General features: G+C 62.7%; 41 protein-coding genes, 1 tRNA gene and 1 pseudogene. 27 read left to right on the top strand and 16 right to left on the bottom strand.

Features of this window, described 5'->3' with window-relative positions:
- From ACOVRJ_RS23690 to mpl, 3 genes are all read left to right on the top strand, one after another.
- Positions 1-380: aminotransferase class III-fold pyridoxal phosphate-dependent enzyme (locus ACOVRJ_RS23690; protein WP_422046282.1), on the top strand; the 380-nt coding region annotated here is incomplete at its 5' end.
- A gap of 13 nt (positions 381-393) precedes the next feature.
- Positions 394-1,071 (top strand): HAD family hydrolase, encoded by a 678-nt coding sequence (locus ACOVRJ_RS23685; protein WP_422046281.1) that lies wholly within the window; start codon positions 394-396, stop codon positions 1,069-1,071.
- 31 nt (positions 1,072-1,102) lie between these two features.
- The gene (gene mpl / locus ACOVRJ_RS23680) at positions 1,103-2,467 is read left to right on the top strand and encodes a UDP-N-acetylmuramate:L-alanyl-gamma-D-glutamyl-meso-diaminopimelate ligase (RefSeq protein ID WP_422046280.1); all 1,365 of its coding nucleotides are present in this window, start codon (positions 1,103-1,105) and stop codon (positions 2,465-2,467) included.
- A 44-nt stretch (positions 2,468-2,511) separates the two neighbouring features.
- Here the strand turns inward: mpl and ACOVRJ_RS23675 are convergent, their stop codons facing one another.
- Both ACOVRJ_RS23675 and ACOVRJ_RS23670 read right to left on the bottom strand, forming a co-directional pair.
- Complete coding sequence (locus ACOVRJ_RS23675) at positions 2,512-3,516, bottom strand: transporter (RefSeq protein ID WP_422046279.1); 1,005 nt, start codon at positions 3,514-3,516, stop codon at positions 2,512-2,514.
- 787 nt (positions 3,517-4,303) lie between these two features.
- Positions 4,304-7,096: a zinc-dependent metalloprotease gene (locus ACOVRJ_RS23670; RefSeq protein ID WP_422046278.1), complete on the bottom strand. Its 2,793-nt coding sequence runs from the start codon at positions 7,094-7,096 to the stop codon at positions 4,304-4,306.
- A gap of 234 nt (positions 7,097-7,330) precedes the next feature.
- Between ACOVRJ_RS23670 and ACOVRJ_RS23665 the strand changes: the two genes are divergently transcribed.
- Both ACOVRJ_RS23665 and ACOVRJ_RS23660 read left to right on the top strand, forming a co-directional pair.
- Positions 7,331-7,960, top strand: a complete 630-nt coding sequence (locus ACOVRJ_RS23665) for a YqiA/YcfP family alpha/beta fold hydrolase (RefSeq protein WP_422046277.1) — start codon at positions 7,331-7,333, stop codon at positions 7,958-7,960.
- Between the two features lie 151 nt (positions 7,961-8,111).
- The gene (locus tag ACOVRJ_RS23660; protein ID WP_422046276.1) at positions 8,112-9,539 is read left to right on the top strand and encodes a bifunctional enoyl-CoA hydratase/phosphate acetyltransferase; all 1,428 of its coding nucleotides are present in this window, start codon (positions 8,112-8,114) and stop codon (positions 9,537-9,539) included.
- Between the two features lie 34 nt (positions 9,540-9,573).
- Here ACOVRJ_RS23660 and ACOVRJ_RS23655 read toward each other — a convergent pair whose 3' ends face one another.
- From ACOVRJ_RS23655 to ACOVRJ_RS23635, 5 genes are all read right to left on the bottom strand, one after another.
- A complete protein-coding gene (locus ACOVRJ_RS23655) occupies positions 9,574-10,536 on the bottom strand; it encodes a DUF2145 domain-containing protein (protein WP_422046275.1) in 963 nt (320 codons plus the stop codon).
- Positions 10,537-11,028: a hypothetical protein gene (locus ACOVRJ_RS23650; RefSeq protein WP_422046274.1), complete on the bottom strand. Its 492-nt coding sequence runs from the start codon at positions 11,026-11,028 to the stop codon at positions 10,537-10,539.
- A 67-nt stretch (positions 11,029-11,095) separates the two neighbouring features.
- Positions 11,096-12,814, bottom strand: a complete 1,719-nt coding sequence (locus tag ACOVRJ_RS23645) for a PEP/pyruvate-binding domain-containing protein (RefSeq protein ID WP_422046273.1) — start codon at positions 12,812-12,814, stop codon at positions 11,096-11,098.
- Entirely contained in the window at positions 12,811-14,766 is a 1,956-nt protein-coding gene (locus ACOVRJ_RS23640; RefSeq protein ID WP_422046272.1) for a phosphate transport regulator, read from the bottom strand. The genes ACOVRJ_RS23645 and ACOVRJ_RS23640 overlap by 4 nt, the downstream gene beginning before the upstream one ends.
- A gap of 232 nt (positions 14,767-14,998) precedes the next feature.
- Positions 14,999-17,179, bottom strand: a complete 2,181-nt coding sequence (locus ACOVRJ_RS23635; RefSeq protein WP_422046271.1) for a prolyl oligopeptidase family serine peptidase — start codon at positions 17,177-17,179, stop codon at positions 14,999-15,001.
- A 129-nt stretch (positions 17,180-17,308) separates the two neighbouring features.
- Here ACOVRJ_RS23635 and ACOVRJ_RS23630 point away from each other — a divergent pair, with 129 nt between their 5' ends.
- From ACOVRJ_RS23630 to ACOVRJ_RS23575, 12 genes are all read left to right on the top strand, one after another.
- On the top strand, positions 17,309-18,985 hold the full coding sequence (locus tag ACOVRJ_RS23630; RefSeq protein ID WP_422046270.1) for a serine hydrolase domain-containing protein: 1,677 nt from the start codon (positions 17,309-17,311) through the stop codon (positions 18,983-18,985).
- A 38-nt stretch (positions 18,986-19,023) separates the two neighbouring features.
- A complete protein-coding gene (locus ACOVRJ_RS23625) occupies positions 19,024-21,072 on the top strand; it encodes a ribonuclease catalytic domain-containing protein (RefSeq protein WP_422046269.1) in 2,049 nt (682 codons plus the stop codon).
- A gap of 2 nt (positions 21,073-21,074) precedes the next feature.
- Complete coding sequence (locus ACOVRJ_RS23620) at positions 21,075-21,935, top strand: TonB family protein (RefSeq protein WP_422046268.1); 861 nt, start codon at positions 21,075-21,077, stop codon at positions 21,933-21,935.
- A gap of 9 nt (positions 21,936-21,944) precedes the next feature.
- Positions 21,945-22,796, top strand: a complete 852-nt coding sequence (aroE, locus tag ACOVRJ_RS23615) for a shikimate dehydrogenase (RefSeq protein ID WP_422046267.1) — start codon at positions 21,945-21,947, stop codon at positions 22,794-22,796.
- Positions 22,793-23,554: a transglycosylase domain-containing protein gene (locus ACOVRJ_RS23610; protein WP_422046266.1), complete on the top strand. Its 762-nt coding sequence runs from the start codon at positions 22,793-22,795 to the stop codon at positions 23,552-23,554. Before aroE ends, ACOVRJ_RS23610 begins: the two co-directional genes overlap by 4 nt.
- 5 nt (positions 23,555-23,559) lie before the next feature.
- On the top strand, positions 23,560-24,162 hold the full coding sequence (locus ACOVRJ_RS23605; RefSeq protein WP_422046265.1) for a hypothetical protein: 603 nt from the start codon (positions 23,560-23,562) through the stop codon (positions 24,160-24,162).
- On the top strand, positions 24,159-24,698 hold the full coding sequence (locus tag ACOVRJ_RS23600) for a TlpA family protein disulfide reductase (RefSeq protein ID WP_422046264.1): 540 nt from the start codon (positions 24,159-24,161) through the stop codon (positions 24,696-24,698). The genes ACOVRJ_RS23605 and ACOVRJ_RS23600 overlap by 4 nt, the downstream gene beginning before the upstream one ends.
- 177 nt (positions 24,699-24,875) lie before the next feature.
- The gene (aroQ, locus tag ACOVRJ_RS23595) at positions 24,876-25,319 is read left to right on the top strand and encodes a type II 3-dehydroquinate dehydratase (RefSeq protein WP_422046263.1); all 444 of its coding nucleotides are present in this window, start codon (positions 24,876-24,878) and stop codon (positions 25,317-25,319) included.
- Positions 25,320-25,402: 83 nt separating this feature from the next.
- Positions 25,403-25,867, top strand: coding sequence for an acetyl-CoA carboxylase biotin carboxyl carrier protein (gene accB, locus ACOVRJ_RS23590; protein WP_422046262.1), 465 nt, complete (start codon positions 25,403-25,405; stop codon positions 25,865-25,867).
- 9 nt (positions 25,868-25,876) lie between these two features.
- Complete coding sequence (gene accC, locus ACOVRJ_RS23585; RefSeq protein ID WP_422046261.1) at positions 25,877-27,226, top strand: acetyl-CoA carboxylase biotin carboxylase subunit; 1,350 nt, start codon at positions 25,877-25,879, stop codon at positions 27,224-27,226.
- A gap of 29 nt (positions 27,227-27,255) precedes the next feature.
- On the top strand, positions 27,256-28,149 hold the full coding sequence (gene prmA / locus ACOVRJ_RS23580; protein WP_422046283.1) for a 50S ribosomal protein L11 methyltransferase: 894 nt from the start codon (positions 27,256-27,258) through the stop codon (positions 28,147-28,149).
- Between the two features lie 72 nt (positions 28,150-28,221).
- Positions 28,222-29,421, top strand: coding sequence for a DUF3426 domain-containing protein (locus ACOVRJ_RS23575; RefSeq protein WP_422046260.1), 1,200 nt, complete (start codon positions 28,222-28,224; stop codon positions 29,419-29,421).
- Between the two features lie 164 nt (positions 29,422-29,585).
- Here ACOVRJ_RS23575 and ACOVRJ_RS23570 read toward each other — a convergent pair whose 3' ends face one another.
- From ACOVRJ_RS23570 to ACOVRJ_RS23540, 7 genes are all read right to left on the bottom strand, one after another.
- Positions 29,586-30,215 (bottom strand): histone, encoded by a 630-nt coding sequence (locus ACOVRJ_RS23570; protein ID WP_422046259.1) that lies wholly within the window; start codon positions 30,213-30,215, stop codon positions 29,586-29,588.
- A 312-nt stretch (positions 30,216-30,527) separates the two neighbouring features.
- Positions 30,528-31,724: a ribonucleotide-diphosphate reductase subunit beta gene (locus tag ACOVRJ_RS23565; RefSeq protein WP_422046258.1), complete on the bottom strand. Its 1,197-nt coding sequence runs from the start codon at positions 31,722-31,724 to the stop codon at positions 30,528-30,530.
- A gap of 225 nt (positions 31,725-31,949) precedes the next feature.
- Positions 31,950-34,874 (bottom strand): ribonucleoside-diphosphate reductase subunit alpha, encoded by a 2,925-nt coding sequence (locus tag ACOVRJ_RS23560; RefSeq protein ID WP_422046257.1) that lies wholly within the window; start codon positions 34,872-34,874, stop codon positions 31,950-31,952.
- A gap of 572 nt (positions 34,875-35,446) precedes the next feature.
- On the bottom strand, positions 35,447-37,162 hold the full coding sequence (locus ACOVRJ_RS23555) for a sigma-54-dependent transcriptional regulator (protein ID WP_422046256.1): 1,716 nt from the start codon (positions 37,160-37,162) through the stop codon (positions 35,447-35,449).
- Between the two features lie 42 nt (positions 37,163-37,204).
- Positions 37,205-39,082: a sensor histidine kinase gene (locus ACOVRJ_RS23550; RefSeq protein ID WP_422046255.1), complete on the bottom strand. Its 1,878-nt coding sequence runs from the start codon at positions 39,080-39,082 to the stop codon at positions 37,205-37,207.
- A complete protein-coding gene (locus ACOVRJ_RS23545; protein ID WP_422046254.1) occupies positions 39,079-39,372 on the bottom strand; it encodes a PP0621 family protein in 294 nt (97 codons plus the stop codon). Before ACOVRJ_RS23545 ends, ACOVRJ_RS23550 begins: the two co-directional genes overlap by 4 nt.
- 30 nt (positions 39,373-39,402) lie before the next feature.
- A complete protein-coding gene (locus ACOVRJ_RS23540; protein ID WP_422046253.1) occupies positions 39,403-40,287 on the bottom strand; it encodes a cytochrome C assembly family protein in 885 nt (294 codons plus the stop codon).
- 48 nt (positions 40,288-40,335) lie between these two features.
- Between ACOVRJ_RS23540 and ffh the strand changes: the two genes are divergently transcribed.
- Positions 40,336-41,721 (top strand): signal recognition particle protein, encoded by a 1,386-nt coding sequence (gene ffh / locus ACOVRJ_RS23535; protein ID WP_422046252.1) that lies wholly within the window; start codon positions 40,336-40,338, stop codon positions 41,719-41,721.
- A gap of 69 nt (positions 41,722-41,790) precedes the next feature.
- Here ffh and ftsY read toward each other — a convergent pair whose 3' ends face one another.
- A complete protein-coding gene (gene ftsY / locus ACOVRJ_RS23530) occupies positions 41,791-43,008 on the bottom strand; it encodes a signal recognition particle-docking protein FtsY (RefSeq protein WP_422046251.1) in 1,218 nt (405 codons plus the stop codon).
- A 228-nt stretch (positions 43,009-43,236) separates the two neighbouring features.
- On the opposite strand from ftsY, the gene ACOVRJ_RS23525 reads away from it, so the two are divergent.
- The 5 genes from ACOVRJ_RS23525 to ACOVRJ_RS23505 all read left to right on the top strand — a co-directional run bounded on the left by ACOVRJ_RS23525 (position 43,237) and on the right by ACOVRJ_RS23505 (position 46,717).
- Positions 43,237-44,133, top strand: coding sequence for a delta(1)-pyrroline-2-carboxylate reductase family protein (locus ACOVRJ_RS23525; protein WP_422046250.1), 897 nt, complete (start codon positions 43,237-43,239; stop codon positions 44,131-44,133).
- Positions 44,134-44,191: 58 nt separating this feature from the next.
- Positions 44,192-44,268: transfer RNA gene (locus tag ACOVRJ_RS23520), tRNA-Met, on the top strand.
- A 268-nt stretch (positions 44,269-44,536) separates the two neighbouring features.
- The gene (locus ACOVRJ_RS23515; RefSeq protein WP_422046249.1) at positions 44,537-44,956 is read left to right on the top strand and encodes a GNAT family N-acetyltransferase; all 420 of its coding nucleotides are present in this window, start codon (positions 44,537-44,539) and stop codon (positions 44,954-44,956) included.
- Between the two features lie 102 nt (positions 44,957-45,058).
- Complete coding sequence (locus ACOVRJ_RS23510) at positions 45,059-45,487, top strand: RidA family protein (RefSeq protein WP_422046248.1); 429 nt, start codon at positions 45,059-45,061, stop codon at positions 45,485-45,487.
- 159 nt (positions 45,488-45,646) lie between these two features.
- A complete protein-coding gene (locus ACOVRJ_RS23505) occupies positions 45,647-46,717 on the top strand; it encodes a choice-of-anchor A family protein (protein ID WP_422046247.1) in 1,071 nt (356 codons plus the stop codon).
- A 111-nt stretch (positions 46,718-46,828) separates the two neighbouring features.
- Here the strand turns inward: ACOVRJ_RS23505 and ACOVRJ_RS23500 are convergent, their stop codons facing one another.
- Positions 46,829-47,731, bottom strand: a complete 903-nt coding sequence (locus ACOVRJ_RS23500) for a hypothetical protein (protein ID WP_422046246.1) — start codon at positions 47,729-47,731, stop codon at positions 46,829-46,831.
- A gap of 287 nt (positions 47,732-48,018) precedes the next feature.
- On the opposite strand from ACOVRJ_RS23500, the gene ACOVRJ_RS23495 reads away from it, so the two are divergent.
- From ACOVRJ_RS23495 to ACOVRJ_RS23480, 4 genes and pseudogenes are all read left to right on the top strand, one after another.
- Positions 48,019-49,251 carry a tetratricopeptide repeat protein gene (locus ACOVRJ_RS23495; RefSeq protein WP_422046245.1) on the top strand — a complete coding sequence of 411 codons (1,233 nt, stop codon included), beginning with the start codon at positions 48,019-48,021 and terminating at the stop codon, positions 49,249-49,251.
- A gap of 124 nt (positions 49,252-49,375) precedes the next feature.
- Positions 49,376-50,770 carry a L,D-transpeptidase family protein gene (locus ACOVRJ_RS23490; protein ID WP_422046244.1) on the top strand — a complete coding sequence of 465 codons (1,395 nt, stop codon included), beginning with the start codon at positions 49,376-49,378 and terminating at the stop codon, positions 50,768-50,770.
- Positions 50,771-50,828: 58 nt separating this feature from the next.
- A complete protein-coding gene (locus ACOVRJ_RS23485) occupies positions 50,829-51,269 on the top strand; it encodes a hypothetical protein (protein ID WP_422046243.1) in 441 nt (146 codons plus the stop codon).
- 83 nt (positions 51,270-51,352) lie between these two features.
- Positions 51,353-51,888: pseudogene (locus ACOVRJ_RS23480) on the top strand (tRNA (N6-isopentenyl adenosine(37)-C2)-methylthiotransferase MiaB); the annotation flags it as partial.

Genomic DNA, 51,888 nt, shown 5'->3' with positions numbered 1-51,888 from the left:
TGAGCGGCAACCCGGTGGCCACCGCCTGCGGCCTGGCCACGCTGCGCGAGATCCAAAAGCCCGGTTTCTTCGAAGACCTGTCGGCCAAGACTCGCCGCTTGGTCGATGGCTTGGCGGCCGTTGCTAAAGAAAACGGCGTGCCCTTCAGCGTCGATTGCCAGGGCGGCATGTTCGGCTTCTTCCTGATGGACCAGCTGCCGCAGGAATACCAGACCGTGATGACCACCGACAAGGAGCGCTTCAACCGCTTCTTCCACGCCATGCTGGACGCCGGCGTCTACCTGGCCCCGGCGCTGTACGAGGCCGGCTTTGTCTCCGCCGCGCACACGGACGCCGACATCCAGGCCACGCTGGACGCCGGGCGCCACGCGCTGCGCTGAGCCGAAGGCCAACATGCCGCACACCGGCCGCCGCTTCACCGCGGCCATCTTCGATATGGACGGCCTGCTGCTCGACTCCGAGCGGCCCATCCGTGACGCCTGGCTGCGCCAAAGCGCAGCGGCCGGCACGCCGCTCTCGCCCAGCGACTATCTGCTGACTGTGGGGCGCAACCGGGCCGATTGTCTGCAGATCCTGAGCGAGAAGTTCGGCTCGCGCGCTGCAGCCGAGGCCATGTATGAGTCGGTGGATGCCGAAGTCGAGGCGCAATTCCAAGGCCGCGGCTTTGAATTGAAGCCCGGCGCCGAAGCCCTGCTGAGCCGACTGAAGGAGCAAGGCGTGCCACTGGCCCTGGCCTCCTCCACCCGCCATGCCGAGGTGCTCAGGCGCTTGCGCCTGGCAGGCCTACTCGACTACTTCGGCAGCCGGGTTCACGGCGGCGACCAAGTGCTGCGCGGCAAGCCGCACCCTGATCTTTTCTTGCTGGCGGCCCAAAGCCTTGGCATGGCTCCTGCTAAGGCCTTGGTGTTTGAAGACAGCAGCTACGGCGCCCAAGGCGGCCTGAGTGCCGGTATGGGCGTGGTCTTGGTGCCCGATTTAAAGCAGCCCGATCCGGCCGTGGCCGACCGGTGCACCATCCTGACTTCTTTAAACGACGTTTTGGAACGCTGCCCGCACTGGTTCAGCGCCTGAGCCCTTACGCTTTTCCTTCTTCTTTCTCGCCATGCACATTCACATCCTCGGCATCTGCGGCACTTTCATGGGCGGCCTGGCCGCGCTGGCGCGTGAGGCAGGCCACAAGGTCACCGGCTGCGACGCCAATGTCTACCCGCCGATGAGCGATCAGTTGGAGGCCTTAGAGATCGAGCTGATCAGCGGCTTTGGCGCCGACCAGCTGAGCCTGAAACCCGATCTTTTTGTGATCGGCAATGTGGTCACCCGTGGCGAGAAGTTCCCGCTGATGGAAGCCATTCTGGACGCCGGCCTGCCCTACACCAGCGGCCCACAGTTCTTGGCCGAGCATGTGCTGCAAGGCCGCCATGTGCTTGCCGTGGCCGGGACTCACGGCAAGACCAGCACGACCTCGATGCTGGCTTGGATCTTGGAACACGCCGGCTTGAAGCCCGGCTTCCTGGTCGGCGGTGTGCCGCAGAACTTTGGCGTTTCAGCCCGCTTGGGTGAAGGCGCGAGCTTCGTCATCGAAGCCGACGAGTACGACACCGCCTTCTTCGACAAGCGCAGCAAATTTGTGCACTACCGGCCGCGCACTGCGGTGCTGAACAACCTCGAGTTTGACCACGCCGACATCTTTGCCGACCTGGCCGCCATCGAGACTCAGTTCCACCATTTGGTGCGCACCGTGCCGGCCAGTGGCCGCATCGTCGTCAATGCGCGTGAAGAGGCGCTGCAGCGCGTGCTCAGCCGCGGTTGCTGGAGCGATGTGCAGCGCTTCGGTGCCCGCAAGGAAGAAAGCGGCACGCTGCGCGCCCGCGGCGAACCGCAAGCCTTTGATGTGCTGCGCGGCAGCCTTAAAGTGGCGCGGGTCGAATGGTCGCTGTATGGCGAGCACAACCAGCTGAACGCCTTGGCCGCCATCGCCGCCGCCGAGCATGTGGGTGTCACGCCGGAGCAAAGCGCAGCCGCCCTGGCCGAGTTCAAAAATGTGCGTCGCCGCATGGAGTTGCGCGGCGAAGTGGCGGGCATCAAGGTCTACGACGACTTTGCCCACCACCCTACGGCCATCCGCACCACGGTGAACGGCCTGCGCCGCCGCATTGCACCGGCCGAGCGCATCTTGGCCATCTTCGAGCCGCGCTCCAACACCATGAAGCTGGGCGCGATGAAGGCGCAGCTGCCCTGGGCGCTGGAAGAAGCCGACCAGAGCTTTTGCAATCAGCTGGGTCTGGACTGGGATGCCAAGGAAGCCCTGGCGCCGCTGGGCGCGCAAGCCCATGTGCGCGCCGATGTGGATGCCTTGGTGGCGGCGGTGGTCAAGCTCGCCAAGCCGGGCGACCATTTGCTTTGCATGAGCAATGGCGGTTTCGGCGGCATCCATGACAAACTGCTGGCTGCATTGGCCAAGCGCTGAAATCTGGCGTTAGCGAGCAAGCTCGCGCGCTGATCTTTCCTCAGCTAGTCCCGCTTCCGAAAGGCCAGCCAGGCTGCCACGGCGGTGAAGCACAGCACGATCGCCGCAATGATGGCAAAGCCATGCGGATGGTCAGACAGCGGAATGCCGCCCACATTCATGCCAAACATACCGGCCATGATGTTGATGGGCAGGGCCAGCACGGTCACCACCGTCAAGGTGAAAACGCTGCGGTTGGTCTGCTCGCCCACTTGAGCGGCCATTTCTTCTTGCAAGAGCTTGATGCGCTCTTGCAGCGCCGACAAGTCGCGAATCACCAGCGAGAACTCCTCGGTGGCTTGGCGCAGCTCGTCCAGGTCATGCGCGGCCACCCAGGGCGGCGGCTGCCGCAGCAAGCGAAACAGTGCGCCCGGCTCCGGGGCTAACAGTCTTTGCAAGCGCACCAGCACCCGGCGCAGCTGGCCCAGCTCACCGCGCTTTTTCTGCAAACGCCCGCCCAGCAAACCGTCTTCGATCTGATCCACCTGCAGCGTCGCCTCGCGCACGATGCGCACCAGCACATCGCCCTGGTCGTTCATCAAATGGTTCAGCAGCTCAACGCTGGAGCCAAAGCAGGCGCCGTCTTTGACCGCCTGACGCAGCCGGTCGATGGAGCGCAAGGGATGCGCGCGGGCACTGACCAGCACACGCTCGCTCACATTGACCCATAAGGTGGCAATCTCTGAGGGGTCAAAGGTGAACTCGAAGGCCACATCGTTGACAACGGCGATCAGGTTGTCGGACGCATCCTCAATGCGGGTGGAGCGAGAGCCTACCCGCAAGGCCTCGAAGAACTCAGGCGGCAGACTCAGATTGGTCTGCATCCATTTCTCCGCCGTGGTGTCGGTGAGATTGAAATGCAGCCAAAGAAACTCCGAGCCGGTCGTGTCAGGACTCTGGGCCAGCCACGCCATCGCCTCGGTCAAGCCGATCGCACGGCCCTTCTGGCCCGGGGCCAGCACAAAGCCGCAAATCAAGGCGTTGTCCGCCGCACCAAACACATAGTTCATCGGAACCCTCTCCTCCACACATCCCGCACTGGCCCTCACGGACGCACGCACCGCTTCTTTCCGGAACCGGGGCGATTGTGATTCAGGAACAAGACAAGCTCTGCGACGGCTGATCAAAATTCATCAAGCTTGGAATCGAGCATCCGAGACACAGCAACGCATGCATGCAAGATCAAAGGCAATGACCAAAGGGGGTTCTTGTTAGGCACTGCGACCCGTACAGCCGCTGGGCTCATGGCTCGGGGGTCGGCACTGCGTGCCGACTTCCCTGCGCTGCTCGCATCTTGGGGCCGGCGCAGGACTCACTGCACTCGCTGCGCTCGTTTCGTTCAAACATGCTGCGCCAAGTCAGATATTGAAGCGCGCTGCGCGCGCACCCCAAGCTGCTGCGCTGCTCAGCCCCTCACAAATCGCCCGGCAGCTGCCCGGGCCGCAGTGCGCTTGCATAGCGCGCGAGGTGCCTTGCCTCGGCGGCGAAAACCGAACCCGCAGGTGGCCCGGCCCGCCGACGGGCGATTTGTGCGCGGCCGAGGGCGCAGCGGAGCGAGTCAGGCGCGCGCAGCGCGCTTCACTTTCGACTTGGCGGCACCTGTTTGAGCGCAGTGAGCAAAGCGAACGTAGCGAGTTTGCCGCCACTGACCCGCGCAGTGAGCAGCGAAGGGAGTCGGCTCGCCAGAGCCGACCCGGACACCATGAGCACGGCGGCGGGCCGGGCCACCGGAGCGCGGAAACAAAAAAGGCCGGCACCTTTCGGCACCGGCCCTCATTCAACACTCGAACTGAGGCTTTAGCTGCGCTGCATATTGGCCTTGAGTACCGCACTCAGCATGTCCAAGCTTTCGGCCAGGTGAGCACGAGTTTCGACGCTCAGGCCGCCCTTGGCCGAAGCGCTGCGCAGATCCGACTGCAACTGCACAGCATGGAAGCGCACCATCGCGTAGGCATCGGCCATCAGACCGGAGCCATTGCCGCGGGTCAGCACCGCTTGCAAACGCTTCAGGTGCTCGCGCTGCAGACTGCGACGCAAGCCATCGATCTCACTGCCGGACTTCAGCTCGCTCCACACCGCGCTGTTCACCGTGCCGTAGACCTCGGACAGAGAGACCAGGCCCTTGCGGTCCTTCTCGCTCACATAGGCTGGCATATCGATCAGACGGCGCGCCGTGTTGGCCGACATCAAGCGATCCAAGGCTGCAATTTGCACCGCAGACACAGCCGCAGGGATCGACAGCTGGGCGCCACGATCCCACTCGTTGTAATCCAGCGTTTGCGAAGCCAGGAACTCAGGGCGGAAACGGAAGGAGTTGGCCGACAACAATCCGGTCGAGATGAACTTCAGCGCTTCGCGCTGACGAGCAGGTTCGACGGCCTTGAAAGCCGGGCGGTTGGTGGTGCCCGGGATGTCGCGCACCGCGTGCATGCCGCCGACGTACTTGCCTGCCAGCTCAGCCGAACGAACCAGCTGACGGAAGCTCTCCACGATGGAGCGACGCTGGCGCAGCGGATCGGTGCCCGGCTCGGGCTTGCGGTCCTGCGCACGGGCCCACACCTCTTGGCTCAAAGCCAGGCGGCGCTTGAAGTAGTTCAAGGGGTCTTCACCCAAGTCGAAGCGGTTCGCATCAGGATCGAAGCCGTCATAAGGGCCACCCACGCCGGCATCGATATCGTCGGCATAGGCCAGTTGCGGCTCGGTGCTGCGTGCAGCGATCTTGGCCAACTCGGTCGCCTCCACTTCCGGTGCAAAAGGCTTGTAGGCGTACTCAATCGCCCAGTAGTCGTAAGCACCCAAAGTGGTGTTGTTGTAAGAGCCCTGAGGCTCGCCCTTCAAGGCCAGGTTGTAGGCGTTGTAGTCCATCACCGAGTTGGAGATGCCGTACTTCTCGGTGTAGGCCTTGTCGGCCAACTGCTTCTGGGTGACCGAGATGGAAGCCTTGAAGTTGTGCTTCAAGCCCAGGGTGTGACCCACTTCGTGCGCAATCACGTCCTTGATGACGGCTTGCACAAAGGCTTCGGCCTCGGGGCTGTCGGGCGCGATATCGCCACGGGCTTCCAGCACATCCAGGGCAAAGCCCATTTCAGAGGCGGCCTCATGGGCGTAATTGCAATAGGCCGCGCCGTCATGGCTGTGGCGGTTCAAGGGCGACAGATGCGCATGCGGCTGTGCATGGGCCTGGGCGGCACCGAAACCGATGTCATTGCTGATCATGCGACGCGAGCCGCGGGCGAACACATCGCTCATGCCGATGTCGGCGTCGAGGATTTCACCGGTGCGCGGGTCGCTATGGCTGGGGCCAATGGCAAAGCCAACATCGGAGCCGACAAACCAGCGAATCGAGGCATGGCCCGAATCCATATTGTCCCAATCGGCATCATCGGGCTGCTGCTTGGCCACGATGGCGTTCTTGAAGCCGATCTTCTCGAAAGCCTTGTTCCACTCCAGGATGCCGGCCGCCACCGAGGCGCGGTACTTCTCAGGAATGTTCTTGTCCATCCAGTAGGTGATGGGCTTGATCGGCTCGCTCATCTCCGCGGCCGGATCTTGCTTCTCCAGGCGCCAGCGCTTGATCAAATGCACGCGCACATTGGCCTTCTGGTCGTCGCTGTAGTCCGAGTAGGACTCCATGAAGTGACCCAGGCGGGGGTCCAGCTTGCGGGTGGCCATCGGCAGATCCGGCAAGGCTTGGAAGTTGTAGACGAAGCTGAAGAACATGCTGCGCGCATCTGGCAGCACTTGCGGCGGCGTGGGCACGGCCACAGGCGGCGGCACCAGCGGCGGTGCGGGGATGCGCGGCGTGGCGAAATGCACGCGGGCGGTCAGGGTGCTGAGCTTGTCGTCGGCACGAGCGGCCTCAAACGAAGAATTGGCACGGTCCGGCGCGTAAGGCAGGCGATAGACCGCCTCCAGTCGCGTGGACAAGCCGGGGATGTCGTTCAAGAACATGCCGGCATCGACCAGCACCGATTTGCGCTCCGGATGCTCGGCGCTGGCCACCGGGCCGGCTGCCAGCAAGCTGGGCGAGAAAGCCTGCTCAACCGCACGCTTGCCGCCGCCCTCACCGCGGAAGGCGGTGTTCAAGGCCACCAGCTGAATCTGGTTGCCGATGCGGCGCCATTCAACCATTTGGTCGGCCACCATCTGGCTGGCGTAGAGGCCGCGTTCACCGACCGAACTGGCGACGTTGACGGTGAACAAGAAGGGCTTGCCGATCATGGCCTTGGGCACTTCCAGCCAGACCTTTTCATCCTTGCGCCAGATCGGGAACAGGCCGGCCTGCACCTTGGCGTCCTTGCTGACCTCAGCAAAAGGCTTGGGCGCGGTCGGGTCGGCGGGAGGCTTGGCCGCTGCGGCCGGGGCGGCGGCAGGCGCAGCACCGGGCTTGGCCGTTGCGGGCGCAGTTGCCGGCGCAGCGGCCGGGGCGGCAGCGGCAGTTCCCACAGCAGCGGCAGTGCTGGCGGCAGCAGTCGGCGCAGCGCCCTCAGGGCTGGTGGTGGCGCAAGCGCTCAACAAAGACACGGCAACCGCCACGGCCGACAAACTCAGGCGGCTTGGGCCGACCGGCAAAACTTGAGAAATACGCATTCAGACCATCCTGGTGCTGTTGAACAAATCGGGCGAGGCGCTTGTGACGCCCAGGCTCGAATATACGAGGACACAGCGCTCACCCGAGCGGGCAAGTCCATGACAAAGGCGGCAACTGTGACCGGCCATGCCTGGAACGTCAATGCGCAGAAACGTACTTCGCACAACACAAACCGTCACTCGTCTCAAGAGCGCACAGCAGCGCGGGTTTACACCGAGGCTAGACTGCCACAGATGAGCCTTCCTCTTGCCCCCCAAACGACCCATTTGCTCTATCTGCATGGCTTTCGGTCCTCGCCGCGCTCGGCCAAGGCGCAACGCATGAGTGCTTGGGTCACCGAACATCGACCCGACCTGGTTTTCGCCTGCCCTCAGCTCCCGCCATCGCCGGCGGAGGCGATGCGCTTGCTCGAAGCCTTGACCGAGGACTGGCCACGCCAGACGAGCGCCTTGATGGGCAGCTCACTGGGCGGCTTCTATGCCACGGTGTTGGCGGAGTGGCCCCGCTTTCAAGCCAGCCCGGCCGTGCTGCTGAACCCGGCCGTGGACCCCGCCCGCGACCTCGAGGCCTATATCGGCGAACAGAGCTGCTGGCAGGATCCGCAAGACCGCTTTTTCTTTCGCCCCGAATTCATTGAACAGCTGCGCATGATCCGCTGTGCCCGCAGCCACGATCCCCAGCGGCTTTTGGCTGTCATCGCCAAGGGTGACGAGGTGCTGGACTGGCGCGAGATGCAGGCCCGCTACCAGGAGAGCCCAATTCGGCTGCTGGAGGGCAGCGACCATGGTTTGAGTGACTTTGAGGACTATCTGCCCGACCTGTGCCGATTCTTGCGTCTGGATGGCAAGAACCCATCGATTTGATCTCGCTCAAGGCGAGCCCAATTGCGCCCCAGAGTCCTTCGCCCCGTCACGCCGCTGACATGCGCAAGGACCAAGCTGCAAGACATCGCCCTCAGACTTGTGCTTGACCCACAGGCAGCAGTGCGCTCGGCCTGACCTGGAGTCTCTGACCATGAATGCACCCGACCTTCTGCGCAAGGGCATGATGCGCAACCGCACCTATGACGAGTTAGCACTCGGTCAGTCCGCCCGGTTGGTGCGGACCCTCAAGCGCAGCGACATCCAGGCCTTCGCCCTGGTTTCCGGCGACGTCAATCCGGCCCATCTGGATGCCGAGTATGCCGAGAGCACCCGTTTTCACGGCGTCATCGCCCACGGCATGTGGGGCGGCGCCTTGATCTCTTCGGTGCTGGGCAATGAGTTTCCCGGCCCAGGCACGATTTATATGGAGCAGACCCTGCGCTTCTCGCGCCCGGTCCATATTGGCGACACCTTGACGATTGTGTTGACGGTGCTGGAGAAGAACGATGAGTCCGGGGTGGTCAAACTCGGCTGCGAGGCCTGCAACCAGAAAGGGCAGACGGTCATCAGCGGCATGGCCACGGTGCTGGCACCCAAGACCAAGATCGAACGGCCGCGCCCCGAACTGCCGGAGATGCATTTGTTCGACGCCGAAGCCCGCATGGACGCTTGGTTGAATCAAATCCGTTTGGCCACACCCCTGCCCTGCGCCGTGATCCACCCTTGCAAAGAGGAAGCGCTGCGTGCCGCGGTGATGGCCGCAGAGCGCGGGCTGATCGAGCCGCTGTTGTTGGGGCCCGAGGGTCGGATTCGAGACTTGGCGCAACAGCTGGGCTTGGACCTGCAGGGCCTCAAGATCGTGCCGGCTGCGCACAGCCACGCCGCCGCTGAAATGGCCTGCGCCATGGCCGAACAAAGCAAGGTCGCTGTGCTGATGCAGGGCAGTCTTTCCAACGATGAACTGCTTCAAACCCTGCAAGCATCCAGCAGAAAATCGAGCGGGCAGCGTATGGCGCAGATTCAGCGCTTTGACATCCCCACCCATACCAAGCCGCTGTACATCGCGGATGTGGGCGTCCATATCGCTCCCGACCTGGAAGCCAAGGCCGACATCTTGCGCCACGCCATCGACTTGGCCCACGTCGCAGGACTGCCCCTGCCCAAGGTGGCTGTGCTGTCGGCGCTCGAATCCATCTCGGAACGGATTGCCTCCACGATGGACGCCGCCGCCCTTTGCAAGATGGCACAGCGTGGCCAGATCACCGGTGCCCTGCTTGACGGCCCCCTGGCCTTCGACAATGCCGTCAACCTGGAAGCCGCCCAGATGCACGGCCTGAACTCCGCGGTGGCGGGCGACGCCGATGTTTTGCTGGTGCACGATCTGGAATCCGGCAGCCTCCTGGGCCAGCTGCTGGAGTACATGGCGGGCGCCGTGAGCTGCAGCGTGCTGATGGGCGCCCCTTTGCCCATCGCCATGAGCGGCCGCAGCGACAGCGCCCACTCGCGCCTGGGCTCCATCGCCCTGGCCGCGCTGGCGGCCCAAGCTAGATCAGCAGCGCCAGCACATCGGGCGCCCTGAAGCTTGAATGCCCGCCGCCGAACCCGCGCGCGGGCTAATCATCCAAGCGAAGCAGCTCGTCGCCCGCTTGCGGCTGGCAATCGGCCGCAAGACCTGGCACCCAGCCTCGTCTCAGCAAGACATGCTGCTGCGTCTGGCAAAACTCCAGGCGCTGCGCGCCGGGCAAGGCCGTTTGCACAAAGGCCTCGATCGAAGCCGGCATGCTGACCCGGTAGCGCGCGGCCTGCAAATCTGTGCGGGGGTGGTCGTCGTTATGAACCCAGGGGATGGCCGCCGCAGCCACCCAGAGCACGGGCCGAAAGCCCAATTCGAACACCGCCGGCTGATACGCCCGGGCCTGCAGCCAGCCCTGAGCTTGCGCACGCAAGTCCTGCGTCGACAAGGGCGCCGAGCCGGCCGAGTCCTCCGATGGATGCGCGCTTCCCAAATTGCCGAAAACGCTGGCCATCAGCTCCAGCACCCACTGGTTGCAGTTCTGATAGCGGGTGCTGAAGGCATGTGCATTGGCGCTGTAGTCTTGGGCCAGCACGCTCAGCGCTTGACGCCGATCCAGCGCCGCCCGTTCGAGCTGGCTGGACTGCGGCTGCGGCAAGAGCAGCACCGACAGAAAAGCCACCTCTTTGGAATTGGCACCCAGCAAGAATCCCGACAAGCCCTGGTCGTACAGCCGGGGTTTGGCCTGGTCACAAGCGTAGTAGAGCTGGCGAACCGACCAGGGCGTGTTCTCACTGCCCTTCAAGGCAAAGCCGGCGTGCGAATAGCGCATGCCAAAGCGCCCGAGTTCGGTCCCCGCGCGCGCCACCAAGGCAACGCCATGGCCACTGCGCTCCAACTCATGTTTGACCAGGGCAGTGAACCGCAGCAGCTTGTCCTGCTGCCCCGCATCCAGCTGCGCCGGCTGCTCACAAAAACGCAGGTCGCCCGCGCACACGGCGCCCGAGCCCGCGCTCAGCAGCAGCGCAAGACAGGCCCGGATCAGGCTGGCTCGATCACTCACTCAGAGCACAAGGCTCTGGCTGTTCAGCTCGCGATACCACTCATCGGTCAAGACCAGATAGAAGGCGCGGTTCGTCTTCAGGTCCGCAAATTCCAGGCCATAGACATGTTCACGCGCCGTCACCATCTGACCCGCGCTTAGACCCGACTTCTCAAAGGTTCGTTGAGGCAAGACCAGGAACGCCAGCTCGGCGCTGTCAGCAGCCCCTGCCGCTTGCAGCCGCAAGCGCACCATGCCGGACTGATCGGGCACGGCCGCCACGTCGATGATGCGATAGTCCCCCGCTGATGCGGTCTTCTCATTGCCGGACGAAGCGCTGGACGACTGCGAGGACTTCGAGCCACTGCTGGCGGCACTGCTTGCGCCTTCGGACACGGAAGATGCGGTCGAGCTGGCAGCCACAGCCGGCTGAGCCGTGAGGGCCAACAGGCTCAGCAACACGCTGGCAGCCAGCGTTGAAGTATTCAAGGCCTTCGGGGACTTCATCATCATGGCTTTCTTCTGGAGTGAATTCATGCGGCGCCCATGGTAACAAGCGAGCAAGACAGCGGCCTCGGCATCAAACCGGCTGCAACTGCGGCGTTTGCGCATCACGGTCAGGATCCACCTTGGCGGCGGGCGGAGCGGTTCCCTGAGCGTTCGCCTGCGTTGCTGACTGCTGCAATTGCGCCAGTTCGTCCAAGAGGCCCGGTGGGCACCACCAATCGGTTTGCACCTGCCCCGGGTAGACGCAGGCCTCATTGCCATCCAGGCTGATCCAGTCCCCCTCGCTCAAGCACAGCTCGCCGATACGAATCTCGCGGCGGGCCTCGTCGATTCGCAAGCCCTCGCAGGCGACCAGACAAACCTTGCCCATCTGCCGCGCCACCACCGCCGCATGCGAGGTGCGTGCGCCGTTCTGGGTCAGCAGGCCCAAGGTCAGCGCGAGCGCGGCGCTGTCGCCGGTTTCGGCATCGCGCCGCAGCAAGATCGCTGGCGTGCCGGCGGCCTGGGCCGCGAGCGCCCCGGCTTCGTCCAAAACAATCTGGCCCATGGCCACACCGCTGCTGGCGGCCTGCGCGCGGGCGATGGGCGCCATCGCTTGGCCATCGAGTGCCACCACGCGGCTGACCCGTAAACGCTCGGCATCCAGGCCGCGACAGCGCAGCTGGGCGGTGGGCAGGTCAATCACGCCTTCGCGCAGTAGATCCAAGGCGATGCGCGCCTGGGCCTGGGGCGTGCGTTTGCCATCTCGGGTCTGCAGCATGAACAAACGTCCATCCTGGACGGTGAATTCAAAGTCCTGCATATCCCCCATCTGCCGCTCCAGTCGGGCGCAGGCTTGTTGCAACTCGTCCCAAAGCTGCGGCAAGACCTGTTGCAACTGTTCATGCCCTTGGGCGCTGCGACGGCCTGAGACCACGTCTTCGCCCTGCGCATTGAACAGAAAGTCCACCCAAAGACCGGCGGCGCCGCTGCGCGGATCGCGTGTGAAGCCGACACCCGCGCCCGAGCGCGCGCCGGCGTTGCCGAACACCATCGCTTGCACGGTGACGGCCGTTCCGATCGCCGCCGCAATCCCATGTGCGGCGCGATAACTGCAAGCCTTATCGGATTGCCAGGAGGCAAACACGGCAGCAATCGCCTGCTGCAACTGAAGCTGCGCCGACTGCGGAAACGCCTCCCCCGTGGCTTGCAGGTAGAGCTGCAAATAGCGCTGACTCAAGCCCCGCAGCTCGGCAAAGTCCAGCTGGCGTTCATCGCGCCCGGCACACAGCAGCTTCAGCTCATCTTCAAACAAGGCCGCCGGCAGGCCCGCCACCACTTCGCCAAAGCTGGCGACCAAGCGACGGTAGGCATCCCAGGCCAGCCGCGGGTTGCCGGTCTGCCGGATCAAGCCTTGCACCGTCTCATCGTTCAAGCCGATATTGAGCAGGGTCTCCATCATGCCGGGCATGGACACCGGCGCGCCGGAGCGCACCGACAGCAGCAAAGGCCGGGCCGCACATCCAAAGCGCAAGCCGGCGCTGGCCGACTCCAGGGCCTGCAAGGCCGGCGCCCATAGACTCGCTTGGGTGGCTTCGGCCTGAGTCGCACTGTTGGCACAAAAATGCGTCCCCAGAACGAAGGCCGGCGGCACCGGCAGGCCCATCTGCGCCATGCGCAATAGATTGAAGGCTTTGAAGCCAAGGCGCTGCGGGCTGGGCTCACGGGCCCCCGTCGGGCCGGCGCAGCCCATCAGGTAGAGCTCGGGGTGCAGCCCGGGCTGGTTCGGTGCGTTCAGTTTCAGCGAGTTCATGCGCCCACCTCGGTCTTGCTGAACACCAGCTCGCGCAGGGCATAGGCCGCGTTGAGCAGGCGGTCCGAGGCCAACTCCAGCTGATTGGCCAGATCGTTGACCAGCATCAGGGCGGCCGCGTTGGACAGCTCCGCCGCCATGCAACGCTTGGCCGAACGCAGCAACTCATCGCATTGGCGCTCGGCGCGCAAGACCTGCCAGGTGGCAGCCACGAACTCGTCATGCTCGGCGGCTTCGCTGGCGGCATTGAGCCCCCGCGCCACCGCCACCGCCTTGACCTGCTCTTGGGTCGCATGCAGCACCGCCTGGGCCAGCTGCGAGAGGCAGTCACGCAGCTCACGGTTCCAGCCCTGATGGTGGTGGTCAGCAATCAGGCTCAACAAGAATGCGGATTCCTCCAGCGCATCCGCCGCATCGTCAGTGGTTTGCAGCAAAGCAGCAAAAGGGGCCCAGCGCGGCTGGCGGCGCGCCCGCTCCCGCCCCTGCATGACCAAATGATCGGCCTGACGCTCCCAGTTTTTGGCACGCTGGGCCAGCTTGGCCGCCGCCTCCTTGTCATGCTCCCAGCCATGCGCCAAGGCTTGACTGACCCCCTCGGCCAGGGTCTGGCAATAGGCCGCATGCTCGGCCAAAAGATCGAACTCCGGCGCGCGTTTTTGCAACTGCCGCGCCAAGAGCAGGCGTGTTTCATCGGCCACCAAGGCGACCGGCTGGTTTTGCAGCAAAGCCTGCGAGGCCATGCGCAAGACCTCGAGCAAGAAGGCCTGGGCGCCCCCCTGACCCAAGACCTCATCCAGCCGATCACCGATGCGAAACGCATCGGCCCCCAGCGCCTGCATCGCCTCAAACAACATGCGCTCGCCACCGGCCTTCAGCCAGGCCATATGGCCGATCTCTTGCCGGGCGGCTTCGGCCAGCACCGCGATCGCCTCACGCTTGCCGACAAAATGGATCAAGCGCTTGCGAGCGCGGTTCCAGTCGATCAAGAAAACAATGCGTGAGGCCACGCCCTCCAGCATCGCCTGCAACTGGGCTTCGTCTTCGGCCTGGAAGCGCGCCGTGCCCAACTGATAAGCCTCACCCTGGTTGAGTCCGGCCGACACCCGGGCCTCCGGAGTTGACCATTGCGCGCCATGCGCGGCCAGCTGGGCCTGGAAGAACTCGAAACGGGGCTTGTGCAGATCGGAATAGGTCAGGCTGATGGCCAAGCCCTCGATCTGCAGCACCAGCACATGGGCGTCATTGGTGCCAATATCGTTTTGGATCAGCAGGCGCTCGCCGTCACGGGTGGCGGCCGTATCCAATCCGGGGTGGTCAAACTTCAAGGCGGCGGTGCGGTGCAGGCCGCGCATAAAGGCCGCCACACGCGGGCGATCGGTTTCTTGCAAGGCCCAGACATGCGCCCCCTCAATCAACTCGCTGGCCAGGCTCGCGGCCAGATGATTGAGCTGCTTGTGCAGATCCATCACCAAGAGGTGCAGGCTGTCGTCCTCCGCATCGCCATGCTTGGCGCGGTGACCATGGCTGAGGCTGCGCAACAAGGCGGGGCTGAGCACCTCGTCGTGAATGGCCTCCAAGGCCGAGCTCCAATGGGCCACCCGCTCTCGGGTGCGACGATCGGTTTCGGTTTGCAGCAGCGGCCGGGCCATCAGCGCCAGATCCTGGGCCAGTTGCGTGGCCAGACGCGGCAGATCGGGCAGCAGCACATCCTCGCCCTCGCGGCTGGCCTGGGCCGGCATGTCCCGCAACCAAGCGGCGTCCAAGCTGGCCGCCATCATTTCATGGTGCAAATCAGGCAAGGCCTGCTTGGGCGCCATGGCATGGCTGGCCGCGGCCTGCAAGACCGTCAGGCACAGTTTCAAACGGTCATTGGCCAGCAAGGCGGTCTTCACCCAGGCGGGCAAGAGCAAACTGTGTTGACCCAAGGAAGCAACAGCATCGGACTTTTGCATGACGACAGCCGGGGCGAAACGGCTTCAGGTGACAAGGTCCAGCCAGTATGTTCAGCACCCCGTGACAAGGCTGTTACAGCCGCTTGACAGCGGGCTGAACGCCCCGCTTGCCTGCCCTGCGCTTGATCTGCCTCAAAGCCAGCCAGCGGCCGGACGAAAAAAAACGGGCCACCTGCAAGCTGGCCCGTTCCGATTCAACCAGGCCCAAGTGCCTGGATCCATAGGCTTTGCCTCAGCGCTTCGGCGCGAACGCGGCGTCGCCGAATTGCCAGAGGAAGAAGCTCCACACATCGGCGGTTTCGTCCAGGCGCTGCGACACGCTGGAGCCCATGCCGTGGCCGGCTTCAAAGTCCACGCGCAGGATCACTGGGCGGCTCTTGAAGCTTCCGGGATTGGCGGCCTGCATGCGAGCGGCGAGTTTCGACGGGATCCAGGCTTCCACACGCGGGTCGTTGGCACCGGTGGTGACGATCACGGCCGGATAGTTCTGGCCGTCCTTGACACGGTGGTAAGGGCTGATCGCATACATGCTCTTGAAATGCGCCGGGTTGGTGACCGTGCCGAACTCGGCAATATTCGGCGCGCCATTCAGCGTCAACTCCATGCGCAACATATCGGACAGGCCCACCGCGCTTTGCGCCGCGGCGAACAGCTCCGGCCGCTGCGTCACTGCGCCGCCGATGGTGATGCCGCCGGCGCTGCCACCCGTGCCGGCCAGCGTGGCGGGCGAGGTGTATTTGTTGGCAATCAGCCATTCGGCGCAGGCGATGAAGTCCGACACCGTGTTTTGCTTGGTGGCGATATAGCCGCCGCGATGCCATTCCTCACCGAGCTCGCCGCCGCCGCGCACATGGCAGACCGCCTGCACGCCGCCGCGCTCCAGCCAGGCCAGACGGGTGGCAGAAAAACGCGGTTCCTGGGTGGTGCCGTAAGCGCCGTAAGCCGTCAACACGGTGGGGCGCTTGCCGTCCAGCGCTACGCCTTTGGGCGCGACGATAGACAAAGGCACCATCACGCCGTCATGGCTCTTGACCATGACCCGGCGCGCGTCGACGCCCGAGGCATCCACAGCCAAGGTCTTTTGAATGTCCAGCTTGCGGGCCGGCGCGTCGAGCTTGCCGCCGGCTTGCAGCAAGAGGCTTTGCGGCGCTTGGGTCCAGCCTTCCAGCAAGACCAGCAACTCGCCGCCCTTCAGCGGCGTGACATTGCGAAGCGTGCCTTCAAAAGGCAGGGCCACGGTGCTCACTTGAGCCGCCTTGCCATGCGCGTGCCCCACGCGCCAGAGCTTGCTCACGCCGGCGTCCAGCGACTTCACATACACCGCGTCTTGCGCCGGCATCAGCTCCTGCAAGACGCTGTCGCCCGCCGCCATGGCGGTCTTGAAGACCGGCTTGGTCGCCTTCAAATCCAGGGCGAGCAGATCCCGGCGGGAGGCCTTTTTCTGGCTCAGGGCATAGACGGTGCTGCCTGCCAGCGCAGCACGGGTGATCTTGCCATTGGACGAGATGATCTGGCGCCAGGCCGCTTGACCACCCCGCTTTTGCACCTGATCCAGGCTGGCCACCCAGTAGGAGCGCTCCGCCGCGTCACCATGCAAGACCTCGGCCAGCACCCAGGGCGAGCCCTTGCTGACATGCACATGGAAGAGGTCGGGCACTTCGAACTTGATCTTCTTGTTGGCTTCCCAACCGAACACCGCCACATCCTTGGCTGGGTCCTGACCCAGCTTGTGCAAGAACAGGGCGCTCTTGTTGTAGCGCTCCTCGACCGGATGGCGGTTGTAGATAAAGCCGCTGCCATCGGGCAGCCAGGCCATGCCGCCTTCGTTCAAGCCGGTGCGGTCAATGGTGTCGGGCAGGAACTTGCCGGTGCTGGTGTCCAGCACGCGCAGCACGCTGTTCTCAGAGCCGCCCTTGGACAGGCCAATTGCCATCAGCTTGCCGTCCGGCGAAATGCTGGTCCAGTCGACGGCATGCTTGCCGGGCTCACCCGGCAGATTGTTCGGGTCCAGCAACTCGCGCTCGGCACCTTCCAGGCCCTCGCGAATCCACAAGCTGGCCTGGTTTTGGCCGGGCTTGCGCTTGAAGTAAAACAAGCGGCCCGCCACCATCTCATAGCCGCCGGTGCTCTCGCCCGCATCGGCCAGCGCGCCCAAACGTGCGCGCAAGGCCGCCCGCCCGGGCAACTCGGCCAGCACGCCAGCGGCGTAGTCGGCTTGGGTACGCATCCAGGCCTGCATCTCGGGCGACTGTTGGTCTTCCATCCAGCGGTAGGGGTCCACCACCGCGGTGCCGTGATACACATCGGTCACGGGCTTGACCGGTGTGGCGGGATAAGGGCTTTGCGCTTGCGCAGCAAACGAAGCGCAAAGGGCGGCAACAAGGGCGGACTGGATGAGGATGCTGGGTTTCATTTTTGGCCTGTCGTTCAAAACGAGCTTCCGCGGTAACGGCGAATTCGAAGCGAAACAGTGTACGCACGATGAGGGCCTGGTCTGAAGGTGACCCCGGCGCTATCATCCGGCCGCCTCGCCGAGCCGACCATGAAGAACAAGCTACACACTCGCAAACACCAACTGCTTTTGCGCAGCCTTGCCCTTTCGCTGACCCTGAGCCCTTTGGCCCAAGTAGAGGCGGCGGGCAGCACGGCAAGCTTTCAGCTGAAACCCAAGCGCATCGACCAAGTCTTCTCCGAGTTCGACGCCAAGAGCCCGGGTTGCGCCCTTGGCGTGTTCAGTCACGGCAAGATGCTTTACGCCCGCGGCTACGGCCTGGCCGACCTGAACCATGGCGTGCGCATCCAGCCGAACACGGTGTTTGACATTGGCTCTACCTCCAAACAGTTCACCGCGCTGGCCTTGCTGATGCTGGCCCGCGACGGCAAGCTGAGCCTGGACGATGACGTGCGGCGTTACTTGCCCGAGTTGCCCGACCTGGGGGTGACGATCAGCTTGCAGCAACTGCTGTGGCACACCGCCGGGCTGCGCGACTACAACGAGCTGATGCTGCTGGCCGGCTACAAAGAAGAAGACGTCACCGAAGATGCGGACGCCCTGCGCCTCTTGAGCGCCCAGCGCGGACTCAACTTCGCACCCGGCAGCCACTACAGCTACAGCAATAGCGGCTACTTTCTTGCCGCCTTGGTGGCCCAGCGGGTCAGCGGGCAAAGTCTTGACGCGCTGCTGCAGCAACGCGTTTTCAAACCCCTGGGCATGGCGAGCACCCATGTCCGAACCGACCACACCCAGGTGGTGCCGCGCCGGGCCAGCGCCTATCGGCAGCAGCAAGACCGCTATGTGATCAATATGGCGAACTGGAATCAGCCCGGCGACGGCGCGGTGCAGTCCACCGTGCAAGACCTGGCCCTGTGGGATGCCGAGTTGGATCAGCCCCGCGTGCTGCCGCCCGATTTGCTGCGCACTTTGCAAACCCCCGGCCAATTGAGCAATGGCCAGGCGCTGGGCTATGCCAACGGGCTGGAGCGCGACCAGTACCGGGGTTTGACGCGGATTCAGCACGACGGTGCTTGGGCGGGATACCGGGCCGTCTATATGCGATTTCCAGAACAGCGCCTTGGCCTGGCGCTGACCTGCAACAGCGCCGAAGCCAACCCGGTGGATTTGGCAGAGCAGGTCATTGATCTGGTGCTAGCGCGCCATTTGCAGCCCTTGCCGCCTGCCCCGCCTAGCGTGGCTTTGTCGCCAGTCGCTGCCCAAGGCTTTGTGGGCCGTTACCTAGAAGACCAGGGCAGCGAAGTCTTGCACCTCACACTCGACGACAAAGGGCTGCTGCAATGGGACGCCGATGACGCGATGCTCCCGCTGCAGGCCCTGAGCGCTGATCGAGTGCAAACCAGCAGCGGCCGCACCCGAATCACCCGCATCGAAGAAGGACTGACGCTGCGCAGAGCGGGCATCGAACGCCCCCTTGTGTTTCGTCGACTCGCCAACTACCAGGCGGACGACGCCAGCTTGAAGGCTCTGGTGGGGCGCTACCAAAGCACCGAGCTGAATACCGAATGGACCCTAGTGCTGGACAGCGCCCAGGGATTGATCCTGCGCTCGCGCGGTTTGGCTGACCCAGTTCTGCAGGTCCTCAGCCCGGACCTCTTGCACGGCTTGAATTTCACGCTGCGCCTGGAACGCGACACGCAAGGCCGCTTGCAAGGCTTCGTCTATGACAGCGATCAGGCGCGCGGCATCCGCTTCCAGCGCATGTGACAAGCCACCGCCCGGCGATCAGCGACAATGCCGCCCATATGTTTGCACTGTTCGATGAAGCCGGAAAATTTCTCGCCGGCCGCGTGATGTCTGAAGCCGATAGCTCGATGCAGGTCGAGTTGGAATCGGGCAAGCGCGTCAAGGTCAAGGCAGCCAATGTGCTGCTCAAGTTTGATAAACCCAGCCCGGCCGAATTGATCGCCGAGGGCCAGCGCTTGGCGCAAGAGATCGATCTGGATCTGGCCTGGGAGTTCGCGCCCGAGGCCGAGTTCGGCTTTGCCGACCTGGCCCGCGAATACTTCGACGCCAAGGCCAGCGTGGCGCACCAGGTCGCCGCGCTGTTCCGATGCTTTGAGGCGCCGCATTACTTCCGCCGCGCCGGCAAGGGCCAGTTCAAAAAGGCCTCCGAGGAAGTGGTCAAGGCCGCTTTGCTGGGCCTGGAGCGCAAGCGCCTGCAAGCGCTGCAGATCGAGGAATGGGCGACCGAGCTGGTGGCGGGCCGCTGCCCGACGCCGATTGCCGACCAGATCTACAAGATTCTGTTCAAGCCAGACAAAAACGGCCCCGAGTACAAGGCCGTGGTGCTGGCCACCCAGCGTTCGCACAAAGCGCCGCTGGACCTGCTGCAAGGCGCCGGCGCCATCACCAGCGCCTACCAGTTCCACTGGAAGCGCTTCTTGTTCGAGCAGTTCCCCAAGGGCGTGGGCTTCCCGGCCCTGAGCGCACCGAAGATCAAGGACGAGTTGCCGCTCTCCAGCGTCAGCGCCTTCTCGATCGACGATTCAGCCACCACCGAAATCGACGATGCCTTGTCGGTGCAAGGCCTGGGCACGGGCGAGGTCATCTTCGGCATTCACATCGCGGCGCCGGGCCTGGCCTTCACGCCCGACTCAGCCATCGACAAGGTGGCGCGCGAGCGCCTGTCCACCGTCTATATGCCGGGCTGGAAGCTGACCATGCTGCCGGACGAGGTGGTGCAGGCCTACACCCTGATCGAAGGCCGCGCCTGCCCGGCCGTGTCTTTGTATGTGACGCTGGACGAAGCCACGCTGGCGGTGAAGAGCAGCGAGACCAAGCTGGAGCGCGTGCCCATCACCGCCAATCTGCGCCACGACAAGTTGGACGAGGTGATCACCGCCGCCACGCTGACCGGTGAAGCGCCGGCCGACTACGCTTTTGCGCCCGAGCTGGCCTTTGCCTTCCGTCTGGCCAACAGCTTGAAGGCGCAGCGCGAAGTGGTGCGCGGCAAGCCGGAGAACTTCAACCGGCCGGACTACAACTTCCGTCTCGACTCGAACGGCGAGCATGAGCCCAAGGGCACAGAGACCGTCAGCATCAGCACCCGCCGCCGTGGCGCGCCGCTGGACTTGATCGTGGCCGAGGCCATGATTCTGGCCAACTCCACCTGGGGCGGCTGGCTCAACGACATGGGCCTGCCCGGCATCTACCGCAGCCAAGCCAGCATGGCGCCCGGCGTCAAGGTGCGCATGGGCACACGCGCCCAGCCACATGCCGGCCTGGGCGTGGCCCAGTACACCTGGTCGACCTCGCCCTTGCGCCGCTATGTGGACTTGGTGAACCAATGGCAAATCATTGCCTGCGTTCGCAATGGCCGCACTGCAGCGCTGGTCGCGCCCTTCAAGCCCAAGGACGCCAATCTCTTCTCCATCATCTCGGGCTTTGATGCGGCTTATGCCGCTTACAACGGCTTCCAGAATGGCATCGAGCGTTTCTGGACGCTGCGCTATTTGGCGCAGAACCAGATCACCGAGCTGACCGCCACGGTGATGAAGGACGGCCTGGTGCGGGCTGATGAGCTGCCCCTGGTCTTCAAGGCCCTGGGCTGCGAGCCGCTGGCGCGCGGCGCCCATGTGCGGGTCCGCATCACCGGCACCGACGAGATGACACTGGACGTGCACGCCACGCTGATCGAACGTCTGGATGAAGCCCTGCCTGCCGCGAGCGACGAAGACTCGGGCGAAGAGGAAGAGGAAGGCGCTGGCCCGCTGACCCTGGCGCTGGACATGGCGCCGCTGGAAGAAGAGGCAGGCGCTTCGCCCAACAGCCCCGAGGCGACCCCGACCTGACGATGGCCGGCAAGCTCTCCACCCTCCAACTCGCATTGCTGATCTCGCTGGGCGTTCACGGCGCCCTGCTGAGCTTGCGTGTGGTGGACCCGGAGCGCTTCAACCGCATTTTTCAGGACACGCCGCTGGAGGTGGTACTGGTCAATAGCCGCTCCAATGATGCCCCCGCCAAGGCTCTGGCCTTGGCCCAGGCCAATCTGGCGGGTGGCGGTGAGCAGGAAAAAGGCCGGTCCACCTCCCCCTTGCCACCCTCTAAACAGCTGGAGGTGGGCGACGCCAGCGAAACCCAGCGCGCCCAGATCGCCCAGTTGCGCGAGCAGGAGCAGCAATTGCTGGCTCTGGTGCGGCGCGAATTGGCGGCCATGCCCATCCCCGACCCGACACGCGAGCGGGCAGAAGCGGCGACGCAAGATCAGGTCGAACGGCGCCGGCAGTTGGTGCAGCTGCTCGCCGAGATCGAAAAGCGCGTCAACGAAGAAAGTGCCCGGCCGCGCAAGCGCTACGTCAGCCCCGCCACCCGCGAGGTGGTCTATGCCCAGTATTACGACGGGCTGCGTCGTCGCGTCGAAGCGCGGGGCACACGCGATTTCCCAGAAAACAAAGGCAAGAAGCTCTACGGCGAACTGACGATGAATATCCACGTCAACCAGCGCGGCCGCGTCATCGAGACCGATATCGTCAGCTCCTCGGGCAACCCGGTGCTGGACAGCCGCGCCGAAGCGATCGTGCGGGCAGCCGGACCATTCGGCGTCTTCAGCAAGGCCATGCTGCAAAGCGCCGAGGTGCTGGTGATCACCTCCCGCTTTCGATTCACCCGGGAAGAAGGCCTGGAAACCAGCCTCAGCCCATCTTCGTCACCCTGAATCCCAAGCATGACCGCAGTTGACCGTTACGCCGTCGCCGGCAACCCGGTGGCCCACAGCCGCTCACCGGACATCCACGCCGCCTTTGCCGCGCAAACCGGCCAAAGCTTGGTCTACGAGCGCCTGCTCTGCCCGCTCGACGCCTTTGCCAACACCGTTCAGGCTTTCGCCGCGACCGGCGGACGCGGCTGCAATATCACCGTGCCCTTCAAGTTTGAGGCCCATGACCTGGCCGCCCGACTGAGTCCCCGCGCGCGCTTGGCCGGTGCGGTGAATACCTTGCGCTTCGACGCCGAAGGCTGGTTCGGCGACAACACCGACGGCGCCGGTCTGCTGCGCGATATCGAACACAACGCCCAACGTCCGCTGGCCGGCCGGCGCGTGCTCTTGCTTGGCGCGGGCGGCGCGTCCGCTGGCGTGCTGGGCAGCTTGATCTCTGCGCGGCCGGCGGAAGTACAAGTCGCGAATCGCAGCGCGGACAAGGCCGAGTCGCTGCGCGCATCGCACCAAGCCTTGGCCACGGAGATGGGCGTCAAGCTCAGTGCCTCGAACCTGCAAGACTGCGGCAGCGGCTTTGATGTGCTGATCAATGGCACCAGCGCCAGCTTGGCGGGCGCCGCCGTGCCCGTCGGACCGGAGGCCCTCGCTCCCCAGGCCTTGGTGATCGACATGATGTATGGCCCCGCTGCAGCGCCCTTTCTGGATTGGGCGCGCAGCCAGGGCGCAGAGGCACGCGACGGCCTGGGCATGTTGGTCGAACAAGCCGCCGAAGCCTTCGAGATTTGGCGCGGCCGCCGCCCCGACACCGCGCCGGTCTTGCACTCGCTGCGCCAGGCGATCGACAAAAAGCCAACCCCATGAAGATGCTCGGGCGGTTCTTGCTGCGCTTGCTGGCCCTGCTGCTGCTGGGCACCTTGGCCTTGCAGCTCTATTTTGCGGGGCGCATTGCCTTGATGAATGTGCTGGCGCCGCAGTCCACCACCTTTGAACGCTCCGAAGCCTGGCGTTTGGCCATCGAACAGCAGCGCATCGACTGGAGCCAGCAATGGGTGGATGACGCCGCTCTGTCCAAACACCTGAAACGCGCAGTCATCGCCAGCGAGGACGCCGGCTTTGTCGAACACAGCGGTGTCGAATGGGATGCCCTTGAAAAAGCCTGGAATCGCAACCAGCGTGAAGAAGCCAAGGCCGAGCGACGCATCGCCCAGGCCAGCCCCGCCGCCAAGGCCCGCGCAGCGGCGCGCCCCCCCAAAGTCATCGGCGGCTCCACCATCACTCAACAACTGGCCAAAAACCTCTTCCTCAGTGGCGAGCGCAATCTGGCTCGAAAGGGCCAGGAATTCATCATCACGATGATGCTGGAAGCGATGCTGAGCAAGGCGCGCATCCTGGAGATCTATCTCAACAATGTCGAATGGGGCGAAGGCGTGTTCGGCGCCCAGGCGGCGGCACGCCACTACTTTCGGGTGGATGCCCGGCAGCTGTCACCCGCCCAAGCAGCCCGCTTGGCGGTGATGCTGCCCGCGCCCAAGCGCTTCGAGAAACGCCCTTCCTCGCCCTATGTGATTTCGCGCGCCGCTACCATCGAGGCCCGCATGCCGGCTGTAGAGCTGCCCTGATTCCCATGCCCTCCGACAACACCATCACCGCCGAAATTGCCGCCACAGCCGCCCGTCTGGTGGTGGAAGAAGGGCTGGAGTACGGCCCCGCCAAGCAAAGAGCCTTGAAAACACTGGGCTTGCCGCGCAACGGCCGCGCGCCGCTGCCCAGCAATGATGAGCTGGAAGAGGAAGTCCGCGACTATCTGGCCTTGTTTTGCGCCGACACCCAACCGGCTGAACTGGCTGCGCTGCGCGAACTGGCCGCCGTTTGGATGGAGCGGCTGGCTGAGTTTCGACCCCATTTGTGTGGCGCGGTGTGGCGAGGTACGGCCACCCGGCTATCCAATATCCATCTGCAGCTCTACTGCGATGACAGCAAATCCGCTGAAATCGCCTTGATCAATCAGGGCATGGACTACGAAGTGGGCGCCCTGAGCGGCCCCAAAGGTCGCGACATTGACGTGCTTTCCTTCGCCGCCTCCTGCCCCGCCTTGAACGAACTCGTGACCTTGCATTTGAGCATTCTCGACTTCGATGATCTGCGCGGCGCATTGAAAACCGATGCAAACGGCCGCAGTGAACGCGGCGATTTGACGGCCCTGCGAAAGCTATTGGAAACGGCATGACGACACAGAACAAAAGCAACACACGGCGCAAACTGCTGCTGACGCTGGCCGGCGCCGGGGCCGCAGGGTTGGGCGTGGCCGCGGCACTGAAGCGGCAACCCGCAGCCTTGTCTGCCCCCGCCCAAGACTTTTGGGTCAGCCGCTTTGACATGCTCGGAGGCGGCGAGTTGCTGGCAAGCCAATTCCGAGGCAAACCGCTGCTTTTGAATTTCTGGGCCACCTGGTGCCCGCCTTGCGTCAAGGAGTTGCCCGAACTCGGACAGTTCCAGCGGGAATTCCAAGCGCGCGGATGGCAGGTCTTGGGCCTGGCGGTGGATTCGCCCAGCGCGGTCCGCGAGTTCTTGAAAAAGATTCCGCTCGACATTGCACTGGGTTTGGCCGGATTGACCGGCACCGACTTGAGCCGCAAACTCGGCAACAGCCAGGGCGGCCTGCCGTTCAGCGTGGCCTTTGGCAGTTCCGGTGAGGTGGTTTGGCGCAAACTGGGTGCCACCAGCTTGGCCGAATTGCAGCAAATGGCGGTCAAGCACTCTTGACGTCCTCGCCCACCCCCTAGTTTGTTAAGCTCATCTGCAGCTCAGGGTCAAGCGATTTATTTCTGGCGTCTTGCGTCGAAGTCCGCTTAAAACGCGTAAAGTTCGCCCTTTTCCGCTTCTAGTGTCTTCACTCTAACCGGCGCACCATGCGCCAAGCAGGGTCACACCGCGTCGCTGATGCAGATTCTCGTTATTCACGGACCCAACCTCAATATGCTCGGCACCCGCGAGCCTGGGGTGTATGGCTCGCAAACTTTGGCGCAGATCGATGCAGATCTCGCCGAGAAGGCAGCCAATGCAGGGTTTGAACTAAAATCCTTCCAAAGCAACCACGAAGGTGCCTTGGTCGATCGCATTCAAGCGGCAGGCAGTGACGGTTGCCGATTCATCATCATCAATCCGGCGGCCTACACCCACACCAGTGTCGCCATGCGCGATGCGCTGGCCGCAGTGGCCCTGCCCTTCGTCGAAGTTCATCTGTCCAATATTCACAAGCGCGAGACTTTCCGGCACCACAGCTTTTTTTCCGCACTCGCCGATGGCGTGATTTGCGGGCTGGGCGCCCAGGGCTACCAACTGGCCCTGAGTTACGCGATTGAGAAGCTCCGCAGCCCCGTCTGACTCTTCCGATTCATGCCGGGGCGTCGGTGGACGATGCCGTTTAGTCAACAAAACACAATAATCAAACTCGCTGGAGAAACCCTATGGATCTGCGCAAGCTCAAGACCCTGATCGACCTGGTGTCCGAGTCGAATATTTCTGAACTTGAAATCACCGAAGCCGACGGCAAGGTGCGCATCGTCAAGTCCGACGGCTCTGTGGCCGTGCCCATGATGATGGCCGCCCCCGCTGCTGCCCCCGCGGCAGCAGCTCCGGTGGCTGCAGCCGCTGCCGCCCCGGTGGCCGCAGCACCCGTGGCCGCTCCGGTCGAATCCGGCCATATCGTCAAATCGCCGATGGTGGGCACCTTCTATCGCGCCTCCGGCCCGAACGCCAAGCCTTTTGCAGAAATCGGCCAGTCCATCAAGGAAGGCGATCCGATCTGCATCATCGAAGCGATGAAGATCATGAACGAGATCGAAGCCGACAAGACCGGCACGATCACCAAGATCCTGTGCGAAAACGGCCAACCGGTCGAGTTTGGTCAGCCCTTGTTCGTCATCGAATAAGGATTCGCGATGTTCAAAAAGATATTGATTGCCAACCGGGGCGAGATTGCGCTGCGCATTCAGCGCGCCTGCCGCGAGTTGGGCGTGAAGTCGGTGGTCGTCTACTCCGAGGCTGACCGCGATGCCAAGTACGTCAAGCTGGCCGATGAAGCGGTTTGCATCGGCCCCGCGCCGTCTTCGCAAAGCTACCTCAGCATGCCGGCCATCATCGCCACCGCCGAGGTGACCGATGCCGAAGCGATTCACCCCGGCTACGGCTTCCTGAGCGAGAACGCTGACTTTGCCGAGCGCGTCGAGCGCAGTGGTTTCACCTTCATTGGCCCGACCCCCGAATCCATCCGCATGATGGGCGACAAGGTGTCGGCCAAGCAGGCCATGATCCGCGCAGGCGTGCCTTGCGTGCCGGGTTCGGAAGGCGCACTGCCGGAAGACCCGCGGGAGATCATCAAGATTGCCCGCTCGATCGGCTACCCGGTCATCATCAAGGCCGCCGGCGGCGGTGGTGGTCGCGGCATGCGCGTGGTGCACACCGAGGCGGCCTTGGTCAATGCGGTGCAGATGACTCGCACCGAAGCCGGCGCTGCCTTTGGCAATCCGCAGGTCTATATGGAGAAGTTCCTCGAGAATCCTCGCCATATCGAGATTCAGGTGCTGGCCGACCAACACAAGAGCGCTGTCTGGCTGGGCGAACGCGACTGCTCGATGCAACGCCGTCACCAGAAGATTCTGGAAGAAGCCCCGGCACCCGGCATTCCACGCCGCATCATCGAGAAGATCGGTGATCGCTGCGCCGCTGCTTGCCGCAAGATGAATTACCGCGGCGCGGGAACCTTCGAGTTCTTGTACGAGAACGGCGAGTTCTACTTCATCGAGATGAACACCCGTGTGCAGGTGGAGCACCCGGTCACCGAATTGGTGACGGGCATCGATATCGTGCAGATGCAGATCAAGGTGGCGGCCGGCGAAAAGCTGCCCTTCACACAGCGCAATATCGTGATGCGCGGTCACTCGATCGAGTGCCGCATCAATGCGGAAGACCCCTTCAAGTTCACACCGTCCCCCGGCCGCATCACCATGTGGCATGCACCCGGCGGCCCGGGCGTTCGAGTGGACTCGCATGTCTACACCAATTACACCGTGCCACCGCATTACGACTCGATGATCGGCAAGATCATCGTTCACGGCGACACCCGTGAACAAGCGTTGGCGCGCATGCGCATCGCCTTGTCGGAGACGGTGGTGGAAGGTATCTTGACCAACATCCCGCTGCACCGCGAGTTGATGGTGGACGCCAAGTTTGTCGAAGGTGGCACCAACATCCACTACCTCGAGGGCTGGATGAGCCAGCACAAGCGATGAGCGACGCGCAGGACCCGAACCCGGCGACGCTGCACGAGTTGCTGCTGATCTGCGGCGAGGATGATGTCGAGATCGTCAGCGACGCCTTGATGGAGCTCGACGCTTTGGCCGTGTCGGTCGAAGACGCCGATGCAGATACCGACGCTGAACAAGCCTTATTCGGCGAACCGGGCATGCCCGCGCCCAAGGGCGGCTGGCAGCGCTCGGTCGTGAAGGCCTTGTTTCCCGACGAGCAGCAGGCGACCGAATGCGCCACGCTGATCCTCAGCCAGGACTGGGCGGCCGATGTGCATGTGCAAGCGATTCAGGCCGTGGCCGAGCAAGACTGGGTGCGCCTGACCCAGTCGCAGTTTGCGCCGGTGGAAATCACGCCTGAGTTCTGGATTGTTCCCTCCTGGCACCAGGCGCCCGAGCAAGCCAAGCAGGTGATGCGACTGGACCCGGGCCTGGCCTTCGGCACGGGCACCCATCCGACCACACGCATGTGCTTGCGCTGGATTGCACAACACGCCGCCTTGAGCCCCACATGGACCCGCGTGCTCGACTACGGCTGCGGATCCGGCATTCTGGCCATCGGTGCGGCGCTGCATGGCGCGCAGAACATTGACGCCGTGGACATTGACCCGGCCGCCATCACGGCCAGCCAAGATAACGCCAAAGCCAATCAGGTGACGCTGAAGGCAGCCCTGCCCGATGCAGCACAAGGCGAGTACCCCTTGGTGCTGGCCAACATCCTGGCCACGCCTTTGAAACTGCTGGCGCCCTTGCTGGCAGCGCATTTGGCACCCGGGGCTCATTTGGTGCTCGCCGGCATTCTGGCGCGCCAGGCCGATGAGCTGAAGGAAGCCTATGCGCCTTGGCTGAAGCTTGAGGTCAGCGACGAAGAAGAGGGTTGGATCCTGATGACGGCGCAGCGCGTCTGAACCCGGTCGTGACTTCGCAAGTCCACGGCAACTTCGGCTTGATCCAAGGCAGACTCATGGCATGATGGCGCCATGAGTTTCGCCACCCGTTGTACCGCTTGCGGCACCATCTTTCGGGTGGTGGAGGATCAGCTTCGCGTCTCCGAAGGCTGGGTTCGCTGCGGTCGCTGCGCCGAAGTGTTTGATGCCCGCGAACAATTGTTCGACATCGACCGTGAAGCGCCGCCCGCATGGCCGGCACAGAGCCCTGCACCTGCTCCGGTTACAGCCGAAGCGCCGCCATCCGTGAAGGATTGGCACGACGAACCCAGCGAGCCCACACAGCACAGCCGGCACCCATCGCCCGCCCCCCAAGAACCACACGACTCTTGGCAACCCAGCCAGGATCCCGAGCCAGAGATCCGGGTTGCAAGCAAGGCGAGACCCAGCGAGTTCGCGGCCGCTCCAGCTTCAGATGACGCGCTTGCTCTAGACCCCATCCGAGTGGAAGAAGCTCGCATCGACTCCAGGCTGGATTCGCGCCTCGAGCCGCAATGGGTGCCCGAGGATGCGCAAGCCCCTGCCCCCACTCCGGTTACTACACCAAGCCGCAACATCGAGGCGCCACAGGTAGGCGCGATAGAAATGGGGGACGGCCCAGACGTCATGCTCAGCCCCAGCTTGATGAAGGCTTCAACGGCCAAGGCAGAACCGGGCGAAGCCCTGAACCCGCCCAGCAAGCCGGCCAGCAACAAGGACGCCGAAGCCAAGAGCAGCCCGGTTCCGGAGTTCCTCCGCACCAAGCCCAGTCAGTCCTTTTGGCGGCGTCCCGCCGTGCGCGCGGGCTTGAGTGTCACGGGGCTCTTGCTCACGGCTTTGCTGAGCCTGCAGGCGACTCTGCATTTCCGCGATGCATTGGCGGCGCAACAACCCGCTTTGCGCCCCGCCTTGAGCTCGCTTTGCCGCATGGCCGCCTGCGAGCTGCAGGCCTGGCAACACATCGAATCGATCAGCGTGGAATCCAGCGCCTTGAACCTGGCGGGCCCCGACAACCACTACAAGTTGCTGGTTGGACTTCGCAACAAAGGCAGTGCTGAAGTTGCCACGCCGTGGGTGGAACTCAGCCTGACCGACGCGAGCGGCACCGTGCTCGCCAAGCGCAGCCTCCGCCCCACAGACTTGCACGCGCAGCAAGCGACGCTGCCCGCCGGATCTGAGCTGAACCTGCAAACCCTGCTCTCCACCGGCACGCTCAAGGTCAGCGGTTACAGCGTGGAGATTTTTTACCCCTGAGCACGGGCCTTTGATGGCGCTGCGCCGCCAAGTTCTGCAAGGCTCAAACTGGAAATCGACCGCGACCCGCGGCACAACGGCCACACCACAAACAAAAAACCCAGCCGAAGCTGGGTTTGTCATCGCGAGGCCCAAGCTGACTCAGCCTAGGCCTTCGATGAAGCTCAGGGCTTGTTGCCTGTTGGGAACGGCCAGGCGGCTTGCGGGCTCAGTGCAGTTTTGGCTGCGGGAGCTGCGGCTGCCGGCTTGGCTGCAGCCTTCTTAGGGGCAGCCTTTGGAGCAGGCTTGGCAGCAGCCTTAGGAGCGGCCTTAGGAGCGGCAGTCTTAGCAACGGTCTTGACCGGTGGCTTGACTGGCGTTGCGTCCTTCTTGACGGCAGCAGGCTTCTTGGCAGGAGCAGCGGCCTTCTTAGCAGGAGCAGCAGCCTTCTTAGCAGGAGCGGCAGCCTTCTTCGCAGGTGCGGCAGCCTTCTTCGCAGGTGCAGCAGCCTTCTTCGCAGGTGCAGCAGCCTTCTTCGCAGGTGCAGCGGCCTTCTTCGCAGGTGCAGCAGCCTTCTTCGCAGGAGCGGCAGCCTTCTTCGCAGGAGCGGCAGCCTTCTTCGCAGGTGCAGCGGCCTTCTTCGCAGGAGCGGCAGCCTTCTTCGCAGGAGCAGCAGCCTTCTTCGCGGGTGCAGCGGCCTTAGGAGCAGCAGCCTTCTTCACTGCGGCAGCCTTAGGTGCGGCGGCTTTCTTTGCGGGTGCGGCGGCCTTGGGTGCTGCGGCCTTCTTGGCCGGAGCCTTCTTTGCAGTTGCCATGTTTCAGTTCTCCTTGATCAAGTGGAAAGAGCACTGCCCACATACGGACGGGCCGCTGCAGCGCAGTTATTCACCACCCAGATGTCGCTTAAAGGTTGGCGCCCCGGTGCGGTGAATTGGGTAGCAAGCCTTCGTTTGCGCCTTCAAGGGCGGCAGACGATCACTTGCAAATTTCATCTATCGATTTGATCCTTCAAAAACTGGGACGGCTGGCTGCTGCACACGCTGCAAAGCAATCAGCTCAATCACTTGCAGGTGATTGAACCTGAGCCAGGCAAGCTTCAAGCCGCGGGGCTTGAAGCTTGTCCGGGCTCAGTCCCAGGACAATGCGCCACCGGATTGGTACTCGATGACGCGGGTTTCGAAGAAGTTGCGTTCCTTCTTCAGATCGATCATTTCGCTCATCCAAGGGAAGGGGTTTTCCTCGTTAGGGAACAACTCCTCCAGACCGATCTGGGTCGCGCGCCGATTGGCGATGTAACGCAGATAGCCCTTGAACATCGATGCGTTCAGACCCAACACGCCACGCGGCATGGTGTCCTCAGCATAGGCGTATTCCAACTCGACCGCTTTCATGAACAAGGCCTTGATCTCGGCCTTGAATTCAGCGGTCCACAAATGCGGGTTCTCCATCTTCAGCTGATTGATCAAGTCAATGCCGAAGTTGCAGTGCATGGACTCGTCACGCAAGATGTACTGGTACTGCTCAGCCGCACCGGTCATCTTGTTCTGACGGCCCATCGCCAAAATCTGCGTGAAGCCCACATAGAAGAACAAGCCTTCCATCAAGCAGGCAAACACGATCAAGCTCTTCAACAGCGTGCGGTCGTTTTCGACCGTGCCGGTGTTGAAGCTCGGGTCCATGATCGCGTTGATGAAGGGGATCAGGAACTCGTCTTTGTCGCGGATGGACTTGACTTCGTTATAGGCATTGAAGATCTCCGACTCATCCAACCCCAAGGACTCGACGATGTACTGATAGGCGTGGGTGTGGATTGCCTCTTCAAAGGCCTGGCGCAGCAAGAACTGGCGGCACTCGGGCGCCGTGATGTGGCGGTAGGTGCCCAGCACGATGTTGTTGGCGGCCAGCGAGTCGGCGGTCACGAAGAAGCCGAGATTGCGCTTGATGATGCGGCGCTCGTCTTCGGACAGACCATTCGGGTCTTTCCACAAGGCGATGTCGCGCGACATATTCACTTCCTGCGGCATCCAGTGATTGGCGCAGGTGGCGAGGTACTTCTCCCAAGCCCATTTGTACTTGAAAGGCACCAACTGATTAACGTCAGTCTGGCCGTTGATGATGCGCTTGTCAGCCGCCTTGACGCGGTGGCCTGCGGGGGCACTCGGCGTTAGGGCCGCAGCCGCTTGAGGTGCTGCGCTGCCAGTTGCAGGCGCAGCAATCGAAGAGACGGTAGGAGCCGCATGGCCGGCCGAGCCGGATGCGGTAGATGCCGCGAAATTTGCGGCAGATTTTTCAGCGGGTTTCTGGTCTTCGTCCCAAACCAACATGGTGCTTTTCCTATCGAGTCGAATTATCAGAGTGTTGTGTTCAAACACCAAGGACTTCTTGACAAAAAGCCCTCTCGCGCGTTGCTGTGTTGCATCGCCTGCTTAAAACACCTAACTCTCAATCTATGCATACCAAACGCTCAGAACATCGATGAACACAAAGATCTCGAGCGCCATGAAAAATGCAGAGCCGAATTGCTCCGACTCTGCATTCAGTTTCAAAATTTATTGGCAAGCCTCGCAATCAGGGTTGTCAATCGAGCAGAACTTCATGTCGGTAGCGGGCAACTGCTCTTCCACTGGCGCCGCAACAGGTGCGGCCGGAGCCGAGGCCAAACCACCACTCAAGCCCGATGACACTGCATTCAACTGACCCGACTTGACCGTGCTCTTCTCAGCATGCGTTGCGCCCATGGTGCGCAGGTAGTAGGTCGTCTTCAAACCACGCAGCCAAGCGAGCTTGTAGGTTTCATCGAGCTTCTTGCCCGAAGCGCCGGCCATATAGATGTTCAAAGACTGGGCCTGGTCGATCCACTTCTGGCGACGTGCGGCGGCTTCCACCAACCATTGCGTCTCCACCTCGAAGGCAGTGGCGTACAGGGCCTTCAACTCATCCGGCACGCGGTCGATGCGGCGCAGCGAACCGTCGAAGTGCTTCAGGTCCATGACCATCACGTCATCCCACAAGCCCAGCTTCTTCAGATCACGCACCAAGGATTCATTGATGATGGTGAACTCGCCCGACAGATTGGACTTGACCGACAAATTGCCGAAGCAAGGCTCGATCGAAGCGTCCACGCCGATGATGTTGGAGATGGTCGCGGTCGGCGCAATCGCCACGCAGTTGCTGTTGCGCATGCCATGGGTGGCGATGCGGGCACGCAGCGCGTCCCAGTCCATGCTGGTCGAACGATCGACTTCCACATAGCCACCGCGCGCTTCGGCCAACAACTCCAAGGAGTCGATCGGCAAGATGCCACGGTCCCACAGCGAGCCGCGATAGCTCGAGTAGCGGCCGCGCTCTTCGGCCAACTCGGTCGAGGCCTGGTAAGCGTAGTAGCAGATCGCTTCCATCGAACGGTCGGCAAACTCCACGGCGGCGTCCGACGCATAAGGCGTGCGCAGCGCATACAGCGCGTCTTGGAAGCCCATCAGGCCCAGGCCGACCGGACGGTGGCGCAGATTCGAGTCACGGGCCTTCTTGACGGCGTAGTAGTTGATGTCAATGACGTTGTCGAGCATGCGCATGGCCGTCGAGATCGTCTTCTTCAGCTTGGCGTGGTCAATGCCGCCATCCTTCAAGTGCTGAACCAGATTCACCGAGCCCAAGTTGCAGACCGCGATTTCGCTGTCATTGGTGTTCAGCGTGATCTCGGTGCAAAGATTGCTGGAGTGCACCACGCCGACATGCTGCTGCGGCGAGCGCACATTGCAGGCATCCTTGAAGGTGATCCAAGGGTGGCCGGTTTCGAACAGCATGGACAACATGCGGCGCCACAGGTCCTTGGCCGGCAGACGCTTGAAGAGCTTGATCTCGCCGCGGTCGGCCTTGGCCTCGTAGGCCACATAAGCGGTCTCGAAGGCCTTGCCGAACAGGTCGTGCAGATCCGGGCAGGTCGATGGGCTGAACAGGGTCCAGTCACCACCCTCGATGACACGACGCATGAACAGATCGGGGATCCAGTTCGCGGTGTTCATGTCGTGAGTGCGGCGGCGGTCGTCGCCAGTGTTCTTGCGCAGCTCCAGGAACTCTTCGATGTCCAAGTGCCAGCTTTCCAGGTAGGCACAGACCGCGCCCTTGCGCTTGCCGCCTTGGTTCACCGCCACGGCCGTGTCGTTCACCACCTTCAGGAAAGGCACAACGCCTTGCGACTTGCCGTTGGTGCCCTTGATGTGCGAGCCCAGAGCGCGCACAGGTGTCCAGTCATTGCCCAGGCCGCCGGCGAACTTGCTCAGCAGCGCGTTCTCTTTCAGCGCCTCGTAGATGCCGTCCAGATCGTCGGCCACGGTGGTCAGGTAGCAGCTGGACAGCTGCGAGCGACGGGTGCCGGAGTTGAACAGGGTCGGGGTGCTGGACATGAAGTCGAAGCTGGACAGCACTTCGTAGAACTCGATGGCGCGGGCTTCGCGGTCGATTTCGTTCAACGCCAAGCCCATGGCCACGCGCATGAAGAAGGCTTGCGGCATTTCGATGCGCTTGTCATCGATGTGCTGGAAGTAGCGGTCGTACAGAGTTTGCAGACCCAGGTAATCGAACTGCAGATCGCGCTCGGCCTTCAGCGCGGCGCCCAAGCGGGCCAGGTCGTACTGGCCCAACTTTTCGTCCAGCAACTCAGCGGCCACGCCCTTCTTGATGTACTTGGGGAAGTACTCGGCATAGCGCTCTTGCATCTGCTCTTGGGTGATCTCGCCACCCACCACTTCGCGACGGATCGTGTGCAGCAGCAAGCGTGCGGTCGCGCGGCTGTAGCCAGGGTCTTTTTCGATCAGGGTGCGAGCGGCCAGGATGGAGGCCTTGTAGACCTCGTCGATCGCCACGCCGTCATACAGATTGCGCTTGGTCTCGGCCAAGACGGGCTCGGGCTTCACATCGGCGCCCAGATTGGCGCAGGCCGACACGATCAGGCTTTGCAGATGCGCCAGATCCAGGGGCACGCGTTGACCGTTGTCGATCACGGTCAAGGCCTGCTCGGCCACCGGCGTCTCGATCAAGCCTTGACGCTGACGCTCTTGGAAGCGGCGCTCGCGGTACAGCACATAGGCACGCGCCACTTCGTGGTGGCCACCGCGCATCAGCCCCAACTCCACCTGGTCTTGCACATCTTCGATGTGGAAGGTACCGCCGCTGGGACGCGAACGCACCAAGGCGCGCACCACGGCTTCGGTCAAACCGTCCACCGTTTCGCGCACGCTGGCCGAGGCAGCACCGCTGGTGCCGTGCACCGCCAAGAAGGCCTTCATCAAAGCGACGGCGATCTTGCTGGGCTCGAAGGACACCACCGCGCCGTTGCGACGCAGGATGTGATAGGCCTGAAAAGCCGTTTGCAGGGTCGATGAGCTGGCCTGGCCGGCGGCGTGCTGGCTGGCTCCTTCAGCGCCGCTTGGGCCAGCGTGGCCGATGTGGGCAGCAGTAGCGACAGGGTTCTGCATAAGAAACTTCCTCGTTGGGCTCGGTGAAATTGGGGACCGTCAAAAAACGAGCGAATCAAGACCTAGGTCGCAACGCGCACGCCTCAACGACGGCTCAGTACATATTTAGTTTTGGGGGCTGTGGCAGAGCCACTCGGAATGGCTCTGAAGCTGAGGCCGGGCTCGCGCCGGACATCGGTCCAGGCTGGCAGGTGCAGCACTTTCAACAGAGACGAAGGATACCATGAAGCCCACTATATCTGGGGTCACATGGAGCCTCAAGCACTACCGATAGCGTATCTATCCCGTTGACGCCAAGCAGCTTTCAGGCTAGCCGACAGCTTTGCACAGGCCCAGGTGGCTTCATATCTTCGTCACAACAAAGGCGCATGCCCGCAACCATCAGGGGACAAGCCCTCCAGCCCGCGCCAAGCTTGGCTTTGCACGCCAAAAGCAGCGCAAACGCGCGTCAAACCTAAGGCCTGCTTTGCAGGGCTTTGGAAAAAAACCGGCGACGCCCAGGGCGGGCAAGACGCGGCCGAACTGCGGCCCATGACCCTAAACGGTGCGGGCCCTTATCGACCGATGCCAACTCAGCTCTCGGAGGCTGCGGCGTCCACGCCCAGCCGGGCCATGCGGTAGCGGATCTGCCGCAATGACAAACCCAAGCTGGCGCCGGCGGCCGTGCGATTGAAGCGATGCTGGGTCAGAGCGCGCAACAGGATCTCGCGCTCCACCGCGTCCAGATAGGCCGCCAGGTCATTGGGCAGATCTGCCGGGAAAGCCAGACCACCAACATTGCGTGTTGCGCCAGCAAAGCCAAGATCGTCAGATCCAGGCGCAGACCCTGTCGCAGCCAAAGCCGCCTCGTCACCGGCACCAAGTTCCAAAGCGCCAATCGCGCCGAACTGAGAGTCATCCAGCATCGACTCGGGCAGCCCCAGATCGGGCGCGTCGATCAACTCGCCGCCCGAGAGCGCCAGCGCTCGATGCAAAAGATTCTCCAACTCGCGCACATTGCCAGGGAAGGCGTAGCGCGTGAGTTGATGCAGCGCGGCGCTGGTCAAGCGCGGCACCGGAGACACCCCCGCATCGGCCGCAATGCGGGCCAGCACCCGCTCGCTGATCAGCGGCACATCTTCGATCCGCTCCCGCAAGGGCGGCACGCGCAGTTGAATCACGTTCAGGCGGTAATACAAGTCTTGGCGAAAGCGGCCAGCCGCCACTTCTGCCCCCAGGTCCTTGTGGGTGGCGCTGAGAATGCGCACATTGACAGCGGACTCCACCACAGCACCCACCGGACGCACGGAACGCTCTTGGATCGAACGCAACAGCTTGCTTTGCATGGCCAAGGGCAGATCGCCAATCTCGTCCAAGAACAAAGTGCCTCCGTTGGCGGCTTGAAAGAACCCTTCGCGATCCTCATTGGCGCCGGTAAAGGCGCCTTTTCGATAACCAAAAAACTCCGCTTCCAAGAGTTGCTCAGGGATCGCGCCGCAATTGACGGCAACAAAGCGCTGACGAGCGCGGACACCGCTGTCGTGAATCGCCCGCGCCACCAACTCCTTGCCGGTTCCCGACTCCCCTTGCAACAAGACCGGCGCCATGCTGCGCGATACCTTCTCAATCAAGGCGCGCAATTCCTGAATCGCGGCCGACTTGCCGGCCAGGCGGGCGAGCGGGCTCGCCGGGGTCTGCGCGAGCGCCGCTGCGGCCGGTCCCGGCGAACGGTCCGGCGCGGAATCACTGGCCGCTGCGCCGGGAGCAGGCTTGGTCAAGTCAACACGGGCGGCGGAGCGGTCAGCGTGTTTGGCCCCAGGTGCGTAGACTCGAGCGGGACCGCCTTCCTCGGCGACGCGCAGCTTGGAGTCAGCCGATTGCGCCGGCAGCTGCTCCGGCACCACCGAAGGCACCGTTTGTTCCTGCCTGCCAAGCGCCGACGCAACCACCTGCCGAAACTGCCGCAGGTCCACTGGCTTGGTCAAATAGTCGTAGGCACCGGCTTTCAAGGCCTCCACTGCATTTTCGGCCGAGCCATAGGCCGTGATCACCAAGGTCTTTTCAAGTCGCCCCTGTTCCTCCAACCAGCGCAACACGTCCAGGCCACTGCCATCGGGCAAACGCATATCGGTGATCACCGCGCTATAGCGACGCCGCTGCAAGCGCTCCAGGGCATCGGACACCGTGCCTGCGGTGTCCAAGTCATAGCCTTCGCGCAGCAAGGTCAGCTCATACAGGGTGCGCAAATCGGGTTCGTCGTCGACAACCAACAAACTGAACTCGAGGCTGGGGTGGGAAACATGGCTCATGGTCGGAGGCTCATCATGGCGGGCTGCAGGGGGAGGCAAGCATCAGAGTGGAGCCCCTGAAGCACCTGCGACTTCGGCGGCTCGCGCAGGTCGCAGTCTCAAAGCAAACTCATTGCCGGGACGCGCCTGATTCGCGCTGCGCTGGAAACTGATCTCTGCCCCATAGCGCGTGCACAACTCTCGGCAAATGTAGAGCCCTAAACCCGAACCCCGGCTGCGGGTTGAGAAGAAGGGCTCGAACAAATGCCGCTCCACTTCTGGAGGGATCGAGGGCCCCGCATTGAACACGCTCAGGCGCACCCAAGCCGGCACACCCTCTTCGGCCAACTCGGCTTCCAACTTCACCTGAACCGAAGCCGGGCCGGGCTCGGCATGACGCAAGGCGTTGTCCAACAAATTGACCAAGACCCGGCGCAGGTGCTCAGGGTCAAAGCTGACCATCAAGGTCTGCATGGGCAGGATGCAATCGAGTGGATCTGAAGGGCCCGGTGCCAGCTGATTGGTGCGCGCCCAGTCAAGACAAGTCTCGCTCACCAGTTGGGTCGCATCGAGAGGCACCGGCGACGTTTGCACACCGGGGGCCACCTCCAACACATCATCAACAATGCGCTTCAAGCGCTGCACATTGGAGGCCACCATCCGCGTCAACTGCTGCGCACGCGGCTCCATCAAGTCCTCCGACAGCAAGGCATTGGCTTGATCAATGGCCGCCAAGGGATTGCGAATCTCATGCGCAATGCCCGCCGAGACTCGACCCATAGCGGCGAGCTTTTCTTGCTGACTGCGCGCCAACAGCAAGCGACTGTCCTCAATCAGCAGCACACACAAGTCTTCGCCCGCTTGAGACTCATGCTTGCGCGTAAAGCGCATGCGTACACGCAGGCTGCGCTGCAGACCACTATCAAACTGGATGAGCAAATCCTGCCCCCCTTCAGGCCAGGCCGCGCTGGCAAATCCTTGCTCCACCGCCTCCACCAACGGACGCCATGCCAGCACCCCGCGCAACTGAAACGGCGCGGTACGCACCGGGTGTTGCTCCGCAAGCAAGTTGCGCGCCGCCGGATTGGCTGCGCGGACATGGCCACGCCTGTCCACCACCAACACGCCTTCTTGCATTTCGTCGATGACCAAACGACTGAGCTGTGCTTGCTGCCTCGCAAACTCCATGCTGCCGCGCGCGGTTTTTTCCTCACGCGCCAAACGCCCTGCCAATTCACTGGCCAAGAGGCTGATGACAAAAAAGCCGCTACCGACCAAACCGGCCTGCGTCATGCGCAGCCCGACATCGCGACCTTCCCACATGGCCCACGCAGCCACGCCCAGCATCAACAAGGCCGCCATCGCCGCCGTCGCCACCGCTACCAAGCGTGGCGTCAACACGCCCGCCATCAGAACAGGCATCACGAACAAAGCGCCGTAATTGACGCTGGCCTCCCGATCCAGCGCATGCAGCAGCCCGAACACCGTCAGATCAACGCCAATGCTGCCCCACCACTGCGGGCTTGAAATACGCGACAAAGCTTGGGCCGACACGCCTCGCTGCAAGCGTGGCAACAAGTACAAAGCCAAAGCGTGCGCGGCATAAGCAAAGCAAAGCAGCGTCACGCCCAGCGAGCCTGAAGCGCCCAGCCATGCAGAAATCAGCTGAGTCGCCACCAGCGCAATGCCCAGCGCCGCCCGGGCCGACAAGAAGGACCGATACAGACGAGCAAAGGCATTGCCGCCCTGGTCAGCGCCGCGTTGCCGACTGGTCCGAATGAAAAACTGTGAGCTTTGCTCGCTCGACGCTTCGGGCGCTGGTGTTTCCGCTTCGTCCGGCAAGTCGCCGCTCAGGGTTGAAGGGCCGGCATCCGCGCGAGTCCCTTTGTTGGACTCAGCCTGCACCGCGCCGCCAAACCAGGACTTGTACGGCCCACTCATGAGCCGCGGCGACGCTCCACGTCGACCTCGACCGGATGGGCCTTCTCAAAGGCCGCGCGATGCGCAGGCCCACAAAAAACACCCCCCTTGCCCGGCAATGCCTCATCGCGCGGCAGGTGCAAACCGCAGTGTGAGCAAGTAACCATCGTCAGCGAGTGCACGCCGTCCTGTGAAGCCTGATCCGCACGTGCCCGCACCTGCCCCCCCTTGTCCAAAGGCGGCCTCGCACGCTTCATACCCAAGATGAAAAACACCAAAGCCAACAGCAGGATCAACAACAAGTACTTCATGAGTTCCCTAAATTGGGGTCAGGTTCATTTTCAAACTGGGCGCTGCAGCACGACTTCCAACACGAATCGAGACCCCGCATACGACAGCAACAACAACAGGGCACCAAAGTACAACCAACGCGTCGCCCGCCGGCCGCGCCAACCGAACACCTGCCGGCCAGTCAACAAGCCAGCCAAGACCAACCACCCCAGCACCGCGAGCAGATTCTTATGATCCCATCGCCAATGCGGCGTGAACCACCAACCCAGCAGCAAAGCAAGCGACAACACGGCTACGCCAGCGGCGATGAATTGGAACGTCAATCGCTCCAGGCGCAACAGCGGCATGGCCTGCCCACCCCAAGAGCTCAGGCTGCCAGCACCGCCCAGTCCGCCAAGACTGCTCGACCCGCTGCGAGAGCGCAACATGCGCTCGGCCCGGCTCAACATGGCGGCATGCAAGACCGCCACACCAAACAAACCATAAGAAGCCAAGCCCAGAACCCAATGCAAAGGCGCCCAGGGCGACGCCGCCAAGGGCCGACTCTCGCCAGGGAACATCCAGGCCGCCGCAACGGACACGGCAGCCAGCAAGGACAAGACCCGCCGGGCCGCCGGCAAGGGCAAGAGCCGGCTTTCCACCAGATAGACGGCCAAGATCAACCAAGCGGTCATCGACAAGGCCGGCGCGAACCCGAATCGAGCCCCAGCCTGGGCCAAGCCAAGTCCCGAGATATCGACCACGAGTGCCAGTAAATGGGCGGCAAAGGCCAGTGGCAACAGTCCCCCGAAGACGCTGAAACGCGAGGGCCTGTCCCCGACTTGCGACGTCGCTTCAGCCCGAAAGGCAAGTGCCACATAGCCACCAATCGCCAGCAGACTGAAGGCGCTCAGCAGGCTTTGGGCGGTCTCTGCGGTGACGAACGATAAAATCATGGCCACAGTGTACTTTTGCGCGCCGCTTCAAAGCCGGCGCCCTCCCCAATGGCTTCCAATCTGACCGACCGCCTGAGTCGTCTCGTGAAAACGATGCGCGGCCAAGCCCGCATCACCGAAAGCAATGTGCAGGAGATGCTGCGCGAGGTACGCATGGCACTGCTGGAGGCCGACGTGGCCCTGCCGGTGGTGCGCGACTTCATCGCTCGCGTCAAAGACAAGGCGCTGGGCACCGAGGTTGTCGGCTCGCTCAACCCCGGCCAAGTGCTGGTGTCGATTGTTCAAAAAGAACTCGCCGCCACCATGGGCGAAGGCGTGTCGGACATCAATCTGGCCGCGCAGCCGCCCGCCGTGATCTTGATGGCCGGCCTGCAAGGTGCGGGTAAAACCACCACCACCGGCAAGCTGACCAAGCACCTGATCGAAAAGCGCAAGAAAAAAGTGCTGACGGTCTCGGCCGACGTCTACCGCCCGGCCGCCATTGAGCAGTTGAAGACGGTGACCGGCCAAGCCGGGGGCGAATGGTTCCCGTCGGAGCCGAACCAAAAGCCACGCGACATCGCGCTGGCCGCCATCGATTACGCCAAAAAGCATTACTTCGACGTACTGCTGGTCGACACCGCCGGCCGCCTGGCCATCGACGAAGCCTTGATGGCAGAGATTCGCGAGCTGCACGGCATCTTGAATCCGGTCGAAACCCTGTTCGTGGTAGATGCCATGCAGGGCCAGGACGCGATCAACACCGCCAAGGCCTTCAAGGAAGCGCTGCCGCTGACCGGCGTGGTGCTGACCAAGCTGGACGGCGATTCGCGCGGCGGTGCGGCCTTGTCGGTGCGCCAGATCACCGGCGCGCCGATCAAATTCGCCGGTGTGTCAGAAAAGATCGACGGCCTGGAAGTCTTTGACGCTGAGCGTCACGCCGGCCGCGTACTGGGCATGGGCGATATCGTCGCCCTGGTGGAAGAAGTCACCAAGGGCGTGGACGTCGCGGCAGCCCAAAAGCTGGCCGAAAAACTCAAAACCGGCAGCGGCTTCGATCTGAACGACTTCCTCGCGCAGATTTCGCAGATGAAGAAGATGGGCGGGCTCTCTGGCCTGATGGACAAGCTGCCCACGCAGATGACCGCCAAGGCCGGCCCGCAAGACATGGACCGGGCCGAGCGCGATATGAAGCGCATGGAAGGCATCTTGAATGCGATGACCGCCAAAGAGCGCCGCCAGCCCAATCTGCTGATGGACGGCAAGAGCAAGGCCAGTCGTAAGCGCCGCATCGCCGCAGGCGCCGGCGTGCAAATCCAAGACGTCAATCGCCTGCTGACTCAGTTCGATCAGATGCAAGGCATGATGAAGAAGATGAGCGGCGGCGGCATGATGAAGATGATGAAAAAGCTCGGCGGCATGAAGGGCATGAAAGGCATGATGCCGGGCATGTGATGCGCCGAGGCTCGGCAATAAAAAAGGGCATCCGCGCTGGATGCCCTTTTTTGCTTTGCGGCTTGCCCTTTATTCCAGCAGAGCCTGCGCAAACTCTCGCGCATTGAAGGTCTGCAGATCTTCCAGCTTTTCACCGACGCCGATGAAGTAGACCGGAATGGCGCGCTCACGCGCAATCGCTGCCAGCACGCCGCCCTTGGCGGTGCCGTCCAACTTGGTAACGATCAAGCCGGTGAGCCCCAGCGCATCGTCAAAAGACTTGACTTGGCTGAGCGCGTTCTGGCCGGTGTTGCCGTCCACCACCAACAGCACTTCATGCGGTGCGCCCTCTTGCGCCTTGCCGATGACGCGCTTGATCTTCTTCAGCTCTTCCATCAGGTGCAGCTGCGTAGGCAAACGCCCAGCGGTATCGGCCAGCACCACATCGCAGCCGCGCGCACGGCCGGCGGAGACGGCATCAAAAGTCACCGCCGACGGGTCGCCACCTTCTTGGCTGATGATTTGCACCTGGGTACGGTCAGCCCACACCGCCAACTGCTCGCGCGCAGCGGCGCGGAAGGTGTCGGCCGCGGCCAGCAGCACTTTCTGATCGGCCTCGGCCAGATGACGCGTCAGTTTGCCGATGCTGGTGGTCTTGCCCGCGCCGTTCACGCCCACCACCATCATCACCGTCGGGCTGTGTTGACCCACGGTCAGCGACTTCTCCAGCGGGCGCAGCAAGTCAGCCAGCGCCTCGACCAAAAGCCCGCGCACCGCCTTAGGTTCGGTTGCTTTGACCTCCTTGACGCGCCGCTTCAGATCGGCGAGCAGGTATTCGGTCGCCTTGACGCCGGTGTCGGCCATCAGCAGCGCCTCTTCCAACTCCTCATACAAGGCATCGTCAATCTGTGTGCCGGTGAAGACCTGAGCAATGCTGGAACCGGTCTTGCGCAAGCCTTGACGCAGCTTGTCCATCCAGCTGCGGCGCGGCTCTGGGGGCGCCGCAGCCACGGCGGGCTCCGCAACGGCTACAGGAGCAGGGATCGTCATTTGAATTGGCGCCGGAGCGGGCGCAGGCTCCGGCGTGATCACCGGCGCAGGGCTCGGGCTTGCCGGCACCTCAGCAGCGACAGGCCAAGCTGGAATTGGAGCTGAAGCTGGAGCCGGACCTGATTGCACGGCAACCGGCAGCTCGTTGAACACCGCGGGAGTCGAGGGTTCGGCAGCCGGCACAGGCATGGGCAAGGGCGCAGCAGTCGGAGCAGGTGCCGGCGCGGAACCAAACTTTTTCTTGAAAAAACTGAACATCAAATGGCCTGAGAGGGTGGCCCGCCAGCAGCAAAGGGAGCTGTCTGGACATGGCACTTGATTTGCGATCTGTGTCCAGGTTGCAAAAGCAACCAGGCCTCAGATTCGGCACCAGCGCACGGTTTATCAAGCCCTGAGGCTCAAAACGCAACGCCGCCGGGGTGTATCGTTTGGGCAGAATCATAATCAAGCCGCCGAGGAGCCTGAAGTTCTAGAGGATCACATCCCATGCGAATACTCAATGCCGAAGCCACGGCCGACCTGCTGCCCTATGAACGATTGATTCCTGCCGTGGCCCAAGCCATGCTGGATCTGCGCAACGGTCTGATCAACGCCAGCCCGCGTTCGGTCCTCCCGCTACCCGATGGCGGCAGCTATCTGGCCATGCCCTGCACCGATGCATGCTATGCCGTCACAAAGTTGGTGGCCGTCACGCCAGCCAATCGCGAACGAGGTCAGCCCACCATCCAAGGCCGCGTCTTGGTCAGCGAAGCCGCGACCGGCACCGCTCTGATCATTTTGGATGGCATGGTGCTGACCGCCCGCAGGACCGCCGCCGTGACCCTGCTGGGCATCGAAACGCTTTTGGCACGTGCACCCCAGAACGTAGTCCTGGTCGGCACCGGCGCCCAAGCACTCACCCATGCGTTGGCGATGGGCGAGCGCTGGCCCGGCGTGCAACTGCGCTGTGTGGGTCGTGGACGCACCCAAAGTGACGCCTTTGCTTCCAGCCTGAAAGCCCAAGGGCTGAATGCCCGCGTTTTGCCCCTGGAGCATGCCCTTGAAGGCGCCTGTGTCGCCCTGACCGCCACCACCTCCTTGAGCGCCGTGCTGCCAGATCAAGTGGGTGCTGACACGCTCATCGTGGGCATCGGTAGCTTCACGCCTCAGATGGCTGAATTGCCGGCCGCGCAGGTGCGCAGTCGGCAAGTATGGGTGGACGACATTGAAGGCGCCAAGCATGAGGCGGGCGACCTCATACAGGCAAGCTTGGACTGGAGCCGCGTTCACGCTTTGGCACAAGCGCTTTCAAACCCCACTGCAATTCAGTCCCCTGTGCTTTACAAGACCGTGGGGCACGCGGCCTGGGACCTCGCTGCGGTACGCACGGCACTGGCTGAATAAAGTTTTTTCAAAAAGTCTTGCGAAGCTCAGAAACTCGATGCTATAGTAGAGGGCTTGAGGCGCTTTAGCTCAGCCGGTTAGAGCGACGGAATCATAATCCGCAGGTCCGGGGTTCGAATCCCTGAAGCGCCACCAAAAAATGAAAGCCTTGTAGGTCGGTGACTTACAAGGCTTTTTCATTTTCCGGGCTACACATTGGGGATCCATACCCAAACCCCAAACTGCCGCTTGACTACCTCGAAAGCGGTCCGCCAGCTTAGTGGCTGCGCATCATCCTGCCGTGCGGCATCATCTTTTCCCGGAGATCTGGCAAAGAGGATCTGGCCAGAACCACAAGATCCAGTAGCTCTCGGCTGATTTCAGGCCCTGCCGAGCTTTCCAACTGCACCTCTGACGCCGCGCCTTGATCGCCAGCCAGCTCGACCACTTCAGCATCGAGTCGAGCTCTGCCGCGATGTTCGATCTGCGCGCTCACACAGCAGACAACCCCATCTCGGAACGCCGCTTGGCGGAGTTGGGCATCACGCCTCAGACCGTATTGCTGCAAATGCAAAGCCCAAACTACAGAGCCTGGGTGTGGGAGGAAAAGGACCAGATTCGGGCCTTTTGCGCCGCAGATGCCGAACACGGCGAGGTTTTGGTGCTGGCAGTCTTGGCCAGCCATGAGGGGCGCGGCCTGGGTCGCGCGCTTTTGCAAGAAGCTCTGCGCTGTTTACAGGCCGCCAGCCCACACAGGCCTTGGCTGATGGCCGGGCAAGACCCACAACTGCGCAGCCATGGCCTTTTATCGCCGGTTCGGCTGGCGCTCCACCGGGCGGATTGACGGACATGGCGACGAAGAGCTGGTCTATGCTGGGTCCTCCCTAGCATCCCCTCCCAAGCCGTCATGAGCGCAGAACAGAAAGCAAAAAACCTCGCCCTCCCCTTGAACGCAGGCAACGCGCCAGCCGGCAATTACGCGAATGCGGTGCGCAGCGGCCAACTGCTCTTCATGTCGGGCAAATCGCCTCAAGCAATCGATGGCCAAACGCCCAAGGGCAAGCTGGGTCGCGACTACACCGCCGAGCAAGGCTACCAGCTGGCCCGCTCGGCCTGCATCTCTCTCTTGGCCACATTGAAGCAGGAGCTGGGATCTTTGGACCGGGTGGCGCAAGTGGTCGAGTTGCAGGGTTCGCTGAACACCGTACCCGAGTTTGAGGACCACGCGCTAGTTCTGGATGGTGCCTCTGACCTGCTGGCCGAGGTTTTTGGCCCTGCCGGTGTGCATGCGCGCTCTGTGATCGGTGTGGACTCCTTGCGTCTGGGCCTGCCGCTCACGCTACGGGCCGTGGTGGAGGTCAAGTCCGGCTCTTGACACCCGCGCATGACAAAGCCGAACCCGGCATTTACACACCAATACCAATCAGATACCCCCTGGGACAGGGGGCCTGGAAAACCAGGGTAAGCCCTAGAATCTCATCTCAGGTCTTGCTCAGTAGCACAGCACCGAGCGTCATCCATTGAGGGAGTTTTCATGCGCCGTTTCAGCTTGACAGGTTTTGCCGGTACTAAATTGGTATCTGCATCAGCGAGTTTGCTGATCGCCGGCGCAGCGCAAGCTGCGGTGATCGACCTGGGCGCAGCACAAGGCTTCAGCGGCTTCTTCTTCGGTAACGTGAGCGCTGCAGCCGACGTGGAAGGCCGCTTGGCCGTCGGCGGCGATCTGACATCCGGCTTCGACATTGGCTACCGCAACCCCTATGGCTCGACCTCCCCTTCGCTGGTGGTCAAGGGCGGGGTCTCGTTGACCAATAGCCAAGGCGGCTCCGCCGGCTCGATCTACAACGGCCCCAGCGTCAAGGTCGACACCAATGCCAGCATTGGCCCGTCGAATGCTCAATGGGTGGCTGCAAATCAGCTGAACATGGGCAATATCGTCTACGGCAGCAGCCTGACCGCGCTGGACTGGCAATACGGCCAAGCCACCAAAAACGCCAACTACCTGGACTTCGGCGCCGCCAAGACGCAGCTCAATGCCCTGTCCGCCGACCTGGCTGGCCGCAAGGCCAATGGCCAGTGGCAAGACCTGGGCGGCTCGCAAGGCTTGAAGTTGACCGGCGACGGCAGCACCAACCCGCAAGTCTTCAACTTGGGCAACGCTTCCTTGAAGAGCGGCCTGCAGCTGGAAAACATCAAGGCCGGCACCCAGGTCATCATCAACAGCAGCCTGACCGTGGTGGAGTTCGGTGGATTCCTTGGCTACGGCGCCCTGGGCAAGACCCAGTTCGACCCGGCCAATGACCAACAAGCCAGCTTCCGCGACAGCATCCTCTACAACTTCAGCAGCGCCACAAGCTTGAACGTCGGCACCTTCGTGAACGGCTCGATTCTGGCCACCAAGGCCGATGTGATCGGCTCTGGCCACCTGGAAGGCACGCTGATCGCCAACTCCCTCAGCGCTGGCCCGAACGGCAAGTTGGAACTCGGCTACGAGCCCTTCAAGGGCATCACTGCAGCCATCCCCGAGCCGACGACGTATGCCTTGATGCTGGCCGGCCTGGGCGTGGTGAGTTTTGTCGCGCGCCGCCGCTCCTTGCTCAAGTAACCTGGATTTCCAGCCCTTCAAAGGGCCTGAGCACGAAAAAGGCTGCCGAGGCAGCCTTTTGTCATGCAACTCAGTCCAGCCAGAATTGGCTTGGATTCAAGCGCCTTTGGCCTACGGCCGGCGCCGGTGACGACTCATGAAATACAAGCCAACACCGAGCACCACCAAGCCGAGCGTCACAATACCAGCCAGGCGCCAATTGCGCAAAGACTCCTGACGCCGCCGCTCCATCTCGGCCAACAGCTGATTCATCTCAGTGTGCAAGGCCCGCTGATCGGCCTGAAGCACCTCAAATTGCTGCTGAGCTCGCTGCAGTCGAGCCGGTGCGCTGCTGCCGCCTTGGCCGGCTTCGATCGCCAACAAGTCCCCGGGGGCCAAGGCTCGCCCTACATCGATGGCCATCAAGAGACTGACCCGACGCTCGGGCTTCGCCTTCGGTTCGCGCCCGCCTGGGGTCGGCTGCTTCGGGTTCGCGGCATGCAACTCAGTATCGAATCGAAAGCGCAAGCCCGACACTTCGGGGTCAGGCAAGGTCAGCGCCGGCAAGCCGGGGTCATCCATCCTCAACACCGGAGCGCCCATGCGTTTGGGCTGAGCTGCCGGCTCAGCCTTCACCTTGACAACAGCTGGCACCACGGGCTTCTCTGCCAGGACCTCGGGCGCGGCCGGAGTACCTGATGCGTGCAAAGGTCCTGCCGCAGTCGGCTGCAAGGCAGGCACTGGATCGACAAACACCACCAGTTGCTGCTGGGGACAGCCCACTGAGAGTCGCAGCAGCGGCTCGGTCACCTCGACCCGGCTGCGAACCCAGATCGTTGCCGTCCCGGCCTTCCCTTGACTCCAACCTTGTTGAATCTCGCCGTCCGACAGTTGACGATCACCCGCCTCGACGCGCACCTTCAGGCAATCGCTGCGCGGTGCTTTGCCGACTGCAAATCGAACCGGCACTTGCAGAGACAGAGGTTGACCCAAGCCCGCCAGGGACTGCGCCGCCCCCAGCTCCAGCGCACGCACAGGCGCGGCTGCTGCACAAAGGGCCAAGACCCCGAGGCAAACTCGCCCCATCCGTCCGATGAATCGGGGCGGACCAAGGTGAGTCAAAAAGGGGAGACTTTGCATGCAAACGGTCGCGGTGAAAGAGAGCGCCCCCAAACTCTGTACGCCACGGCTCAGGCTGGCTGCCGTGGGTCCGATGTGGCGCTCTCATATTCTGGGATGGCGTTCACTCTAGCATGGGGCCTCAACGTCGATTTACCGAGTAAGCGGCAACTACAATCTCTACAAACCATTTCAGCTCAACCATGCGCAACCACCAAGCCAAGACTCCGACTTTCTCGCTTCGATCGATTGGCCTGGCCGCCAGCTTGGCCCTGGGGCTCAGCTTGGCTTGGGCCCACGAGGTCACCGATGTGCAGGCCATCTTGGCCAGCGGCAAGCATGCCGAAGGCTTGAAGAAGGTGGATCAGTTACTGGTGGCCAAGCCCAATGACCCGCGACTGCGCCTGCAGCGAGGCATTGCTTTGTCCTTGCTCAATCGCCAAGCAGAAGCCATCGGTGTGTTCCAGAAGCTGACGGAAACTCACCCAGAGCTGCCCGGTCCCTACAACAACCTCGCCGTTTTGTACGGCAACCAAGGCGACTACGAGAAGGCCCGTCAGGCCTTGGAGTTGGCCATCCGCACCAACCCCACGTACGCCACCGCCTTCCAGAACCTCGGCGATGTCTATGCCCGGCTGGCTGGCCAAGCCTACAAAAAAGCCCTGGCGCTGGACAAGTCCGACGCCGCACTGCCGCTGAAGCTGGCGGTGGTTCAGAACGTGTTTGAATCCAGCGTCGATCCGCGCGCGAGCAAGGTCGCTACGCCGGCAACTCCCGCAGCAGCGCCGACAGCGCCTGCAGCAAAACCTGCGCCAAGCCCGGCGCCTGCGCTTGCTGCCGCACCCTCTCCAAGCCCTGCGGCGCCCCCAACTGCAGCCCCAGCCAAGCCTGAAACCAAGACGGCCAGCGCTGCACCTGCAGCCACAACAGCGGCAGCCAAGCCCACGACCACCACCGCCGCTCCCGCGCCTGCTGCAGCGGTGCTTGCTGCGGCCCCCACACCTGCGGCAGCAGCCAAACCCACTGAGGCGCCCAAGGCTGACACCGCAAAGGTCGACACCGCCAAGGCAGAGTCCAGCAAGGCGGAGGCTCAGGACAAAGACAAGCAAGCCATCGAGAAGGCCCTGCGCGCTTGGGCGCAAGCCTGGAGCCAGCGCAATATGTCGGAGTACTACTCTGCCTATGCACCCGACTTCAAGGGCAAGTCACCGAGCCGCAAGGCCTGGGAGCAAGAGCGCCATGCACGCATCATGGGCAAAAAGAAAATCACGGTCAGCTTGTCCAACATCCAGATCAAGGTCAACGGCGACAAAGCGTCCATCCGGGTTCGCCAGGACTACGACTCCGATGCTCTCGATGTGAGAAGCACCAAGAACTTCGAAATGCGCAAGAACAAGCAAGGCGAATGGCTCATCACACAAGAAAACGCCAGCTGAGGATGAGGAGCGAGTTGAGCCTTTGGTCTCTTCCCGTTTGAAACAAGGGATTCGTCTTTCCATCCGCTGATGACCTCGCTGCACTCTGCGGATCGTTTTGGGGTTTGAAACTCCCGCCAATTTCATGTCTGAACAGTCCTTCAAAACCCTGGGCCCTGCCTCCAAATCGGCAGGCCCACTGGCTCACTCACAAAGCGCAGCGGTGGCTGGCGCTGTCAAGCCTAGTGTTTTGGCGAGTTTGGGGGTGTTGGCGGTATTGGGAGTGGTGGGCTTTGTGTTTGCCAAGGTCGATCTCCATCCAGAACACGCAGTTCGACAAACGGCACCGCTGACCGACGGCATGACCGAGCCCGTCAAGGCTCTCGGGTCCGCCACCGAACGCTTGATCAATTCCAAGCCGGACACGCAGACCCCTGAAGGGCAACTGATTCTCAGCTACCAATACCTTGCCAAAGGCAAGGAGTCCCTGGCGCTGGCCACTGTGGAGGAATTGGTCAAACAACGTCCCGACTTTGCCTTGGCGCAGTTGCTGTTGGGCGATCTGCTATTGGCGCGAAGCGGGCACCCGATGGCACAGACCCACAGCCCGGAACGCATGGCCAGCGCACCCGCCGGTGCCAGCGAAACCTTGCGTGCCGAAGCACGCTTGCGCTTGGCAGCCTTGGTGGAGCGCCCACCCGAAGACGCGGTGCCCAAGCCCTTGCTGGGCTTGTCCCCTGCTGTTCGTCATGCCATCGTGGTGGACACCAGCCGCGCTCGCCTGTATCTGTTCGAAAACAGCGCCCAGGGGCTGAAGCTGCTGCGCGACAACTATGTGTCGATCGGCAAGCTCGGCACCGGCAAGCTGGAAGAAGGCGATCAACGCACACCGCTGGGCCTCTACCACATTGGCCTGCGCCGTGACGAAGCCGCAGCCCGTTACGGGGCCGCCGCACTGCCGCTGAACTACCCCAATGAATACGACCGTGTTCTTGGCCGTGGCGGCAGCAGCATCTGGCTGCACGGCGAACGTGCGGGCAACTATGCGCGGGGGCCGATGTCTACCGATGGCTGCATCGTGCTGAGCAATGATGAAATGAAGCTCTTGGCCGACACGGTCGCGGAGCGCGAAACGCCCGTCGTGATCGTAGAAAACATCGAGTGGCTGAGCCGCAGCGCAGCAAACATGCAGCCATCCGACAAGGGCTTTGAAGCCGCTTTCCAAGGCTGGCAGCGCGCCCGATTGGAACAAGACGCCGGACAGGTGCGTCGCTTTTATGAAGCCGGACTGGAGCGGGGCTCCGACAGCGCAGCGCCCCGCCTAGAGGCCAACTTGGCCCGCATGGTCAAGCAGGAATTGCCGCTGCAGTCTTTGGAGCGCATCAGCTCCCTGCCTTGGCCGACGCAGCCCAAAGTGAGAGTCGTGACCTACCGCGAACTCAGCCCCGCGGATGCAGGCCGCCCCAAGCTCAAGCGCCAGTATTGGCGCGAGCAGGCGGATGGCCGCTGGTCGATCTTCTTTGACGGCTTGGTCAGCTGAGTCGAGAGTATTTGCCGATTCCTGCGGCTTCATCGCACCAGGCCCAGGCAGCGCCGGCATGCGTTCCACTACAATCGGCCTCCTTTCTTACAGCCACTGGACACATACCATGTACCGCTGTGTATTGACCCTCGCCTTGGTGATGGCGAGCGCGAGCGCGAGCCCGAGCGCCCAAGCGCAGACCCACCGCCCATTTCCCGTGCAAGCCTTGCGCGGCGAGATGGTGATCACACAGAGCCCCGACCTGAGCCTGAACGGCAAGCCGGCGCGTTTGGCCCCAGGTGCGCGCGTGCGTGGCGCCAGCAATATGCTGCAACAGCCCGCAGCGCTCACGGGTGAAAAGCTGATGGTGCACTACACGGTGGACCCCAATGGCTTGTTGATGGACGTCTGGGTCTTGAACCCCGTCGAGTTGTCCAACAAAACATGGCCACGCACGCCACAAGAAGCCGCCACCTGGACCTTTGATCAGGCCGCGCAACTCTGGATCAAGCGCTGAACCGAGCGCGGATCCATTCCTTTCCAAGTCCCACTACAGCGCCCCCTGCGGGGTGGCCGCGACGCTGCTTTCTCGAGAACGCCATGAGCAAAAAAGTCTTCATCAAAACCTTTGGCTGCCAGATGAACGAGTACGACTCGGGCAAGATGGCCGATGTGCTGGGCGCCGCTCAGGGCTACGAAAAAACCGACGATGTCGAGCAGGCCGACCTGATTCTGTTCAACACCTGCTCGGTGCGTGAGAAGGCACAAGAGAAAGTGTTCTCTGACCTCGGCCGCGTCAAGCATCTGAAGGAAAAAGGCGTCTTGATCGGCGTGGGCGGCTGCGTGGCCAGCCAAGAAGGTGCCGCCATCATCGAGCGCGCGCCCTATGTCGACGTGGTCTTCGGCCCGCAAACGCTGCACCGCCTGCCGGCCATGCTGGCCGCGCGCAGCGCTGAGCTGCGCCCGCAGGTCGACATCTCCTTCCCCGAGATCGAGAAGTTCGACAACTTGCCGCCCGCCAAGGTCGAAGGCGCTTCGGCCTTTGTGTCCATCATGGAAGGTTGCTCCAAGTACTGCTCTTACTGCGTGGTGCCCTACACCCGCGGCGAAGAGGTCTCGCGCCCCTTTGACGATGT

This window comes from Roseateles sp. (assembly GCF_049240545.1).
GTDB lineage: Bacteria > Pseudomonadota > Gammaproteobacteria > Burkholderiales > Burkholderiaceae_C > Paucibacter_A.
The sequence above is the reverse complement of the archived record's forward strand: the minus strand, read 5'-3'. Positions and strand labels throughout refer to the sequence as shown.

Bases quoted from the DNA above. Each gene is read 5' to 3' on its own strand.
- ACOVRJ_RS23685 (WP_422046281.1), top strand. From the start codon at position 394: ATGCCGCACACCGGCCGCCGCTTCACCGCGGCCATCTTCGATATGGAC.
- mpl (WP_422046280.1), top strand. From the start codon at position 1,103: ATGCACATTCACATCCTCGGCATCTGCGGCACTTTCATGGGCGGCCTG.
- ACOVRJ_RS23675 (WP_422046279.1), bottom strand. From the start codon at position 3,516: ATGAACTATGTGTTTGGTGCGGCGGACAACGCCTTGATTTGCGGCTTT.
- ACOVRJ_RS23670 (WP_422046278.1), bottom strand. From the start codon at position 7,096: ATGCGTATTTCTCAAGTTTTGCCGGTCGGCCCAAGCCGCCTGAGTTTG.
- ACOVRJ_RS23665 (WP_422046277.1), top strand. From the start codon at position 7,331: ATGAGCCTTCCTCTTGCCCCCCAAACGACCCATTTGCTCTATCTGCAT.
- ACOVRJ_RS23660 (WP_422046276.1), top strand. From the start codon at position 8,112: ATGAATGCACCCGACCTTCTGCGCAAGGGCATGATGCGCAACCGCACC.
- ACOVRJ_RS23650 (WP_422046274.1), bottom strand. From the start codon at position 11,028: ATGATGATGAAGTCCCCGAAGGCCTTGAATACTTCAACGCTGGCTGCC.
- ACOVRJ_RS23645 (WP_422046273.1), bottom strand. From the start codon at position 12,814: ATGAACTCGCTGAAACTGAACGCACCGAACCAGCCCGGGCTGCACCCC.
- ACOVRJ_RS23640 (WP_422046272.1), bottom strand. From the start codon at position 14,766: ATGCAAAAGTCCGATGCTGTTGCTTCCTTGGGTCAACACAGTTTGCTC.
- ACOVRJ_RS23635 (WP_422046271.1), bottom strand. From the start codon at position 17,179: ATGAAACCCAGCATCCTCATCCAGTCCGCCCTTGTTGCCGCCCTTTGC.
- ACOVRJ_RS23630 (WP_422046270.1), top strand. From the start codon at position 17,309: ATGAAGAACAAGCTACACACTCGCAAACACCAACTGCTTTTGCGCAGC.
- ACOVRJ_RS23625 (WP_422046269.1), top strand. From the start codon at position 19,024: ATGTTTGCACTGTTCGATGAAGCCGGAAAATTTCTCGCCGGCCGCGTG.
- ACOVRJ_RS23620 (WP_422046268.1), top strand. From the start codon at position 21,075: ATGGCCGGCAAGCTCTCCACCCTCCAACTCGCATTGCTGATCTCGCTG.
- aroE (WP_422046267.1), top strand. From the start codon at position 21,945: ATGACCGCAGTTGACCGTTACGCCGTCGCCGGCAACCCGGTGGCCCAC.
- ACOVRJ_RS23610 (WP_422046266.1), top strand. From the start codon at position 22,793: ATGAAGATGCTCGGGCGGTTCTTGCTGCGCTTGCTGGCCCTGCTGCTG.
- ACOVRJ_RS23605 (WP_422046265.1), top strand. From the start codon at position 23,560: ATGCCCTCCGACAACACCATCACCGCCGAAATTGCCGCCACAGCCGCC.
- ACOVRJ_RS23600 (WP_422046264.1), top strand. From the start codon at position 24,159: ATGACGACACAGAACAAAAGCAACACACGGCGCAAACTGCTGCTGACG.
- aroQ (WP_422046263.1), top strand. From the start codon at position 24,876: ATGCAGATTCTCGTTATTCACGGACCCAACCTCAATATGCTCGGCACC.
- accB (WP_422046262.1), top strand. From the start codon at position 25,403: ATGGATCTGCGCAAGCTCAAGACCCTGATCGACCTGGTGTCCGAGTCG.
- accC (WP_422046261.1), top strand. From the start codon at position 25,877: ATGTTCAAAAAGATATTGATTGCCAACCGGGGCGAGATTGCGCTGCGC.
- ACOVRJ_RS23575 (WP_422046260.1), top strand. From the start codon at position 28,222: ATGAGTTTCGCCACCCGTTGTACCGCTTGCGGCACCATCTTTCGGGTG.
- ACOVRJ_RS23570 (WP_422046259.1), bottom strand. From the start codon at position 30,215: ATGGCAACTGCAAAGAAGGCTCCGGCCAAGAAGGCCGCAGCACCCAAG.
- ACOVRJ_RS23565 (WP_422046258.1), bottom strand. From the start codon at position 31,724: ATGTTGGTTTGGGACGAAGACCAGAAACCCGCTGAAAAATCTGCCGCA.
- ACOVRJ_RS23560 (WP_422046257.1), bottom strand. From the start codon at position 34,874: ATGCAGAACCCTGTCGCTACTGCTGCCCACATCGGCCACGCTGGCCCA.
- ACOVRJ_RS23555 (WP_422046256.1), bottom strand. From the start codon at position 37,162: ATGAGCCATGTTTCCCACCCCAGCCTCGAGTTCAGTTTGTTGGTTGTC.
- ACOVRJ_RS23550 (WP_422046255.1), bottom strand. From the start codon at position 39,082: ATGAGTGGGCCGTACAAGTCCTGGTTTGGCGGCGCGGTGCAGGCTGAG.
- ACOVRJ_RS23545 (WP_422046254.1), bottom strand. From the start codon at position 39,372: ATGAAGTACTTGTTGTTGATCCTGCTGTTGGCTTTGGTGTTTTTCATC.
- ACOVRJ_RS23540 (WP_422046253.1), bottom strand. From the start codon at position 40,287: ATGATTTTATCGTTCGTCACCGCAGAGACCGCCCAAAGCCTGCTGAGC.
- ffh (WP_422046252.1), top strand. From the start codon at position 40,336: ATGGCTTCCAATCTGACCGACCGCCTGAGTCGTCTCGTGAAAACGATG.
- ftsY (WP_422046251.1), bottom strand. From the start codon at position 43,008: ATGTTCAGTTTTTTCAAGAAAAAGTTTGGTTCCGCGCCGGCACCTGCT.
- ACOVRJ_RS23525 (WP_422046250.1), top strand. From the start codon at position 43,237: ATGCGAATACTCAATGCCGAAGCCACGGCCGACCTGCTGCCCTATGAA.
- ACOVRJ_RS23505 (WP_422046247.1), top strand. From the start codon at position 45,647: ATGCGCCGTTTCAGCTTGACAGGTTTTGCCGGTACTAAATTGGTATCT.
- ACOVRJ_RS23495 (WP_422046245.1), top strand. From the start codon at position 48,019: ATGCGCAACCACCAAGCCAAGACTCCGACTTTCTCGCTTCGATCGATT.
- ACOVRJ_RS23490 (WP_422046244.1), top strand. From the start codon at position 49,376: ATGTCTGAACAGTCCTTCAAAACCCTGGGCCCTGCCTCCAAATCGGCA.
- ACOVRJ_RS23485 (WP_422046243.1), top strand. From the start codon at position 50,829: ATGCGTTCCACTACAATCGGCCTCCTTTCTTACAGCCACTGGACACAT.